Source organism: Vreelandella piezotolerans (assembly GCF_012427705.1).
GTDB lineage: Bacteria > Pseudomonadota > Gammaproteobacteria > Pseudomonadales > Halomonadaceae > Vreelandella > Vreelandella piezotolerans.
The window spans coordinates 3,389,600-3,446,305 of record NZ_CP048602.1; the positions used below are offsets into that span (position 1 = coordinate 3,389,600).

The following is a 56,706-nucleotide window of genomic DNA, read 5'->3' on the forward strand; positions in this document are numbered from 1 at the left end:
CGGCACCCGCAGCAGCGGTGCCTAAACCAACGGTTTTCATAAACCGGCGGCGCTCAGGGTTATGTGACTGGTGCATGGGGTTCTCCTCTTTCATGCTTTTCTTATACGTGGCCAGCAGGCCTGTCGTTCACTTACCGCTGCGCACGGTCACGTCACGGTGTGGCTTTGCGCGCTGCACCGGCATCATAGGAAGCAGGCTCCACTATGCGTACCGGTCGATAGGCCGTCTGATCGCTCAAGCGTGCCTGTTCGCTCTCCATGAAAGCGCTACCCAACTGCCCCAGCGCTGCATAGAAAGCGGTGTCTACGTTGGCAAGGTCATCCCAACAGCGGCTGGCCCAAGGGGCAAGATGCCGTTGAAAAAAGGTAAATTGCTCGCCATTTTGTGCCGCGATGAGCATGGCCATCACTTCACACACCGCGGCCAGGTGATCTTCTGGATCCCGGGTATGCTCGCAGCGCTCGAAGCCCAGCGCTCGGAGGTCTTGGCGCAGTGCGACCAACGCGGCTTCCATCAATTCGCCATTTCGGTACCAAGACGCATAGGGGACTACGTCGCCTTGAATCACGCCGACCAAGTGGCGAAAATGCGCCCGTTTCAAGCCGTCGACATCGCTCTGGGCCGCGGCCAGCGACAGCGCCGCCCAACACTCGGCAATACGGCTACCGTCTTGCTCGTTATCCAAGCTCGCCAACCACGCCAGCAGCTCGCCATCCGGCGCTTGGCGCAGCAGGCTGGCGAGCAGTTGGTAGATATCCATGCGCAGTGCATCGGTGTCGCTTAGCGTCGGCATTGCATCGCTCATAGCTTCATACCTTTAGTTGCGCGTTAGGGTCGCGCGCCATGGTTTTCCAAACGTCTTTCACCCGGCAGTCTTCGCACATTTCCAACCGCGCCATGGCATCCCCGGCAAAATAAGGGTGATTGGCCAGCTTGGCTTTGATGGTGGCCACGGTACTGGCCGTGGCGAACGGCTTACCGCAGCCGATGCACTCGAACGCCGCCTCCTCATGGCAAATGTGCCGTGTGTCGCGCTCGGGCTCGGCGAGGAACCCCGGCGCCAGCGTAATGGCGTCTTCCGGGCAGGCCTGTTCGCAGAGCCCGCACTGCACGCAGTCTGCTTCGAGAAAACTCAGCGCGGGGGCGTTGCCCCCTGACTTGAGCGCAGGCGTTGGGCAGTTGCTGACGCAGGCGTGGCACAGCGTGCAGGCCGCGCTATCCACCTGAATACCACCGTACGCCGCGCCCTGAGGCATGACATGACGTTCACCGCTGGGCGCACCCAACTCGGCCAGTCGCGTCAGAACCACGTTCAGGCGGGCACGCTTGTTAGGCTCGTCGAAGTTCAACGGCGACTCGGTGAGCGGAGTGAGGCTCGGCAGCGCATCGCGCTCGCTCTCGGCTCCAGCAGGCAGCAGCTTGATGCGTGCCGTGTCGTGGCCAAGCGCGGTCAGTAGCGCGTGCGCCTGGGCGATTTGCTGCTCTAAAAACGCGCTGAGCCGATTCGGCATGTCATCGTGAAGCTGAATGCGCACTTCGGCGGCACCGCTGGCAAGTGCCGTCAGCCACTGGTCGTGACCCGCCGCGCCCAGTTCTTCTAAGGGTGCATCGATGATATGACCCGGCGTGGTAATACCTGCGTTGCGCTCGGCTTCCAGCGAGTCATGGGTGATGAAGCGCAGCACCGGCACCTCGCCACCGGCGTCGCGGTAGGCAGATAGCCAAGTGGCGAGCGTATCCTGCTGCCGGCGGGTTTCCGGTAGGCGAAACTCGATGGCACCGGTCGGGCACGCGCTGGTGCAGCTCCCCACGCCCTGGCAGAGAAACGGATCGATCTCGATGCGCGACTCGATACGGCCTTGGATGCTGGCAATCGCATCCGCCGGGCAGACGTCGAGACAGCGGGTGCAGCCAACGTTACCACTGGACGAGTGGGCACAAAGATCGGTATTGACCTGGAAATAGCGCGGTTTGTCGAATTCGCCCACCAGTTCGGTCACGCTCTCCAGCACGTCGGCACGCTCTGCCTCCTGACGCTCCCACGCGAGGCGCAGGTAGCCCGGCGGCGGCAACTCCCATGCAGCCACGTCCAATGCGCCTTCGGTGAGATCCAGCACCACGTCGAAAACGTCGCGTTCGATCAATGCTTGCGCCAGATTGAGCGCGTCGCCATCGGCTTGAGCCAGGGTGGTTCGGAACCCGCCCAGGTGGCCCGCAATACGCAGTTGGGGCTGCTGATGTGTGCTCAGCAGGTGTGCGGTAACCGGCTCGCTGGTGGCAGGAAGATCGACAGCGACATCCGTCGTCAGCAGCGTCAGCGACGCGAGCCCACGACCTTGCAGCGCACGCGCCGCTGAGCTGACGGACGCTGCACGACCCAGTAGCAATACGTGCCCTCGGCTATGGTAGGTCACGTTGGCAGGCGTTAAATTCACCGGCCATGAGATACGCCGACGCACCGCTTCACGGGCGGCGGCGTTACGCTGGTCGTCGATCGACGCCAGTTGGATTCGTTGGTTCATGCATTCTCACGGTCAAGAGGTCGTTTTTGTTATAATTAGCGTTTAGATGTCGTCATTTCGAGGATGACTTTCGACGTTATATCGACATAGCTTATTGTATCAGCGTACGGCGCAAACCGCTTTTTTGCCACTTCCATTGGTCGAATCGCTGTCAACGCAAGCCTGCTCGGTTTTTTACAACCCACTGATTCAAAAAGCTAACCGTCTTTTTTTCGCTCTCCCAGAGCGTGATCGGAATCATCAGACCGGTCGTCTAGTGAGACACTTTGTACAAAACTGTCATCACTTGTGCAAGCGCTCCCCTGCCCAGCTCCCTTCTCATCCTCATCATGGCCCGCGCGTTCTGCGTCGTTTTGCGCGGACTCGTCCAGCTTATCGAGGGCCTCCTCTGCTTTATTGGCCCAGCGCCGCAGCTTGCCCGCCAGCTCGCTCGCCATCGGCTTCAATTGCTGAGTGTAGTCAGCGTCGTAATCGTCCAGACCATCGCGCACGTTGTAGTTACCGGTGGCCCAGAGCCTGCGTAGTGCGCGACGGCGCAGGGCGGCGCTCACGCCAGGCACCATGAAGGCACTGAAATCACTGCCAGCAGGCAGCGTATCCGGATCGGGCAGCGTGTGGTCCAAACTACCGGGGGGTGGCAACGCTGACGTCTCTTGCTCGTCAGTGGCTGCCTCGACTGCTACGTCATCGGCCCCATGATCGGCAACATTAGCGCGCTGTTCCGCCGACGGCCTGACGCGCTCACCTTGCTCGACACCCGTAGGCTCGGAAGAGTCAGTTTCAGACGAGCTAGGCGGAAGATTATCGTCATCGAGACCGCGCTTTTTACGCGACCAGCGCTCAAAACGGCTCACTGCGGCTGCTCCTTGGCCGGGGTCTCTTTACCACGCCCGGCTCCTTTGCGTTTTTTCTTGCGGGTTTCCACCGGGGCGTCACCGTGGCGGGCGAGGTAGTGCTCGATCCACACTTGAATCGCCATCGGCATGGGCGCTTCCAACACCTGCTGCTCGCCATCGAGCCAGCCTGCGGCGACGTCTTGGCTGGCGGTCATCGCATCGGGCGTCGGGGTCTGCCCCGTGAATCCAGCACGCACGAACAGGCGCGGTGTGGACGAGGTAAGGTTGAACCGGTAGGCCGCTCGCTCGGTCATGTAGAGCTGCAAGTTGAGAACACACTCCCCCTGGTCGCCCGGCACGAGCTCGGCAATACGCCACTGGGTCTGTGTGAAACGTCCCACCTGCTTGGCCTCCGCCATCAAGGTGACGCTCAGCGCGCGCAAATTATCACTCATGGGTTTCACCCCCTTAGACCTTGAACGGGTAGACAAGTAAGCCTTTTGAGCGCCATCATCGTCAACTCAGACTATTTTACTCAACTATTATCGTAATGTTCGCCGTGTTTGCGTTACCCACACCACGTTTTGGTATCAGTGAGGATTGCGGATGCCCGCCCTTCAGCTAAGCCGAGCCCGCTTACCGGCCACGACCACCATCGATGTCATGGATGCCTACGGCGACACGCGCGCCCAGGCGATTGCCGCCGAGCGTGCGCTCACGGTCTACCTCAATAAGCGCGAGATCGTCACGCTAATGACCCTAGGAGACGACCCAGAAGCGCTGGTGGTAGGCTACTTGCGTAATCAGGGTCTATTGCGCAGCGCCGAGGATTTGGCTGCCGTGCAGGTCGATTGGGACGTCGAAGCAGCGGTGATCGTCACTCGCCATCTGCCGGAGGACTTGGAAGCGCGCCTGGGCAAACGCACCGTGACGACCGGATGCGGCCAAGGTACCGTGTTCGGAAACCTGCTGGAGCAAACCGCCCTGACCGCGCTGCCCGAGACACCGTTGGCGCAATCCACTCTGTATGATTTATTGGCTAATTTGAACACCTATAACGACACCTATCGCAGCGCGGGGGCGGTTCACGGCTGTGCGCTGTGCCACCAAGCGCGGGTGCTGGATTTCGTCGAAGACGTGGGCCGCCATAACGCCGTCGATACGCTGGCCGGCCGCCAGTGGCTCAATCAAGCGGACAGCCAGTGCGCCGATATTTTCTATACCACCGGCCGCCTCACCTCCGAAATGGTGCTTAAAGTCGCGCAAATGGGCATTAGCGTGCTGGTATCGCGCTCAGGCGTGACGCAAAAAGGCGTAGAGCTGGCCGAACGTTTCGGCGTCATGCTGATCGCTCGGGCCAAAGGCAAAAGCTTCCAAGCGATCAACGCCGCTGGCCGCTTGACCCTAGACGCCATACCCCCCAAACCGCCCAGCGCGCGCTCGTCCAAGGAGGCAGGCGTATGATAGCCAAGCAGGATCTCACCGGAATGATTCTCGCAGGCGGCGAGGGTCGCCGTATGGGCGGTCGAGACAAGGGGCTCGAGCCTTTCGCGGGCCTGCCGCTGGTGGCGCATACCGTCAAACGCTTTGACGGTCACGTGCATGAGCTGATGATCAACGCCAACCGCAACGGCGATGCCTACGCGCTGTTTGCCGACCGCGTCATCGCTGATGCCGAAGGCGGTTTCAAAGGTCCGCTGATGGGTATTTACAGCGGCCTATGTGCCGCCCAAACGCCGTGGCTATTGGTCGCCCCTTGCGACTCCCCGGCGCTGCCCTTCGATGTGGTGTCGCGGATGATCGCGGGGGTTATCCAAGAAGGTGTCGAACACGACATTGCCGTGGCCTTCGATGGCGAGCGCCTGCACCCGGTCATCGCGCTACTGCGCACGTCGCTGGCCGACGATCTGGCCGCGACGCTGGCCGACGGCGAGCGTAAAATCGACCGTTGGTACGCCCGCCACGCTTGGTGCCGCGTCGATATGTCGGATTGCCCGGAAGCGTTCGCCAACCTCAACACCGAAGAGGAAAAAGCGCGTTTGGAGCAGGCCATGACGACATCCTCTCAGGAGGTGCCATGAGCCTATCGTGTTTCGAGCTGGGCGAACAGATGCTGAGTGTCGAGGCCGCCCGAGCGGCGCTGATGACGCTGGTGGAAACGCCGGTAGCCGTCGAGCAGGTGCCGCTGAGCCGCGCCTACGGGCGCAGGCTGGCCGTCGACATCACCGCCCGAATCAACGTGCCGCAAAATACCAACGCGGCGATGGATGGCGTTGCCCTGGCATGGCCCGAAGCGCCGCTTCATGATGCGCACTTTCCTGTCATCGGCGACGCCGTTGCCGGGCAAGCGTTCGACGGTCATGTGCTCCCCGGCCAGTGCGTGCGCATCACCACCGGCGCGCCCATGCCCAGCGGCACCGATACGGTCATCATGCGTGAACAGCTCATCGAAGAGGCGCACCGTGTCACCGTCGAACGCCCTGAGCGCGTCAGCGTCGGGCAGCACGTTCGCCAAGCGGGTGAGGACATTGCCGAGGGCGATGTGGCGTTGACGGCAGGCACCCGGCTGGACGCTGCGGGCATGGGTCTGGCAGCCTCGCTGAGCTATGCCGAGATCACGGTGTATCGTCGTCCCAAGGTCGCGATTTTCTCTACCGGCAACGAAGTCACGCCGCCAGGGGAGCCGTTGCCCAGCGCCGGGATTTACGATACCAATCGGTTTACCCTGATGGGCATGCTCAGCGAGCAAGGGGCCGAGGTCGTGGATCTAGGCATTTTGCCCGACGACCCGCACACCATCGAACGGGCGCTGGCCGAGGCTGCGACACAGTGCGACCTAGTGATCACCAGTGGTGGCGTATCGGTCGGTCATGCGGATTACACACGCACCGCGCTGGAGGCCCTTGGGCGGCTGGCCTTTTGGCGAGTGGCGCTGCGCCCCGGTCGCCCCATGGCCTGCGGCCAGCTAGGCGCTTCGCGCACGCCGTTCGTGGGTCTGCCGGGCAACCCGGTGGCCGTCATGGTAACGTTTAGTCAGTTCGTGGTGCCGCTGCTGCAGCGGCTGCAAAGCCAACCACCGGCAGCACCGCGACGGCTGACGGCGGTGGCCCAAACGTCTCTCAAAAGTCGTTTGAAACGCACGGATTTTTTGCGCGGTGTCTATACGTGCGATGACCAGGGAGTGCTGCACGTGCGCAGCACCGGCGCCCAAGGTTCGGGTATTTTGACATCCATGGTGATGGCCAACTGTTTGATCGAACTTGGCGATGACCAAGCAGGCGCTCAGCCAGGCGAGGCGGTCTGCATTCAACCCATAACGAGCTGGCAATGACCGAACAACTGATCGACGATTTTGGCCGCCGGGTACGCTACGTACGCATGTCGGTCACTGACCGCTGCGACTTTCGCTGCGTGTACTGCATGAGCGAGGAAATGACGTTTCTTCCCCGTGCGCAAGTCCTCACACTGGAAGAGCTGGCCATGGTGGCACGCGCCTTCACCGAGTTGGGTGTCGAGAAAATCCGCCTGACCGGGGGGGAGCCGCTGGTGCGTAAAGGCATCGAGCAACTCGTGGACGACATCGGCGCTCTGCCGGGGCTGGACGACTTCACCATGACCACCAACGGTGCCAGCCTACGTAAACACGCCAAGCGGCTCTACCAAGGCGGCTTGCGTCGGCTCAATATCAGCCTCGACTCTCTCGATCCCGAGCGCTTCAAGCAGCTCACGCGCACCGGCGATCTCGCCAAAGTGATCGACGGCATCCACGCCGCCCAAGAGGCGGGCTTCGAGCGCATCAAGCTGAACGCGGTAATTTTGAAGGGCCGCAACGAAGACGAAGTGCTCGACTTGGTGACCTTTGCCCGCCAGGAAGGCCTCGATATCAGTTTCATCGAGGAGATGCCGCTGGGCGATGTATCGGATCACTCCCGGGCGGAGACTTTCTACTCCAGCGACGACGTCCAGGCGATGATCGAAACCCGCTACCCGCTGACGGCGACTACCGAGACCACGCCCGGGCCGTCGCGCTACTTCAGAATGGCCGACAGCGATAGCCGCGTAGGCTTTATCTCGCCCCATAGCCACAACTTCTGCGATAGCTGTAACCGCGTTCGGGTCACCGTGGAAGGCCGTCTGCTGCTGTGCTTAGGGAATGAACACTCGGTGGACTTGCGCGCCGTGTTGCGCCGCCACCCTGGCGACATGCAGGCGCTCAAAACCGCCATTATCAACGCCCTGCCGCTCAAGCCAGAACGCCACCACTTCACCACCGACGGTGATGTGCAGGTGGTGCGTTTCATGAACATGACCGGAGGCTAACCGTTGGCTGCTGCGTCACGCGTACCCGTTCACATCGTCACCGGCTTTTTAGGTAGCGGTAAAACCACGCTTATCCACAGCCTGATCGAACAGAAGCCTGTGGATGAGAAGTGGGCCATTCTGGTCAACGAATTTGGTCAGATCGGCATCGACCAAGCCATGTTCGATCGCCGCGACGATGTGGTGGTGAAGGGCCTACCCGGCGGCTGTCTGTGCTGTCAGCTTGCGTTCGTGTTACAGGCCGCGCTGGTCAATCTGTTGGCGCGCAGCAAGCCTGACCGGGTGATCATCGAGCCCTCCGGCCTTGGCCACCCGGCGGGGTTGCTCGACCTGCTGCGCGGTGAGGCGTTTCAGGATGTGGTAGCCGTACAAGATATTATCGCCACGCTCGACCCTCGTCGACTGGACGACACCCGCGTGCGCGAGCACGAGACGTTTCAAGACCAGCTGCAGATGGCCGATGCCATCGCCATTACGATGGGTGACCAAGCAAGCGAGGCCCAGCATCGTCAAGCGCAGCAGTTTGTTGGTGCGCTATGGCCAACGCCAAAGTGGGTGCATATCGTCGACCACGGCAAACTTCCCGTGGCGCTGCTGCTGGAGAGCGGTCAGACCAGCCAGCCAGCGCACACCTCGATGCCTGACGCGCACCATGCCTTGGCGGCGGCCCCGAGCCTGGATGGCGCGTTTTTCGATTTCCCACCGCCGCCCGGCACGCCTCAGCAGCAAACCGCCAACGCCTTGGGCTACACCAGTACCGGCCTGCGCTGGCACCCCACCGAACGCTTCGACCTCGACCTGCTTGCCCACTGTGTCGGTGAATTACCTACCTCCGCTCGGGTGAAGGGCGTGTTTCACACCACGGATGGCTGGAAACGGCTCAACCGCGCCGACGGAGCGCTCAGCGTCGCCAGCAGCGCCTGGCGGCAAGACTCGCGGATCGAAGTGATTACCCCCGACCCTATCCCCTCCGACGCTATCGACACTATCGAACACGCGGCGCTCATCGCCACCCTGCATGCACAGCTGGCTCGCTCACGAGTGGAAGCGCCCTGATACCATCGCCTCGATCTCACTGACCGGAACCGGGCGACCATACAAATAGCCTTGAAAGGCGTGGCAGTCGTGAGCCATGAGCCACACCTGCTGGGTCTGGGTTTCGACCCCCTCGGCAATGATGTCGAGGTTCAAGCTCTTGGCCAGGGCGATGGTACTCTCCACGATCGCCGCATTGGCCTTGCTCTCAAGTACTTGGTGTACAAAGGACTGATCGATTTTTAGCTGATCCAGCGGCAACTGAGCCAAATAGGCCAACGACGAGTAGCCGGTGCCAAAATCGTCCAATGAAAAGCGCACACCCAACGCCTTCAAGCTCAACATTTTATCTCGAGCGTCGTCACGGGCCTCCACGAAGAGTGACTCGGTGACTTCGAGCTTGAGCTGGGCCAGCGGCGCTTGGGTGCGCTGAAATACGTGCTCCACGCGGGACAAAAAGTCCGCCTCGCGAAACTGCAGCGGACTGATGTTGACCGAGATCGTCAGGTGGCTGAGCAGCGGTGAAGGCGCCCAGCGAGCAAGCTGCTGGCAGGACTCCTCCAATACCCATTCGCCCACGTCGTTGATCAGCCCGGTGCTCTCCAGTAGTGGAATAAACTCCCCCGGAGAGACCATGCCACGCTCGGGGTGCTGCCAACGCAGCAGCGCTTCCACCCCGGTGAGCATACCGTGGCGATCCACCTGAGGCTGATAGTGAAGTCGCCATTGCTGATTCTCCAATGCCTGGCGCAGTTCCGCCTCAAGCTTCACTTTGGCCAGCAGCGCGGCCTGCATGGAGGGATCGAAGAAACGCAGCGATTGTCGCCCGCCCGTCTTGGCTTGAGAGAGCGCCATATCTACCTGCTGTAGATAGTCGTCGGCGCTCCGCTGACTATCCGACACGATGGTAATGCCCACGCTGGCACTCACCACGGCACTCTCTTCACCAATTGGGACGGGCTCGTCCAGCGCCGCTAACAGTTTTTTGGCGATGTGCTCGACTAACGCGTGCGTTTGGCGTGGGCTACCATCCACGCCTTCGATCAACACGGCAAATTCGTCACTGCCCAGCCGAGCGAGCGTGTCGGTGTCACGCAGCATTTGACCGAATCGGCGGGCCACGCACTGCAACAGTTGGTCCCCCGCGTGATGCCCCAAGGTGTCGTTCACATGGTTGAAGTTATCGATGTCGATCAGCAAGAGCGCGCCACAGCGCTGATGGCGGTTTAGCTCCTTCAGCGCCGTGCCGACACGGTCCATGAAGAGACGCCGGTTGGCGAATCCGGTGAGCGGGTCGTAAAACGCCAACTGGTGAATCTCCTGCTCGGCAGCTTTGCGCTCACTGATATCGCTCATGGTGGCGACGTAGTGGGTCAGCTCGCCCGCCGCGTCGTAAACCGCACTAATGGTCAGCCACTCGGGAAACAGCTCACCGTTTTTGCGCTGATTCCAAATTTCTCCTTCCCAACTCCCCGTGGCCATGACGCTGCGCCACAAACGACGATAAAACGCCGCGTTATGGTGGCCCGAGCTGAACATGCGCGGATTCTTGCCCACCACTTCTTCATCGCTGTAGCCAGTAATGCGTTTGAAGGTATCGTTGACCTTTAAAATATGACCCCGCGCGTCCGCCACCATGATGCCCAAGTGCGCCTGAAAAGCCGCAGCCGCGATTTTCAGCTCGACTTCTGCTTGTTTCGCGTCGGTAATATCGCGGGTCACGGATAAAACTCCTTCGATGTGATGAGTGTGACTGGCCAACGGGCTCACCGTGGCGTGAAAGTGACGCTGCTGCTGGCCAAGCAGTAACGGATATTCGAACGTCGCCACCTGTCCGGAGCGCTGGACTTGGTGGAACACCTTATCAAACGCCTTGGCCAGCGTAGCAGGCAGTACTTCATCATAATGTCGCCCTAGCGCTTGCTGGCTTTCCAGCAGAAGTTTATCCTTCTCGATGGCGTGAACGAAGCGAAACCGCCCTTGGCCATCGAAGACGAAAATCAAATCTTGCAACGAGTTGATCAGCGCGTCCAAGCGCGCCTCCCGGGATTGCAGCCGATACGAGAGCGACAGTCGATTCAAATAGTGCCGCACGCCCCAGGCCCCCAGTAGCAACATCCCTCCCATTGCCAGCGTGAGAACCAGGCCGCGTTGACGCCAACCGGCAAGCTGGCGCTGCACATCGACCCCGACCACTACCAGTACGGGGTAATTGCCGACACGCTGCATATGGAACAGGCGCTCGCGCCCGTCCAGCGGCGAGCGAGCCGTAAACGTTTGAGAGGCTTGCTGGGTGGTCAGCCACTGCCGTGTCGCCGGATCGTCGATCTGCATGCCCACCAAGGCAGGTGGATCAGGCACGGGATGACGAGCGATGAGCTTCAAGCTACCGTCGACCAAGCTCATGCTTTCGCCATCATAAACGCGCATTTGTTGAAGAGCGTCCATCAGGGTTTGGGGCACCAAACGCGCGACCACGACGCCATCGAAACGATCGTTTTCGCCGCTGATTCGCCGAGCGTGATAGAGATAAAACTGACGATCCTCGTCCGACCAGTAAAGCGGCGTCACGAGCTCGCGCTGGCCCCCTTGCTGAAACGAGCGAAAAAAATCAGTGTGACTAATATCGATGCCCGCATGGCGATTATCACGACTACTGATCCATACGCGCCCTTGGTCGTTGAGAATACCGATCTCATTGATCAGCGGCATATACCGGGTCAAGGCTTCTACGGCCCCCTGTATGTCGGCCATACCGTCAGCGCTATCGAACCCGCGGGTCTCAACGTGCTGAGCCAAGGTGAAAAGTGCTTGCCCGCTCTGCCCAAAGACGCCTTTCGCCCACTCGGTCATGACGTTAGAGCGGGCAGAGGCCCGGGCTTCTGCCGCACGAATCTCCTGCTGGTACTGGCCAGTCAATAGCCAACCAAACAGCGACACCACCACACACAGCGCCAAAAAGAAAAAGCCGATCGCGCGTCGCTGCAAACGTCGATAACGTGGCAATACGGGCACATCGCGGCTCGTTGCATCACTGCGAGAAGGAAACATGGCACATCGACCTTATTCAGGTATCCCGCAGGCGCACCTGATACAGTGTAAAAAAGAACAGTGGAAGATACACCAACGCCAGGCCAAGATGACATCACCCCATAGTGGCGCGTTGTTTTTTTGATGTATATCAGTTTTTAGCCAGCTTAATTCTTCAATAAGCGCCCTTTTTATCAAGAAGAGGCAGTTATGGCATCGCTAGGCCAAATGAGCGACTACGACATACGTCTAGTGCGTATTTTTAAAACGGTGGTGGAGTGCGGAGGCTTCACTGCAGCCGAGACCACGCTGGGCATTAGCCGCTCGGCGATTAGTCAGCACATGAGCGACCTTGAAAGCAGGCTGGGCTTTTCGCTATGTCAACGTGGGCGTGGAGGCTTTAGCCTGACAGAAGAGGGTAAGGAGATTTACCAGGCGGGACTCACACTGCTTACGGCGCTGGAAACGTTCAAAAGCGATGTGAATGCGCTACACCATACCATCAAAGGCGAGCTGAACATCGGCATTACCGACAATCTCGTCACCCTCCCCGCCATGAATGTCACCCATGCGCTAGCCGCACTGACCGCCCCCCACCATGAGGTCACGGTACACATTCATATGGAGCCCTCAGATGCGGTGATTCGCGGCGTGATGGACGGTCATCTACACGTGGGCGTCGTGCCCGCCGTGAACCTGCCCACCAGCCTGGAAACACGCTTGCTCTACGACGAGCCCTCTTACCTATACTGCTCCGCTGGCCACCCGCTGTTCAGCGTACCCGACGACGCCGAGAGCGCCGCCCAGCTCGCTCGATACCCGGCCATTCGACCCCGCTATCCGCTTCCCGACATGGCACGTCAGGCCCACGAAGCGCTCAACCTACAAGCCTCCGCTTCCGACCGGGAGGGCGCGGCGTTCCTGATCCTCACCGGCCGATTCATCGGCTTTCTACCCGAGCATGTCGCCGCACAGTGGGTCGCCGCAGGCAAAATGCGCGCTCTGCATCCGACCACTCGGCACTATCGTATTCCCTTCGTGCTGGTCACACGCCACGACCGACGACCCAACCGTGTGGTCGATGCGTTTTTGGGGTTTGTCGAACAACGCGAATCATAAAGCATAACGCCCGGTAAAGTGCCGGGCGTCATAGCGTGGTTCAGTCATCAAACCGGATAACGACTTATTTTACGACCTCACTCGCCGCGAGAGGTACAGGCCCCACCTGAGGCGACGTTGCCAGTGCTTGGCTGGCGAGGTAATAGACGACTGCCCCCAGCGCGGAGCCCGTAAACCAGCCGTAGTCATAGAACCAGTTCATGGTACCGGTCAGCAGCGAGAGCAGCGTTAACGCCACCGGAACACCAAAGGCGATAAAACCGGCGATATTGACGGCGGGATAAGCATGGTGGTCCATATACAGGCTCGGCACATCCAAACGCTGCTTTTTAATCAGGAAGTAATCCACCGCCATGATGCCAGCGATGGGCCCTAACAGGCTGGAGTAGCCCAGCAGCCAGTTGGAGTACATCTGCTCCAGAGAAACGCCCTGGCTCACCACCCCCGCCTTTTGCAGCAGGTCGTAACCCATCAGCAACACCCCTACAGCCCCTGTCAGCAGCACTCCTCGCGTTTGATTGATAAATTTAGGCGCAATATTTTGGAAATCATTGGTAGGGGAAACAATGTTAGCGGCAGTATTCGTGGAGAGTGTCGCGATAATGATCAATACCATCGCCAGCACCACCCAAGCAGGACTGTCAATCATCCCAATCAAATTGACTGGATCAGCAATGGTCTGTCCTACCAGCGACTCAGACGCTGCGGTAAGCACCACACCAAGGGCAGCAAAGAAGAACATGGTCAACGGCAAGCCCAGGATCTGCCCGACGATCTGGTCCTTCTGGCTCTTGGCGAAGCGACTGAAATCAGGAATGTTCAGTGACAGCGTTGCCCAGAAGCCCACCATGGCCGTCAGGCCAGCAAAGAAGTAACCATACACCGAAGCCCCTTCCGGGCGCGACGGCGGCTGGGCCAGCAGCTCGGTCATCGACATGTGCGGCCACGCCCACATCATCAACCCGATCCCTACGGCCAGCAGCAGCGGCGCTGCCAGGGTTTCCAGCCACTTGATCGACTCGGCCCCGCGAATCACCACGTACAGGTTCATGGCGCCAAACACGAAGAAGCCAATCACCTCGCCGACACCTCCCAGCGCCGCCCAGGCGGGAAACAGCGCCGACAGCAGCAGGTGAATGGCCAGCCCGCCAAACATGGTTTGAATGCCAAACCAGCCGCAGCCCACCAGCGCCCTCACCAGGCAGGGCACGTTGGAGCCCAGGATACCAAACGAAGAGCGCAGCACCACCGGAAAGGGAATGCCGAATTTGGTGCCGGGAAAAGCGTTCAGCGTCAGCGGAATCAGCACGATCACGTTGGCCAGCAGAATGGCCAACAGCGCCTCGCCAACGCTCAGCCCAAAGTAGGCCGTGAGCACGCCGCCCAGGGTGTAGGTGGGTACGCAGATCGACATACCGACCCACAGCGCCGCAATGTTCCATTTGCTCCAGGTACGCTCTTTTGCTTCGGTGGGCGCAATATCCTCGTTGAAGCGGGCGCTTTCACGTACATCGTCTTCCACTGCCAGTTCGACCAACCCCTGCTGATCGATCATTCGAGATTTCGCTGCCGTCATCGTTGTCTCCTTAGCCTCGCCATTGCTTTTTTTATCTTCAAAGGTTCAACAGGTTACCCAGCAATAAGCGTGCCCAAAACCACACACTCACCGCTAACTCATTGAACACAAAGCTGACTAAAAAGACATATATAAAAAAGAAACTCTCTACATCATTGTTGTTATAGCAACGGGTATTAAAACTTACTAAACAGGGTAGCGGCATATTCATAAAACGCACCATAAGAATGCAAAGAATCAATATGAAAATAAAAATACAAAACACAAACTATTGATTTAAAATCATAAAAAAGAAACGCCATAATAGTGCAGCATCTCACCAAATTGATAAAAACGGCCAACTTAAAATTTAAAAAACAGAAAAAACAGTCACTTGAAAGACAACCAGGCTTTTTATAAAAACTTCTTGCAAAACGTCTTCAATCAGCGCTATGTTCAAAAAACTGTCTATCATGACAGCTTTGCTAACAATTATAAGTGTCGACCATGAGTCGATGTCATGACACGCCTAGCGATCTTTTCCGCCACTCATCGATACCGGCAGAAAAGCCACCCATAGCTGACCTCCCATCCATTCGGATGGTCGGCGCGTTATGACAAAAGAGGGGTAGTCCATGCAGAAAATGAAGATTGGCCTGATTCAGATGGCCCTGAATACCAGCACTGATCAAGAACCCGGCGCCATTCGTGACGCGATGAACGAAGCGCACCTGCCCATGATTCAGCAAGCCGCCGAGCAAGGCGTGCAGGTGCTGTGCTTCCAGGAAGTGTTCAATCAGCCCTATTTTTGCCCCAGCCAGGACAGCAAGTGGTACGCCGCCGCCGAGCGGGTGCCGGAAGGCCCCACCTGCCAGATGATGCAGAAGCTCGCGGCCGAGCACCGCATGGTAATCATCGTCCCTATCTATGAAGAGACCGAGACCGGCGTTTACTACAACACGGCGGCGGTATTCGACGCTGACGGTAGCTACCTGGGCAAATACCACAAGACACACATTCCCCAGGTGGCTGGCTTTTGGGAGAAGTTTTTCTTCAAGCCGGGGCAATCCAACTGGCCGGTTTTCGATACTACCTACGGCAAGATCGGCGTGTACATCTGCTACGACCGCCACTTCCCGGAAGGCTGGCGGGCACTGGCGCTCAACGGCGCCGAAGTGATTTTCAACCCTTCTGCCACGGTGGCCGGTCTTTCCCAATACCTATGGGAGCTGGAGCAACCCGCCTCTGCCGCTGCCAACGGCTGCTTCATCGCCGCGATCAACCGGGTTGGCACCGAGGCGCCCTGGAATATCGGCGACTTCTACGGCTCCAGCTACATCGTCAACCCACGCGGCAAGATCGAGGCCCAGGCCAGCGCCACAGAAGACGAGCTGCTGGTGCATGAGATCGACCTGGATATGGTGCGCGAGGTGCGCAACAACTGGCAGTTCTTCCGCGACCGCCGCCCCGAGACCTACACCCGCCTCACCGACGGTGAATGATTCTGCTGGCTAAACACAACGACAGGAGCGAACCATGAGCTTATTGATCAAGGGCGGCACGGTGGTCACCCACGCTGACACTTACCGCGCCGATGTGCTGTGTGTCGACGGCAAAATCCACGCCGTTGGCACCGACCTGGAGGTGCCGGAAGGCTGCGAGATCGTCGATGCCAGCCACCAATTGGTGATGCCTGGCGGCATCGACCCCCATACCCACATGCAGATGCCCTTCATGGGCGCGGTGGCCAGCGAAGACTTCTACACCGGCACCGCCGCCGCCATGGCGGGCGGCACCACCACGATCATCGACTTCGTGATTCCCAGCCCCGGCCAGTCGCTGCTGGAAGCCTTCGAAACCTGGCAGGGCTGGGCGGAGAAAGCCGCCACTGACTTCGCCTTTCACGTGGCGATCACCTGGTGGGATGAGAGCGTCAAAGAGGAGATGGGCACCCTGGTACGCGAGCACGGGGTCAACAGCTTCAAGCACTTCATGGCCTACAAGGGCGCGATCATGGCCACCGATGACATTCTGGTGGAGAGCTTTTCCCGCTGCCTGGAGCTGGGAGCGGTGCCCACCGTACATGCTGAAAACGGCGAGCTGGTCTACCACATGCAGCAGAAACTGCTGGCCCAAGGCATCACCGGCCCGGAAGCCCACCCGCTTTCTCGCCCACCGCAGGTGGAAGGCGAAGCCGCCAGCCGTGCCATTCGTATTGCCTCCACCCTGGGCGCACCGGTCTACCTGGTGCATGTCTCCACCAAAGACGCGGTGGATGAAATCGCCTACGCCCGCCAGCAGGGCCACCCGGTGTTTGGCGAGTGCCTGGCGGGCCATCTGGTGATCGATGACAGCGTTTACCAGCACCCGGACTGGGCCACTGCCGCCGCCCATGTGATGAGCCCGCCATTCCGGCCCAAGGGCCACCAAGAAGCGCTCTGGCACGGCCTGCAATCTGGCAACCTGCAAACCACCGCCACCGACCACTGCTGTTTCTGCGAAGAGCAGAAGGCCGCTGGTAAAGATGACTTCACCAAGATCCCCAACGGCACCGCGGGTGTGGAAGACCGCCTAGCGGTTATCTGGGACGAAGGGGTGAATAGCGGCAAGCTTTCGCCCCAGGAGTTCGTAGCGGTCACCTCCACCAACACCGCCAAGATCTTCAACCTCTACCCGCGCAAAGGGGCGATCCAGGTGGGTGCCGATGCCGACCTCGTGGTCTGGGACCCCAACGGCACCCGCACGATTTCAGCCAAGACCCATCATCAGAACGTCGATTTCAATATCTTCGAGGGCAAGACGGTACGCGGCATTGCCCGCCATACCATCAGCCAGGGCAAGTGGACATGGCGCGACGGGGAGCTGTACGCCGAGCGCGGTGCGGGGCGCTATTTAGAACGTCCCGCCTACCCCGGTGTGTTTGAACTACTCGCCAAACGTGCCGAGCTAAACGCACCCATGGCGGTAACGCGCTAACCCGCCCTTTCTCAGAACAGAGCCATGGAGAAACGACCGTGACCCATTCACTTGATCATCTGCCCAACGCAAAAGAGGTCGGCACCTACGACCCAGCAACGCTGGCAAGCAACTTCAGCGATCTTCATCCGCCGCTGACGCCGCGCCAGGCCATCATCGAAAGCCAGCGCTGTCTCTACTGCTACGACGCCCCCTGCGTCGAGGCCTGCCCGTCGGACATCGACATTCCCAGCTTCATCCGTCAGATCAGTGACAACAACATCAATGGCGCAGCAGAAACCATTCTGGAAGCCAATATCCTCGGTGGCAGCTGCGCCCGGGTGTGCCCTACGGAAATCCTCTGCGAGCGCAGCTGCGTGCGTAACCACGACGCCGAGTGCCAGCCGGTGCTGATCGGTTTGCTCCAGCGCCACGCCACCGACCATATGCAGTTCGATAGCCACCCCTTCAAGCGGGCCGCCAGCACTGGCCGCCATGTTGCCGTGGTGGGCGCGGGGCCAGCGGGGCTCTCCTGCGCCCATCGCTTGGCCATGCTGGGCCATCAGGTAACGATCTTCGAGGCCGAGCAAAAGCCTGGCGGGCTCAACGAGTACGGCATTGCCCGCTACAAGATGACCGACGATTTTGCCCGCAAGGAAGTCGAGTTTCTGCTGGGGATTGCCGGCATTGACCTCCAGTACGGCCAACGCCTGGGCGACAACCTCACTCTCGACACCCTGCGCCAACAGTACGACAGCGTATTCCTGGGATTAGGGCTGGGCGCCAGCCGTACGCTAGGGCTGACCGGCGAAGATGCACCGGGCCTGATGCCCGCCGTGGACTACATCAAACCCCTGCGCCAAACCGATGACCTGGGCAGCCTGGCCGTAGCCAAGCGCTGTATCGTGATTGGCGCAGGCAATACCGCCATCGATATGGCCACGCAAATGGCGCGTTTGGGGGCTAAAGAGGTCACCCTAGTGTATCGCCGTGGCACTGAGGCGATGTCTGCCACCGACCACGAACAGGAGATCGCCAAGGCCAACGGCGTGCGCATGGTGACCTGGGCCCAGCCGGACGAAATTCTGCTGGACGCCCAAGGGCGGGTGGCAGGCATGCGTTTTGCCAACACCACCGAGCAGCAGGGCCGCCTCTCCACCACGGGTGAGACCTTCGAGATCGCGGCGGATGCCATTTTCACCGCCATCGGCCAGGGCTTTGCGGGCGACAGCCTACGCGATGCCACCGCCGCCGAACTGGCCCGGGATGGCGAGCGCATCCACGTGGATGAAATGTTCCAAACCTCACTGCCCAACGTGTATGCCGGTGGCGACTGCGTAAAACCCGGCCAGGACCTCACCGTACAAGCCGTGCAGCACGGCAAGCTGGCCGCCCACGCCATTCATCAAGCGCTCGCCGCCCAGCAGGAGGCCGCATGAATACCACACCTTTCAACACCCTCTCTTTTCCAGGCAAGAAAAACAGCGGCGACAGCGTGGTGAACGGCGTCGACCTATCGGTGAACTTTGCTGGCATCAAAGCTCCCAATCCCTTCTGGCTGGCATCGGCCCCGCCCACCGACAAAGCCTACAACGTGGTGCGCGCCTATGAGGCGGGCTGGGGCGGCGTGGTATGGAAAACCCTCGGTGAAGAGCCGCCTGCCGTGAATGTCTCCTCCCGCTACTCGGCCCATTACGGCAAAAACCGCGAGGTGATCGGCTTCAACAATATCGAACTGATTACCGACCGTTCGCTGGAGATCAACCTTCAAGAGATCACCCAGGTGAAGAAGGATTGGCCGGACCGTGCGCTGATCGTCTCCATCATGGTGCCCTGCAACGAGGAAGCCTGGGCGTATATCCTGCCGCGGGTGGAAGCGACCGGCGCGGACGGCATCGAGCTCAACCTGGGCTGCCCCCATGGCATGCCGGAACGCGGCATGGGCGCGGCGGTGGGCCAAAACCCGGATTTGATCGAAAAAGTCACCTACTGGTGTAAAAAGCACTACTCCAAGCCGGTCATCGTCAAGCTCACCCCCAACATCACTGATATTCGCGTGGGCGCCCAGGCGGCGCTGCGGGGCGGGGCCGATGCGGTCTCGTTGATCAACACCATCAACTCCATTACCAGCATCGACCTGGACAACATGGTCGCCAAACCCACCGTGGGCCACCAGAGCACCCACGGCGGCTACTGCGGCAGCGCGGTGAAACCTATCGCCCTGAACATGGTGGCGGAAATTGCCCGTGACCCGGCCACGCCCACGCTGCCCATTTCCGGTATTGGCGGGATTTCCACCTGGCGGGATGCCGCGGAATTCATCGCACTCGGCGCGGGCAGCGTGCAGGTATGTACCGCGGCAATGCTCAACGGTTTTAGAATCGTGGAGGAAATGAAAGACGGCCTCTCCCGCTGGATGGCGGAAAAAGGCTACGACTCCACCGAGGCGTTTTCCCGCAAGGCGGTGCCGCAAACCACCGACTGGAAGCACCTGGACATCAACTTCAAGACCATCGCCCATATCGACCAGGACCTGTGCATCGAGTGTGGCCGCTGCTATATCGCCTGCGAGGACACCTCCCACCAGTCGATTGCCAAGCTCACCGAGCAGGACGGCGCGCGCCGCTACGAGGTCATTGAAGACGAGTGCGTGGGCTGCAACCTGTGCCAAATCACCTGCCCGGTGGAGAGCTGCATCACCATGGTGCCTCAGGAAACCGGCAAACCCTTCCTCGCCTGGGACGACGACCCGCGCAACCCCTTCCGCGTCGCCTCTTAGGCGCTACTCAGCCACACCTACGCCGACTCAGGTCGACACGGCCGCCTCTTGATAAAGAGGCGGTCGCATTTTCTGCAACCTACCGTTCCCCCAGTGGCACACGACAACGCCTCGACTTACTGCGATGATGAGAAAATATTGCATATAGCTATATTTCTCAAAGAAAAGGATGCCACATGACAGTAAAAGCCATCGCTGCCACATTGCTGCTGGCCAGCGTCAGCGCCGCCGCGAGCGCGGACCAGCGCATTGCCACGTTTGATCTAGGCAGCTTGGATACGCTGGACGCCCTAGGGGCGCACGAGCAGGTCGTAGGCGTGCCGAAAACGAGTTTGCCCAGCTATCTCGACCAGTACGCTGCCGACGCTTATAACGACATTGGCGGCCTGCGCTCGCCGGAGATGGAGGCACTGCAACACACCGATCCGACCCTGATTCTTTACACCGGTCGTCAAGCCGAGTGGGAAGCGGAATTGGGCGAGATTGCTCCGCTGCTCAATACCAGCCTGACGGGCGATGATTACCTGACCGCCTTCGATGCCAACGTGCGCGAACTCGCTCGTCAGGTAGGCGAAGAAAATAACGCGGAAGAGGCGCTCGCCACGCTGCATACCGAGATCGAGCAGCAAAGAGAAGCGTTGAGCGACGCGCCGACAACGCTGGTCGTCACCCATAATGGCGGTAACCTGATGCTCAATCAGCACCCGGTGGTCCATGACGTATTGGGCATTGCAACACTGAATATGCCCGAGAGTGTCACCCCCGAGGTACACGGCGAACGCACTTTTACACCGCTTTCCGCTGAAGCGATTGCCGAGATAGCTCCTGAGGTAGTGCTCGTGATCGACCGCAGCGCAGCCATTGGCAATGAACCTGCTGACGCGGACCAGCTGCGCACTTTACTGGCGGAAGCTGGCGCCGAGCCTAGACTCGTGATGCTCACACCGGCCCTTTGGTACCTATCAGGCGGTGGCTTACAAAGCCTGGCGCTGCAAATTGACGAAGTCACTAGCGCGCTAGCAACACAGCTTTAAATCATCATCTTTACGAGCCGGTTTCCGTTGCGCTGGTCAATGTACTGCGTCGGATAGTCAGCCATCTGAAGGGCTCGCTTGCTAAGACGGGTCACGGTCGCCTTCGGGCGGCCGTGGTGGCTCATAAGCGGCGGTGCCGCCTAGCTGCCCTGCATGAGCTCTTATGCTTTCCAGCATGGCGGTTGCTGCGGCAGACGGGGAGCCTCTGACCGGTGTAATGATCCCCAAAGAGCGGGGTACGTACGGTTCGATCAAAGGACGCCAGCCGATGCCCTCTGCAGATATCTGTCGGAAGCTGAATGAAGGAAGCGCTGCCACTCCTAATCCCGCCGCCACCATCCGTCCAGCGGTGCCAATCTGACTGACTTCACACATCAAGTCCATCTCAAGGCGTGTCTGTTCTAAGACGCTCTCAATTGCAGCACGCGTGCTCGATAGGCGGCTCACGCCGATAATGGGATAACGCAGCAGCGCCTCCCAAGGCACGGTGTCCATCGCTAACAAGGGATGCCCCACGGGGCAAACCGCGACGAAATAGTCTTCAACGAGCGGCTCGAAATGCGTTGCCTCTACACGAAGCGGCTGTACCGACAGTCCAATGTCTGCCCGGTGATCACTTACCAGGTCATCTACCTGGGAGGCCAGCACATCGTGAACACTGATCGCGATATTGGGAAATCGATGCCGATAATCGGCTAGCACGGTCGGTAAGAATCCTGCCGCTAGCGTTGGCAGCGCAGCCAGCGTGACTTTGCCTCTCTGTTTATTGAATAGCTCTCCAAGATCACCCAGCGCGTCATCCCAATCGCTAATCAATCGCCTAGCCGTTGGCAAAAAGAACTTGCCTTCTGGGGTGAGCTGCACGCCGCGAGGGGAACGGTTGAACAGCACGCCTCCCACACACTCTTCTAGTTTGCGAATGGCAATACTCAAGGCTGGCTGCGACATGTGCAGCCGCTCCGATGCTTCGACGAAGCTGCCGAACTCAGCAATCGCCACGAAGGCTTTTAGCTGACGAATGGAAGGCTGCATAAATAAAGTAAAAGTCTCATTCATATAATTATATTAGACAAATACTAGCAGGCTCTCTCATTCTTAATAAGTCAAATGACACGCATCTTCTGGAACCAACAACCCACAATACCCAGAGAGAGCAACTGCTATGTACTCACTCAAAACGCCGCTCTTAACTGCCATTCTCAGCGCTGGCTTGATTGCAGGCACCGCCGCCCACGCCGAAGAGCAGCTCTTGATTGGCTCGACCTCCACATCGTCTAGCCAATACGGCTATTTCGTCGCCGTTGGACAAATTATCAATCAGCATGTCGATGGTGTGCGCACCTCTGTCGTAGAAACCGGTGCCACCGTGGACAACTTGCGGCGCATTTTAAGAAACCAAATCGATATGGGGCTCGTTACCACCAACGTGGGCTATCACGCCTATGCAGGCGAGGGTGAGTTTGAAGGTCGCCCCGTGGATAACCGTCTTCTTTGGGTTTACTCCCAAGCACCACAAAATGTCGTGATGCGCGAAGATTCCGGCGTTACCAGCATGGCAGAACTAGACGGCGTGCGCCTGAATCCGGGGATTACCGGCTCTGCCACCGAGGCCACGACCATTGCCGTGATGGAGACGCTGGGGCTTACCCCAGAGTATGTGCGCGGTTCTACGACGGATGTGGTCGCCGGTGTCAAAGACAACCGTATGGCGGGATACGTCAAATCTGGCGTGGGCGAAAAGCTGGACGGGTCCTCCATGGACATTGCGACGTTCACGCCGATCCAAGTGCTGTCCCTCAGCGATGAACAGGCTGAAACGCTGAATGCACAGATGCCTGATATTTCCGTGGTCAATATTCCTGAGGGAGCGGCCGAGGGCATGCCCGCTTACACGACGTGGAGCTTTGGCTTAGCGATGCATGCAAGTCCCGAGCTTGACGAAGAAACGGCCTACCAAATCGTTAAAGCCGTGATGGAAAATCCCGACCCGCAAGTCAGTGCACTCGCTAATCTCGCCGAGGTCGACATCGCCGAACTCACTCTCAGCAGCGGAACGGTGCCCTTTCACCCGGGTGCCGCGCGCTATTTCGAAGAGCAGGGATACGACATTCCTGACCGTCTGATGCCGTCAGAATAAGGAAAGGAGCTCGGTTCCATGCGCAATAAGCTGCTCATGCTGGTCGCCCTGTTGTTGGGCGGCTTCATCTTCTATACCTCAGCAACCGGGCCTTTTGAAAGCTTGGTTCATCGCAGTCTCTTTCTTGCGCTGGTCATCGGGCTGGGGCTACTCACCTATCCACTGGGCGCTGGAAAATCCTGGCGCCCCTTAGGGATAGCGATCGATGGGTTATTAGCCCTGGGCGCCATCACCGCCTGCCTGTTCATTACCTTCAACGCTAACCGCATTCTGACCACGCTTCCCTGGGCAACCCCCCAAGATATGGCACTCACGGCCATTTTGGTGGTGTCCATTTTGGAAGTTGCTCGACGGGCGATTGGGTGGGTCTTTCCGCTGTTAGTCACTATCGGCATCGCTTATGCCCTACTGGGTGACCGACTCTCAGGACCGCTTAGCCACCGGGGTTTTGATGCTAGCTTCGTGACGGAAACGCTGTTTCTCGGGGATTTAGGCGTATGGGGGATGTTGCTAGGCGTCGCAGCCACGACCATTGCCGCGTTTGTGCTTTTTGGTAGCCTTTTGCTTCATACGGGGGGAGGTCAAACGTTCATTGACCTTTCAATGCGCATCGGTGGGCGTAGCCAAGGGGGCGCCGCCAAAATTGCGACCGTGGCCTCCAGCCTATTCGCGATGGTCAGCGGCAGTGCAGTAGCGAACGTGGCTACCACCGGCAACTTCACCATTCCGATGATGAAGCGGCTCAAATATCCTCCGGCCTTTGCTGGCGGCGTAGAGGCCGTGGCATCCACAGGGGGCCAAATCGCACCGCCTATTCTCGGGGCAGCGGCATTCATCATGGCAGAGATACTGGGGGTCAGCTACGTCACCATTGCCCTCGCTGCCGTATTACCTGCGCTGCTTTTCTATGTCGCAGTATTCTTTACGCTCCACTTGGTAGCGGTACGCAAAGCCCTCCCCTTGGTACCGGAGAGCGAGCTTCCCGCTTGGCCCGATGTACTTCAATTGAGACGATTAACCCCCATTGTTGCCGCGCTGGGTGGCTTATTTGGGGGTGTTCTAAACGGCTACTCCATCCAATTCGCCGCTTTTTTAGGCATTACACTGCTGCTGGTCAGCTATCTTTTCTTTGCGTTGCTAGACCGAACACCGCCCCGTCAAATAGCCCGTTCGCTTGTGACCGGCTTGGAAGATGCGGGTAAGGGCATGGTGATCATCGGGGTGTTACTCGCTGGCGCACAGATTTTGGTCGCCATGCTCAACCTAACGGGCATTGGTGTCACGCTGTCGACGCTCGTGGTCAGCGTTGCGGGTGAACAGGTTTTCCTAGTGGCCCTGATCGTCGCCGTCATCTGTCTCATTATGGGCATGGGCATTCCGACTACGGCGGCCTACGTGTTGGTGGCTGCCGTGTTGGCGCCAGCGCTAACGCGCATCGGTATCGAACCGTTAGTCGCCCATCTGTTCGTTTTCTATTTCGCGACGATATCGGTCATCACGCCACCGGTCTGTATTGCGGTGTTCGTTGCCGCTGGCATTGCTAAGGCGGGCTGGCTGCAGGTCGCTGGCCAAGCCATCCGCTTGGGGGCGACCACTTACATTATCCCCTTCTTGATTTTGGCGTACCCGGCGCTTATCGGTTTAGGCGATGCCTGGGACATTACCCTAGCCGCTGCGCGTGCCATGGCCTTTGTCTTGGCTTTTGCCGGCATATTAGGGGGCGCTCGTTTCTTCGGTCACCGCTGGCTGGATAGTGCGCTGCTGGCCATCACAGGACTATTAGCGCTGGTACCCAATAGTGCGCTTGGGTTACTCGGCATCGCGGGCCTGACAGGGCTCTATCTATGGGCTTGGCAATCCTCTCGACGTATTGCACTTCAAGGAGCGGAGCTATGAGTCATCGAGAAGTGAACATGACGACGATCGCCGTGATTGGCTGTGGCACGATCGGCGTCAGTTGGGCCGCCTACTTTCTTTCCCGCGGTTTACTCGTCACGGCTTTCGACCCGGATACCAACGCCCGTGCCTACTTTGCTCAGCGCGTCGCTGAGGATATGCGTACGCTTGGCGTCGATCCTATCACGCCAGTGGTATCGCCCACCCTGGAAGAGGCGCTACAGGGGGCAGAACTGGTCGTCGAAAATGCGCCCGAGTCCATCGCGCTCAAGCAGCAGGTATTAGCCGATATTCAACTGATAGCGCCCTCGCAAGCGTTGGTGGTCAGCAGCACCTCCTCTCTAAAGCACTCTGATATCACTGAGGGGACGCCTGCACCTGAGCGCATCATTATCGCGCACCCCTTCAACCCCCCCCACTTAGTGCCACTGGTCGAACTCTACGGGCCAGATAGTGAACGGGTGCAGCGCTTGGCCGATTTTTATCACAGCATCGGCAAGCAGCCGGTGGTGCTGCGTAAAGAGATGGTCGGCCATATTGCGAACCGCCTCTCTTCAGCCTTGTGGCGAGAAGCGCTTTATCTGTTACAGGAGGGCGTGGCCAGCGTCGAAGACATCGATCTAGCGGTGACGGCAGGCCCAGGGTTGCGCTGGGCCATTCAAGGCCCATTCCTGACCTATCACCTAGGCGGTGGCCAAGGGGGCATTCGCCACTATCTGGAACATCTCGGCCCTAGCCAGGAGTATCGCTGGGCAAGCTTAGGGCAACCGACCATGAGCGACGAACTCTACGAGCAAGTCATCCAAGGAGTAGAGTTAGCCACGCATGGTCACTCACTGCCGGACCTCTTCTCTGAACGAGACCGTCAGTTAACGGCCATCCAGCATGCGCTAGCAAACGGCAAACAGGAGAAGTCCCTATGATCGCCTCACCTTGTTTGCTAATGGTTGCCCCCAACGGCGCACGGCGCGTCTATCAAGACCACCCTGCCATTCCATTGACCCCAGAAGAGCTCGCACGCGATGCGAAAGAGTGTCTAGCGGCGGGAGCCTCTGCCATGCATCTGCATGTGCGAGAGGCCGATGGCCGTCATTTACTCGATGCTGCGGCCTACCAAGAGGCGCTTAGCGCCATCCAAGATGCCGTTGGAGATCAATTACTCCTTCAGGTCACCAGCGAAGCCGGTGGACGTTATTCACCTTCAGAACAGCGACGTGTGATTGAGGCGTTACAGCCAGAGTACGTGTCTATCGCGGTGCGTGAATGGTTCGGCGATGCGTATGAAGTTCACGCCAGTGGCGAGCTGTGCCGTTACTTGGCAAGTCGTGGCACCCATATTCAATACATCGTTTACTCACCTGAAGATATTTATCATTTCAATAACTTAAGAGATAAAGGTGTAGTTCCCCACGGCTCGGCGTTTTTGCTCTGCGTGCTTGGACGCTATACAGACCCGCCCATTGCCGACCCTGGCCGTTTACCAGGTTTTTTACAAGCATTGGCGGCTGGCGACCATTGGGCGGTGTGTGCCTTTGGCCCCACCGAAGGTGATTGCTTAGCGCTAGCAGCCCAGCAAGGCGGCCATGCTCGAGTCGGCTTTGAAAACAATCTATGGCGGGCGGATGGCCAACTCGCCACCCACAATGCCGAGCTGGTCGCTGAGACCAAGGCGCGTATCGAAGCAACGGGGCGCCGAGTGATGACGGCACCCGAAGCACGCCACTTCCTTGCCTTGACTACCAATGCACGCACGGGGGTCACCTTATGACGGTCGTAGTCGGTTGTGGTGCGGGCTTTTCCGGTGATCGTACCGATGCGGCCAGGCCGCTCGTCGATGCACTCATGTCGTACGATGCGCCTCGTGCGCTTATGTTCGAAACATTGGGTGAGCGAACGCTGGCGGCGGCCCAATTACGCCGCATCAAAGATCCTGACAGCGGTGATGAGCCGTTGCTGGAAGAGTTTTTATCGCCCGTATTGAGCGATTGCCTCACCCATCACATTACGGTGTTGGGCAACTTTGGGGCGGCCAACCCTGGGGCAGCCTGCCGTCGTATTCAGCAGCTAGCCAAGCGCTTGGGTCACACTGAAGCGTGCTTGGCCACGATTCACGGCGATGACGTGAGAGACCAGTTGCATGCCCTCGACTGGCAGGCCTGGGAGGGCGAAAAACGGTCTCTGTCAGCACTCGAGCACGTGGTCGCCGCCAATGTCTATCTCGGCGCAGATGGGCTGATAGAGGCGATGGCACGAGGGGCACACGTCGTGATTACCGGGCGCGTGGCCGACCCCTCGCTGGCACTCGCCCCAGTGTGCTACTACCACGACTGGGCAAGCGATGACTGGCACAGGCTTGCCGCTGGGGCATTGGCAGGTCACTTGATTGAGTGTGGCACGCAAGTCACCGGGGGCTACTTTGCTGACCCTGGTTTCAAAGACGTCCCTGGTATGGCCTCGCTGGGTTACCCCCTGGTGGAAGTAGAGCGAAACGGGCGGCTGATCGTGACCAAGCCACCCGGTACGGGTGGCTTGGTCACCGAACAAACGGTGAAAGAACAGCTGTTGTATGAAATACATGACCCCAGTGCTTACATCACTCCTGATGTCGTCATCGATCTGGCGCATGTCAGCGTCAGACAACTGGCCAAAGACCGCGTCGAAATCACGGGTGTCCGCGGCAAACCAGCACCTGCTCGTTTAAAAACCACCGTTAGTTTCCTGGGTGGCTACCAAGGTGAAGCCGAAATCTCTTATGCAGGCCCTAATGCGTTTGCCAGAGCCCGTCTCGCCAGAGACACGCTGCGACAACGGCTGGCATTACGCTGCCCCGCCAATTTGCGAGCGCGCTTCGACTTGATTGGTGTCTCCAGCGTTTTCGATGGTGACTCGCACTACAATCCCCATCACATCGGCCAAGCCGCTAGCGATATTCGCCTCCGTCTCGCCGTCGAGCATGCCGACCAGCGCGTGGTGGAGCTGGCAACACAGGAGTTATTAGCCCTTTATTGCTGCGGACCTGCTGGCGGTGGCGGCGTCAGGAGACACCATACTCAACGCCTAAAAACCGCTTCGTATTTGGTACCCAGACAACAAGTTACCCCCATCGTGACACTGCATAGAGGAGAGGGTAATGCGTGAATTATTGCATCGCTACGCCCATGCCCGGGCAGGCGATAAAGGCGATCGGCTCAGCTTAGGCGTGTTTGTATACGAGGAAGCGCACTATTCCTGGCTGGTCGAACAGCTCTCGGAAGCGAACGTTGCAGCGCTATTTGCGCATCGAAATGTGCATCACGTCACTCGGTATTTATTACCTCATCTCAAAGGTATCAACTTAGTGTTGGACGATGCGCTGCAAGGGGGCGTCAATGGCGCGTTGAACCTGGATGGACATGGAAAAACGTTGTCCGCCCTACTTTTATCCATGGAGGTCACTCCTCCCGAAGCGGCTCTCTAACATACCGCGCTAGCGTATCGCTCATCGGCACGTTGAGGGTAATGCCTTTACCGGGCAAAGGCTGCTGGAACCAGCGTTCGTAGAGTGCCTGCATGTCCCCTTGCTGATAAATGGTGCGCAGCGCTCGATTGACCTGCGCCACGAACGCCTGATCGTCTTTACGCATCAGCAAGCCCAGTGGCTCTTCGGCGGTAATGGCCTCTTCTGAGAGGGCATAAGCCGTTGGATCCTCTGACTCTGCGATCATCGTGCTGAGCAGAATGTCGTCCATGGCGAACGCGGCGACGCGGCCATCGGTGACGAGATCGAAGGCCGCTTGCAGCGTCTCGACCGGTACAACGGAAAGATTCAGCCGCCGTTCACGGTTGGCTTGGTTGATTTGCCCGACGTTGACGGTGCCCCGGGCCACGCTCACACTGCGTCCGGCCAAATCCTGAAGCGTGTCGTAATGGTTCTCTTTGAGTGAGACGAAGCGCACGGAGACAAAAAAATGACTCAGCGAAAAATCAGCGCTGCGTCGGCGCTCTTCATTATTGGTGCTTGCGTTGCATTCGATATCGATCTCGCCGCTATTGAGCATCTGCACACGATTACCGGGCGTTCTAAACACGTACTCGATGGCGAGGGAGGGCAGGCCGAGCTGCTCTTGGAGTTGCGACGCCACCTGCTGGCATAAGTCGATGGAGTATCCGAGCACGTTGCCGTTGTCATCCGTGTAAGAAAAGGGCGCGGTATCGCCATAGCCCACGCGTAAGGTGCCTGTCTCGCTCAGCCGCTGCAGCGTATCGATATCGGAAGCCGCCGCCGAGGAGACAGCCCACACCGACATGAGAAGTCCTACCCACCACTGCACTAGGATTTTCACGTTTCACCTCCTGGAGGGGTCATGTGCATCGGGCCATTCGAACGTGGCCGCCAGCTCTGCACTCATCGGTAAACCCATCACTTGGTTATCGGGCGGTATGGGCTGCAAAAACCATTGATCGTACAGCGCATGAATGGCCCCGCTTTGGTAGTACTCATGCAGCGCCTGGTTGACCGCCTCCGCAAAGACCGCATCCGCTAGCGGCATCATCAAGCCATAGGGCTGGGGGTCGCTGATTGCTTCGTCAGAAATACGAAAACGCTCGGGGGCATCCGCACGGGCGACGAGACTGGCAAGCAAACTGTCGTCCATCACGAACGCGGCGGCCTGTCCCTTATCGACCATGGCGAACGCCTCTTCATGGCGACGGCTAAGCATCACGGCAATGTTCAGCCCATGACGGCGGTTAAGTGCGTTGAGCTGCTCGATATTGATCGTCCCTGTCGTCGATACCACGCTGCGTCCCGTGAGATCTGCTACGGTGCGCATCGCGTTTTCTGCCAAGGCGACATAGCGCGTCGCGGTGTAAAAATGCGGGTATGAGAAAGCCGCCTGTTCGAGCCGCTCCGACGTGCGCGTGGTGACGCCACACTCGAGGTCGATCTCCCCATGGCGCAGTAGAATGAAACGATTGACCGGCGTGACCGGCACGAATCGGACCTCGAGCGGCACGCCGCCCAACCGCTGTTGAAGACCCGCGACCACCGCCCTACAGAGATCGATGGAGTAGCCGACAGGCTGCCCATCGACCACGTAAGAGAAAGGAATTTCCTGAAGGCGGTGACCCAGCGTGATGGCCTGCTGCTGCGCGATCCGCATCAAGGTAGGCGAGGTTTCAAGGGCAATAGGTGACGCGCTTACATGCAGGCTCATCAGTGTCAGAGCCAACACGCCGACACTGTTAGCCCTCATGCGGTGCGCCCCCCATGGTCATGGCAGGGTTGAAGACCGCATAGCGGCCACGCCCCATCGCTTTCGCGGTATACAGTGCCACGTCTGCGCTGCGTAATAGCGTATGGCTACTGGTTCCGTCCCGGGGCGCCAGCGCAATACCGACGCTTACCCCAATGTGTACCTCGTGACCATCGATGGCAAACGGCTCTTTCAGGACCTCGACCAGTTGATGAGCCAACTGCTGGGCTTTTGCCAATCCGTCATGGCGAGCTTGCTGAATGATCGAAAACTCGTCGCCTCCCAAGCGCGCAACGAGGTCGCTCTCTTCCAGCAGCGCTTGCACGCGTTGGCTCGCCTCTATCAGCAAGGTATCGCCTGCCGCATGGCCAAGCGTATCGTTCACCGCCTTGAAGCGGTCGAGATCAAAAATCATGACATTGAAGGGTGCGCCGTGTGGGGCTTGTGTCACGGCCTCCTGTAGCGCATCGTTGAAGTGTACGCGATTGGGCAGCTTGGTCAGCGCGTCGTGATGCGCTAGGTGCTGGTAACGCAGTGCCTGCTCTTTCACTTCTAATAGGTGCTCTCGCTCTTCCACCTTTTTACGCAACGTCTCGATGGCCTGAGCCATGCAGCCAATTTCATCGCTACGCCAAGTATAGGGCGTGGCCCGATCTGCTCGATTGTGCGCAATATGCGTCAAGGCCCGGATCAAGCGAGGGACCGGTTTGAACAGTCGATGCATCAACATACTCAGCAGCAGCGCCGTTGCCAGCAGCACCACGCCCAACGACGCCACAATCTTCAAGATCAGTTCACGATGTAAGTGATACAGTTCACTCTTCAAGCCAATGCTCGACACCACGACCCCATGCAGATCGCCCTGAGGGCTGATGATAGGCAGCGAACTCACGAAGTGCGCCTCGCCCCCAATGCGCGCAAACCCCACATAGAAGTCGTTCGCAAATGGAGTATTGCCAAGCTCAGCGGCATTCGGAAACACTAATTCACCGGCGGTATCGCTATACGCATTGGCGACCGGCGTAAAGCGGCGGCTATTCGTCAGTGAAAAGAGCCAAACGTTGTGGCGCGTTTGCGCACTGGCCAGCGCCAAGACATCGATGGGGCTGAAGCCAGTGCTCAACACCGACTCTTCATCGCCAATCGGGCGTGTCGATACCAGCTGCGTCACTTGCCCGCCAGGATCGGTACGCACCGCAACAGAAGTATAAATACGCCGAATGGTAGCACTGACTATCTGTGCATTCATTTGCGCTTCGCGCCCCCACTGATCCCGGGCGCTGCGCTCAACCATGGTGAAGCCCAGCATCGCGCCCATCAGATAGGCAAAGATGACGCCCATCAGCATGAAGATGGCCACTTTACCTACCACCGTTCGGTGCCAAGGAAGTGAAGCCTTCGAATCAGGGGCGTTATCGGCGCTGGCCTCTTGCATGCAGCAGGTGTCCTTCAATCGGCGTTTTAGCCATCCGTATCGATGCGTTTAGCGACCAACATCTTGAAATGACATGTCTCACCTTTCAGCAACAGCTGCAGGCCCATGGTTGTTTGATAAATTATCACCAAATGCCTTCTAAATAAGCACACTATTTAAACGTTTTATCCATGAGTCATGTCGCTTTTCTGGCATGCCCTTTGCGAGCTTCAGCCAATCGCTAGGCGCAGGTATTTCATCCCCGCTTGGCTAGCGAGCGGGGGACACGCTAAGTTAGTGATAAATATCTTCAAGGAGCCCATCATGAGCATCGAAACCGTTCGCCAATTTTTTGCCGAGCACGCGCCCGAGGTGGCCATCGAAGAGCTAGACACCAGCACCGCCACCGTACAGCTCGCCGCCGAGGCGCACGGTGTGGTCTCTGGGCAAATTGCCAAAACGTTGGCGTTCAAAGTGGGAGAAAAGCCACTACTGATCGTCGCCAGTGGCGATGCGCGGATCGATAATCGCAAGATCCGCGATACCTTCGGTGGCAAAGCCAAACTGCTGGATGCCGACACGGTGATGGAACTGACCAGCCACCCGGTAGGAGGGGTATGTCCGTTTGGACTGGCCACCCAACTTCCCGTCTATTGCGACGAATCCCTGCACGCGTTCGATGAAGTGCTACCCGCGGCGGGCTCACCGAACAGTGCCGTGCGCTTGAGCCCACAACGCTTAGCCGACTTAGTCAGCGCTCAATGGGTCGATGTGTGTACGCTACCAGAGAGCATCCGCTAAGTGACGATGAAGCGCGTTTAGGTCACATCGAGCAAATAGCCATAAAACGCCGTATTGCGCTGCCAGCCCAGCGACTCGTACAGTCGCTGGGCGCGCTCATTGTCGACCTGCGTCATCAATATCAAACGCGCAACACCATGTTCACGAGCCAATCGAGTGGCCGCTTCCATCAGCGCTCGCCCCGTGCCGTTCTCTCGGCACGCTGGTCGTACGAAAAGATCGTTCAGCGTCCAGCGCGCATTTAGCCCCACGGTGGACACGCCCGGATAAAGCTGAACGAACCCGGTGAGCGTGCCATCCTCACCTTCGCTCACCATGATGCGCGAATCTGCTTGCCCAAACCGTTGGCGCAAAAAGTCACGCGCGGCTTGCCTATCACTTGGCTGCTGATAAAACTGCCGATAGCCGTCTAGTAACTCGGTCAAGGCGTCGAGATCATGAATCGTGGCAGAGCGAACGTGGGACATGCGCTATAACTCCTATATGGGTGAGCCACCGAGTGTCTGGCACACCGCCAAACGCTGAGACCAGACGATTTGCCGCGGATTTTCTGACGACGTTCTGATTGTAGTGTATCGTCTTTTCACCGTTTATCGATCCATCTAACAGCAAGGGGACCACGTGTTCCCACTGGGGTTACCGTGGTCCAAACACTCTTTACTCAAACCGAATCCCGAGCACCGATTTACAAAGCTTGGAGCGTGCATGTTTTTACCGCCAGCGGAGTACTGCTAGGCACGATGGCGCTGCTAGCGCTAATCGACAATAACCCGGTGGCCTGCCTGCTCTGGCTGGGGGCGGCGATGATGATCGATGGGGTGGATGGCACGCTGGCACGCAAATATGAAGTAAAATCCGTGCTGCCGCATTTCGATGGATCAACGCTGGATATGGTGATCGATTACCTCACCTGGGCCTTCATTCCCGCGCTATTCATTTATTACTTCATCGAACTACCGCCCTATTTAGGGCTGACCTCCGTCTTCATCATACTGCTGTCGTCGATGTTCTGTTTTTGTAACGTCGATATGAAAAGCCAGGATAACTATTTCGTTGGCTTCCCCGCCGCTTGGAACATTGCCGCGGCCTATTTTTACATTCTCGATTTACCGCCGTTCATCACGTTTACCGCCATACTGGTCTTAGCGATGCTGACGGTGACCAAAATGAAGTTTCTGCACCCCTTTCGTGTGCGTTTGTTCATGCCGTTCAATATCGCCGTCACGCTGCTGTGGTGCGTGTGTGCCACCTCGTTAATTCTTTCACACCCTGATCACACCGCCTGGGCACGGTGGGGCTTAGGTTTGACTTCTCTGTACTTCGCGGGCATGTGCTTTTGGCGCACGGCTCAAGAGTGGTTCGGCGGTCAGGTACCACGCTAATGGCTCATGACTTCATCGCCCCCGACGGTCACCCCCGCTGCCAGTGGTGTGGCGGAGCGGCGGAGTTCCTGCCCTACCATGATCAGGAGTGGGGCTTTCCCGTGAGTGATGACCAGCGGCTATTTGAAAAGCTCTGCCTGGAGAGCTTTCAATCGGGCTTAAGCTGGCGCACGATTTTGAATAAACGTGAGAGCTTCCGCACCGCCTTTCACCACTTCGATTTCCACCACGTCGCCCGCTTTACGGAAGAGGACGTGGAGCACTTACTGCAGGATGCAGGCATCATTCGTCATCGCGGAAAAATCGAAGCTACTATCAATAACGCACGTCGGGCCCAGGAGATGGTGGTTCAGGAAGGCTCGCTAGCGGCGTTTTTCTGGCGCTATGAACCAGACAGCGCATCCCGTCCAGACCCACAAACGCAAACCACATCGCCAGAATCGATTGCGCTAGCAAAAGAGCTTAAAAAGCGCGGCTGGACATTTTTCGGTCCCACCACCGCGTTTGCATTCATGCAGGCCATGGGACTGATCAATGATCACTCGTTGAACTGCGTCACTCGGGAACGGGTTGAGCAGGCGCGCGCAGCGTTTCAGCGGCCTTCGTAAGTCAGCGCGAAATCGTTGCTTACTTCATCGCTAGTAAAGGCTCACCTACCTCGTTGAGCATCTCACTCGCTAGCTCGCCCACCGTACGCACCGCCTCTTCAATCGCAGGCGTTAGGGTAAACGCGTAGTTCAACCGCAGGCACTGGCGAAACTTCCCAGAGGCCGAGAACAGCGACCCCGGTGCCACATGGATGGCGTGCTGCGCTAAACGCTCGTTCAGGCGCACGCAGTCGACATCCGCCGGTAGCTCTACCCAGAGTAAAAAGCCCCCTTGCGGATAGCTAATGCCCGACCCTTTGGGGAAGTAGCGCTGCACCCAGCTAATCATGATGTCTCGCTGGCGCTGATACTGGCGGGAAACCGCGCGCAAATGGCGCTCAAAATGGCCCTTGGCGACAAACTCCGCCACCGCTAATTGCGGTAGCGTGGCAGAGGCGCCGGTGGAGACGTACTTCATATGCAGTGCTTTTTCCCGATAGCAGCCAGGGGCCAACCAACCCACTCGCAGGCCCGGCCCCAAGGTTTTCGAGAAGCCGCTACACAGCAGCACACGCCCATCGGTATCAAAGGATTTTATCGTCAGTGGCCTGGGCTGGGTATAGGCCAAATCCCCATAGATATCGTCTTCGATAATCGCTACATCAAAACGTTGGGCAAGCTGATAGAGCGCCCGCTTGCGCGCTTCCGGCATGGTATAACCCAAGGGGTTGTTATAGGTAGGCGTGACCTGAATGGCGCGGATAGGCCACTGCTCTAGCGCCAGCTCTAACGCCTCCAGACTAATGCCGGTTTGCGGGTCGGTGGGAATCTCCAGCGCCTTTAATCCGTTGGCTTTCAGAATCTGCATGGTGCCGTAAAAGCTGGGCGAATCCACTGCCACCACATCACCATTCTGGGTGAGTGTGCGCAGCGCAATGGCCAGCGCCTCCTGACACCCCGTAGTGATCATGATGTCATCCGGGTGCAGCAAGCAGCCAGATGCCACCGCCAAGCGCGCCACCTGCTGGCGCAGTTCAGGGCTACCGCTGAGTTTGTCGTAGTTGAAGCCGTGCAGATCGTTGCTACGGTGCAGCCCGGCGAGGATTTTCGACAGTGGCTTTAACGACTCGACTTCAAGATTGGGAACGCCGCGCCCAAGCAGCAGCCGTTTATCGTCCCGCTGGGTAGCGACGAGTTCTAACACTTGATCCCATTGGGAGACATCCAGCGGGCACTGAGCAGGCCGCGAGACAGAGGGTAGTACAGAGGGAATACGACACGGCAACACGAAGTACCCCGACTTTGGCCGGGACTCGATCAGCGCGGCGTCCATGAGCTGGCGATACGCTTCTTGTACCGTTGAGATACTCACATTCAGCTCTTGGCAGACCGCTCGAATAGACGGTAGCCGGTCGCCCACGCGATAAATCCCGTGCTCGATTCGCTCCCGCAACGTTACCGCCACCTCTTCGTAGCGCGTCATCACGCCCACCTCACTCGGTTAATTCGCCATACAGAAGGCATCCCGCTTTGCCATACAGAGGTATAACACGCCCCATCTGTATCGTAAAAATAAAAAAACCTATATCTGTATGGCAGCTGGAAGGGTACGTAACCTAGATAGGCACCCCACCACCCGGAGAGCCGCCATGCCACGCTTCAGCCTCACTCAGCTGCGTTATCAGCTAAGCCGCTACCAACAACGCCGCCGCAGCCGTCGCCAACTGCTCACACTAGAGGATCACTTGCTGCAAGACATCGGCCTCACCCGTGAACAGGCCTGCCAAGAGGGAAAACGCACCTTTTGGAAACAGAGGCTCTCCAATAAGGGGGATGTATGACTACCGCCGAGTACTACTTGCTGGATGTCTTTACCGAGCAGCCGTTTACGGGCAACCCATTGGCCGTGTTTCTCAACGCGGATGGATTGGACGCCCACACCATGCAAGCGCTGGCCAATGAATTGAATCTGGCGGAAACGGTTTTTTTGAGTGCCGCCACGCAACCGAACCACTATCCAATGCGGATTTTTACGCCGACGAGAGAACTCCCGTTTGCAGGCCATCCGACGGTAGGTACCGCACACTTGCTGGCAGCATTGGAACTCGCCCACCCGACGCAACCGCTGGTACTTCATCCACCTATCGGGGAGCTGGCCATTACATCGACCAGCGGCAGAACGGAGTTCACAACGTCGCAAGCCGTTATGCTGGCAGACAGCACGCTCGATCACCCCACTGCCGTGGCGCTGTTGGGATTGGATAGCCACCAAATAGTCGGCGACCCGATTATCGCGTCTTTCGGGCTGCCCTATCACTTGATCGAGCTATCGGATACCTCGGCCTTGGAGAGCGTCACTATTTCAGCCGCCCTCTGGGCCAGTGCAGTGATGCCCAGCCGCGCGGCTCAAATCTACCTGTACGTGAGGGAGCCGTCAGCAGGGCAAGCGACCGTGATTCGCAGCCGCATGTTCTGCATGCACGACAGCCTCTGCGAAGACCCGGCCACCGGCAGCGCTGCCGCAGCGTTAACCGGCTATCTAGCCTCCCTCCAGACCGAAGCGTTGCGCTGCGAGATACATCAAGGCATTGAAATGGGGCGGCCCAGCGTTATTTATACGACGGCTAACGGTGATATGACGCCGGGGTTCGTGACGGTGGGAGGGCACGCCATCGTGGTGGGTAAGGGGACGCTTTACCTACCGTGAAGCCTTAAAAGCAAAAAGAGTGTCCACGATATCGCGGACACTCGCTCTTATCGCCATGCACTGCCTAGCGTCACGCCGCCTGGACCTCGATACGGCGCGCGCGGTGGCTCTCTTTCTTGGGAAGCGTCAACGTCAGCACGCCGTTGACGATAGTGGCCGTAATGGCCTCACTATCTACCTCCCGGCTCAGGTTGAAGCGCCGCGCGAAGCGTTGACCGCGCACTTCGGCATGCAAAGCGCTGAGTCCTTCCGGCATATTCAGCGCTATCTCCCCTTCCAGACTCAACACTTGGTCATCGACCTCTACCTTGAGCGTCTCCGGTGTCACACCGGGCATATCGGCCACTAGCTTGAGCGCGTTAGCCTCTTCGATAATATCCACCGCCGGTAGAAGCGCCTCCTTATAGTGCCGATTCTGGCCGTTCTGCTCCTGCTGTAGCGAGGAGTGATGGGAGTGGGATGAACGGACGATGTCATTCATGATTCGACCCTCCAAAACCTGGTTAAACGCATGATTTACGCCGCTTGAACATCAATACGCCGTGGCTTTAGCTCTTCGCGCTTGGGTAGCACGATCTCGAATACCCCATGGACATGACGCGCCTCTGACCGCTCGACGTCGATTCCCTCGGGTAAGGCGATCGATCTAACGAACTCCCCACTGGCGCGCTCACGGCGCAGAACCTGACGCGACTCACCCTCCTCATGTTGGCCCGACACGGCGTCTCGTTGACCACGCAGTGTCAGCACATTGTCCTGAACATCGATGATTAGATCCGAGGGGGCCAACCCTGCGGCAAACACGTAGACCCTAACGGCCTCGTCGCTGCGGGCGATATTGATCATGGGAAAGCTACCCCGCGGCACCGCGCGAATATCCATGGTATTGCGATCAGGAAAGAAGCCATCCAGCAACTGGTCGAGCCAGTCATACTGCTCAGACGAGCCCGTTTCAAAACGCTTGAGATCATCGAACATGTCGAATACCTCCTACGTAAAGCAGACTGTGAGACTTGCGATGAGAGGCGGCCCCTTTTTCACTCCACCGAAGCAGCCTCTACGGTACGAAAAATAGGAGCGTTCGTTCGTATTTCAAGCGTCTGATGGCCATTTTTTTGGCGCGTTCTAAATCGCCTAACCGATGTGTATGTGTTGAGCTCAGTGTGCTGACCGTCACCGATTTAGAGGCGTATGACCGCTTCTGCGACCGTGTACTCTATGGCGATGACAACCTGCGCAAGTTCCGCACGTTACTCTCGACTCTCGCGTAAGCGCCATAAGTTCTATCTATCGGTGCCCATGGAGAGCCTGCCTTCGACATAGCGCACTTCATGCGACTGGCGCGATAGGATAGGTGCGCCAACCGGTAGGCGGCTGATGACCCTGCCAGTGGGCCAGCACCGCTTGGCTGGCCGGGAATAGCGGCGCGGGCAGCGCGCCGGGGTGGAACCAGCGCCACTCCGTGAACACCTGAGGCTCTAGCAACAAGGCCTCGGCCTCTTGTTTCACGTGGGCGATGACGGCTCCCGTCACCATGGAGGCGGCGCTGTCGAGGTTCTGAGTGATCGCCAGCAAGGCCAAATCGTGCAGCTCGGTAATGCCCGTTTCTTCCGCGACTTCGCGAGCAGCCGACGTCTCGAAGGACTCTCCCGCATCGACATGGCCGCCGGGCAAACACCAGCACGGCGTTTCCCCCGGTTTATCGCGATACCCAAGCAGCACGCTTTCATCCGGGCGGATGACTATCGCCCCCACGCCGATGATAGGTCGTGCGGTATCGTTCATCGCTCCCCCTTTTGCAGGTCGGTTGGCACACGCCGATACCCTAAGCCGTCAGCCCAATGCCGCGCAATATCACCGAGGTCACCGACTGCACGGCCTTTTCGAACTGCAGGTCGTCCAGCGGTTTGTCGTCGTTGAGCAGTGAGATTTGATAGTCGAAGTCGGCGTAGTGCTGGGTGGAGGCCCAGATCATGTAAAGCAGGTAGGAGGGCTCGACGGGATTGATTTGACCGGCCTCGATCCACTCGCGGATTTTCGACTCTTTCAGTTTGGTCCATTCGTAGAGGTGATCCCGCAGGCGCTCTTTGAGAATCGGCGCGCCCTGCATCACTTCGGCCGCCCAGATCTTGGAGCCGTGGGCGCGGTAGCGGGAGTGATTCATCTTGGCGCGAATGTAGGTGGAGAGCACCACCCGGGGGTCGTCGTACAGCTCGAAGCAGAGTGCGTCCTGCTTCCACACCGCTAACAGCGCCAGCAGCACCTCTTGATAGAGCGCCTTCTTGGTCGCGAAATAGTAATGCACGTTGGACTTTGGCAGGTCGGCCAACTGAGCGATCTCTCCCATGGAGGCTCCGGCATAGCCTTTCTCGGCAAACAGCTGCTCCGCCGCTTGAAGGATCTTCTTGACGTTCGTTTGCCGAATTTCGTCCTGAGTTCTCGCCACGCTGGTATCCCTTTGCCGCTCTGACCGCTAATCACACGCAACAAAAATGCACCACCGTCCCCCGAGGATGCAGGCGGTGGTGCAGTGAAGATGGCGCAGTTAGCGCATCGCGTCAACGCTGGGTGGCGGGAAACGAGAACTCCGCCCGGGTGGCTTCGCTGACGGAGGGCCAACGCTGGGAAACCGCTTTACGGCGCGTGTAGAAACGCACCGCGTCTGGGCCGTAGGCGTGAAGGTCGCCAAACAGCGAGCGCTTCCAGCCGCCAAAGCTGTGGTAGGCCACCGGTACGGGCAGCGGCACGTTTACCCCCACCATGCCCACTTCGATACCATCGGTGAACCGGCGGGCGGCTTCGCCATCACGGGTAAACAGGCAGGTGCCGTTGCCGTATTCGTGGTCGTTGATCAGCTGCATGGCATCGTCCAGGCTGCCGACCCGTACCACGCAGAGTACCGGCCCGAAAATCTCTTCCTGGTAAATACGCATGTCAGCGGTGACGTGATCGAACAGGCAGCCACCCACGAAGTAGCCCTCCTCATTGCCAGTCACGGTCAGGCCACGACCATCCGCTACCAGCGAAGCGCCCGCGTTCACGCCCTCTTCGATAAACCCAAGCACTTTATCGCGATGTTCGGCGGTGACCAGCGGGCCCATGTCCAGGCCTTTATCGGTACCGGGGCCCACCTTCAACTGGGCGATCTTGGGCAGCATGGTTTCGACCAGACGGTCGGCGGTTTCATCACCGACGCACACCGCCACCGAGATCGCCATGCAGCGCTCGCCGCAGCTGCCGTAGGCGGCGCCCATCAGCGTGTTGGCGGCGTTTTCCAGATCGGCGTCCGGCAAAATCACCGCGTGGTTTTTAGCGCCACCCAAGGCCTGAACGCGCTTGCCCGCCGCCGAGACACGGGAGTAGATCGCCTCTGCCACGGGGGTAGAGCCCACGAACGAAATGGCTTTCACGGCTTTGGCATCCAGCAGGGTTTCCACCGCTTCGCGACCGCCATGCACCACGTTCATCACGCCTATGGGCAGCCCGGCCTCCTGCAACAGCTCGGCCACGGCCATGGCGGCAGACGGGTCCTTTTCGGAGGGCTTGAGGATGAAGGTGTTACCGCAGGCAATCGCCATCGGGTACATCCACAGCGGCACCATGGCGGGGAAGTTGAACGGCGTAATGCCCGCCACCACGCCCAGCGGCTGGAAGTTGGACCAGGCATCGATTCCCGGCCCCACGTTGTGGGAGTACTCGCCTTTCAGCAGCTCCGGCACGCCACAGGCGTATTCGACGTTTTCAATGCCACGCTTCAGCTCGCCCATGGCGTCTTCCACCGTTTTGCCATGCTCTTCGCTGACCAGTTGCACGAGGCGGTACGCGTGCTCTTCCAGCAGCTGCTTGAAGCGGTACATGACCTGAGCACGCTTGGCGGGCGGCGTATCGCGCCAGGCGGGAAACGCCGCCTGAGCCGCAGCAATCGCCCGCTCCACATCCGCTGCGCTGGCATCCGCCACGTGGCGAATCACTTTTCCGGTAGAAGGGTTGGTGACCTCCAGCGTGCGCTGGCTTTCCACCAGCTCACCATTTATCAGGTGGGAAACAACACTCATCATGAAACTCCAAAACAGGGTGGGCCAGGGTTACGCCAGTGAATCCAGGGTTGTCGCGACGGCATCGAACAAACGCTCGAGCTCGGCTTCCGTGGTGCCGAAGGGAGGTCCGAACTGCAGGGTGTCGCCGCCGTAGCGCACGTAGAAGCCCGCTTCCCACAGCGCCATATGCGCATCGCGGGGGCGAATGGTGGGGTCGCCGTTGCGCGGCGCTAGCTGCAGGGCACCGGCCAAGCCGTAGTTGCGAATATCGACAATATGATTGTGGCCTTTCAGGGCGTGCAGCTTCTGCTCGAACACGGGAGCGATGGCATTCACCTGGGCGGGGAAGTTTTCACGCTCCATCATCTCCAGCGCCGCCAGCCCCGCCGCGCAGGCCACGGGGTGGGCGCTGTAGGTGTAGCCGTGGGGGAATTCAATGGCGTGCTGGGCACCGCCTGCGTGCATGAATGTATCGAAAATCTCGCCTGAGGCGATCACCGCCCCCATCGGCACCGCACCGTTGGTGATCTGTTTGGCCACGTTCATGATGTCCGGCGTGACGCCAAACGCTTCGGCACCGGTGGTGGCGCCGCTGCGGCCAAAGGCGGTAATGACTTCATCGAAAATCAGCAGAATATCGTGGGCGGTGCAGATTTCCCGCAGCCGGTTCAAGTAGCCCTTGGGCGGCACGATCACCCCCGCCGAGCCCGACATGGGCTCCACGATTACGGCGGCAATGGTCGACGCATCGTGCAAGGCGATTTGATCCAGCAGCGCATCGGCCAGCTCAGCGCCGGTTTCCGCTTGGCCACGGGTGTAGGCATGGCCCGCCTGCAGGGTGTGGGGCAGATGCGTCACGTCCATCAACTGGCCGTAGTGTTTACGGTTGCCGCCAATACCACCCAGGCTGGTGCCGCCGATGTTCACCCCGTGGTAGCCCTTGGCGCGGCCGATCATGCGGGTTTTTTCCGGCTTACCTTTCAAGCGCCAGTAGGCCTTGGCCATCTTGACCGAGGTGTCAGCGGCTTCTGAACCGGAGTTGGTGAAGAACACGTGATCCAACCCAGCAGGCGTCAAGCTGGCGACCTTTTCCGCCAGCTTGAACGCCAACGGGTGGGCAATCTGGAAGCCGGGTGCAAAATCCAGCGTACCTAGCTGCGCGGCCACGGCTTTCTGAATCTCTTCACGGTTATGGCCTGCCCCGCAGGTCCATAGGCCAGAGAGCGAATCGAACAGCTTGCGCCCCTGGTCATCGATGTAGTAACGCCCTTCCGCCCCCGCAATCATGCGCGGGTTGGCGCGGAAATCGCGGTTCGCGCTAAACGGCATCCAGAAGTGCTGGTTGAGGGCGGTGCCTGATCCAGGCTGCTCAGCCGTCTTTTCCGCTGACTGGGCGGTTGTTTTACTTTTTAAACCAAACATAGTGTCCAGCTCCGTCGCTATGAGACATGTCCTCAGCATGCGCCACCCACTACGTTTATAAAATCATGCTTTTCTTTCGCTCACGTTAGAAAACTCATACGTAATAGAGCATCAAACAGCGCCTACCCATCTTGACGGGACGATTCAAAGCGCCTAATTCTTATATTTATACGAATAAATACAACAAATCAGTGGAACACGCCTCAGTCGCACTCACTTAGCGAATGCGCTCACTAGCGCTGTCGCTGGCTGCGTGCTCTGCCATCAATGCTCACAATTTCAATATAAACAAAGGGCTACCTTGCTATGAAATACTTAACTCCCTTAAAGCTGTCTATATATGGCGGCATGCTCTTCAGCTTTATCATGCTGGAAAGCCCCCTCATTATGCTGGCTAACCGTATAGAGCCCATGGTGATGGGCCTCCCCTTTCTGCTGGTGTGGAACTTGTTCTGGTGGTTCGTATTAACGGCGCTGTTTTTGGTGGCTTATTTCACCAACTGGGGCAGCCCCGAGCCTTCCACTATCCACGCCACCCAACAGCGGTAAATGAAGGGGTATATCATGACCGGAAGCTTAATCATCATTGCAGCGTTTATGATCATTCCCTTGATGGTGGGGGTTTTATCCGCTCGTCAATCACAAGAAACCAGTGAGGATTTTTTCGTTCAGGGCCGTGCCATGGGCAGTATCGCGGTCTTCTTCACCGTCGCAGCCACCTGGTGGAGCGCGTTTGCGTTCCTCGGCTCTAATGCCACCTTTTATACCAACGGGCCGGTATTTCTTACTGCGTTAGCCTGGAACCTTCTGTTTGGCTTCATGTATTACTGGATTGGCAAACGAGTTTGGTTTTTAGGCAAACTATTCAACTACTTAACACCTTCAGACTTGATCGGTGATTTTTATAACAGCGAAGCGCTACGTATCACCGTGGCGGCGATTACGCTGATTTTCACCGTACCTTATTTGCAGATTCAGCTAACCGGAGGCGCCTATTTAATCGAAGTCGCCTCCGGCGGGCTGATTCCTTTCTGGCTAGCGGCCCTGCTTTTCTACTTCATCATCATTATCTACGTGTGGATTGGCGGCATTCGCGCCATTGCCTGGACCGACGTCATTTATGGCGCGCTGTTGTTCTTCGGCATGCTGTATGCCGGTTACTACATTTCCACCCAGGTAGGGGGCCCCACGGCGCTATTTAGTCAGCTGCAGCAAAGCTCTCCTGATCATCTCACCATGCCTGGGCCGAACGGCACGATGGGCTACCCCATGTGGTTCTCGCTGTTTGCCATTACCGCCATCGGTGCCTTTATGGGCCCGCAAATCTGGCTGCGCATGTACTCGGTCAAACACGGCAAACTGTTTAACCTAATGCCGTTTTTATTGGGGTTGGCGGCCTTTGCCTATGTAGGCTCGGTGCTATCTGGCTATTCAGGCGTGCTGCTCGAACCCAACGTAGAAAACCCTGACCAGATACTGCCCATCATGCTGATGGAGTATGCGCCTTACCTGCTCGCCTCGTTGATCATGGCAGCCGGCGCGTCAGCCGCCATGTCTACCGCTAACTCGCAGATCCACGCGGTGTCTACCGTGGTGACGATGGATATCTACCAACGCTATATCGACCGCGATGCCAGCCAAGCGCGCATCGTGTATATCGGTCGTTTATCGCTGGTGGGCTTCTCATTGGCCGCTTATATCATGGCGCTCACCGTACCTGGCGTACTGGTCACGATTGGTATTGCGGCATTGGCGGGCACCGCGCAGTTGATCATTCCCACCATCGGGGCCATCACCTGGAAAACAGCGCACCCCACCGCTGCACTGGCGGGTTTGTGGGCGGGCGTTGCCTGCGTGCTCCTCATGACCTTTGGCCCGCTAAGCGCACCGTTTGGCTACCATGCGGGCATCTGGGGGTTATTGCTGAATGCTGCGCTGTTTGTTGGGCTCAGCCACGTACTGCATCGCCGCGATACAGCGGTCGTGGAACGCTTTACCCAAGCACGCCATGACTATGATGCCGAGTACCACCCAGAGCGCTTGCCCGCCTATACGCCAGAAATCACCCATAGCGCTAACCAACAATAAGGAGCGGGTTGATGACTCAAGCCCCTGTTTCGACCTCGCCGCGCAGACCCAAGCTTGCCGAGCTGATTAGCGACGACATCAAGCGCTGGATAGCCGCAGAGTCACTGGGAGAAGGTGACCGGCTGCCCAACGAAAAAGCGCTGATGGAGCTTTACGGTAGCGCCAAGGGCACCGTGCGCGAAGCGCTCAAGATCCTAGAGGTTGAGGGGCTCATCACGTTAAAAACCGGGCCAAAAGGAGGCGCGGTCATCAATCAGCCCAGCATGGAGCCCGCCAGCCGCATGCTGCGTAACTTCCTGCATTTCCAGCAACTGGATGGTAAGCAGGTGTACCAGTTACGCAAACTGCTGGAAGTAGAACTGGCGGCCTCCGTGGCGGGTAAGCTCAGCGAGCAGGACTTCCAACAGCTGGAAGCCAATATGTCGGCCTGCGCCTGCTGTGCGAGTCATGAAGAGGATCACCGACACCAGCGTTTTCTAGAGCTGGAGTTTCACCAGCTGCTGGCCCGTGCCTGCCCGAATCCATTGCTCGCATTCATGTGCCAGTTCTTGAACGACATGCTGCGCGATTTGGTGGTGATCAAAAAAGCCTACGTCCCGGAGCGAAAGCAATTCGACCACGCCAACCAGGATTACCACCGCCAGCTAGTGGATGCCTACCGCGCTGAAGATGCCCCGCGTGTGCGACAGATCATGGCCGAGCACATGGCCGATGCGGAACATCACATGAGTGCGCTGGAAACAGAAATGGCGGTACAGATGCTGGTCAGCAACGACTCACCCACTCATCAGAATCACCGTTCCAAGCTACACGACTTATTAACGGACAACACATCCGTTTAACTTTGCGAGGAGAGTGAAATGAATACCTACGTTACCCCCATCAAAGAGTCCGACCTACTTACTGACGGCGACCGCCTTTGGGCGTCGCTCATGGAGATGGCCAAACTAGGGGCCACGCCCAAGGGCGGCGTGAACCGTCAGGCGTTGACCGATCTAGACCGCCAGGGCCGCGACCTTTTCATTCAGTGGTGTCGTGCCGAGGGCTGCACGATTCGCATCGATAATGTCGGCAATATCTTTGCCCGCCGGGAAGGCAGCGACCCCAGTGCCAAAACCGTCATGGCGGGCAGCCACTTGGATACCCAACCCACCGGCGGCAAATACGACGGCTGCTTCGGCGTCATGTCGGGTCTTGAAGTCATTCGTACCCTAAACCAGCACAACATCACCACGCAATCGCCGATCGAAGTGGTCGCGTGGACGAACGAAGAAGGCTGTCGATTTCCCCCCTGTATGATGGGCTCCGGCGTATTCAGCGGCGAGCTGGCGTTCGATGCCATGATGGCGCGCACCGACGCCGATGGCGTTACGGTCAGCGATGCCTTAGACGCGATTCATTATCGCGGTAGTGACGAAGTCTCTCCCAACGAGATCAAAGCCTATTTCGAGCCGCACATTGAGCAAGGCCCCATTCTCGAAGATACCGACACCACCATTGGCGTTGTCATCGGGGGGCTTGGCCAGAAGTGGTTCGACTTGACCCTCACAGGGCTTGAAGCCCATGCAGGCCCCACCCCAATGAATCTTCGTCGGGATGCCATGATGGGGGCCGCAGAAGTCACTCAAGCACTCAACCGGATTGCCCATGAGCACCAACCCCACGGGCGCGGAACGGTAGGCTGTATGACGCTACACCCAGGTTCGCGCAATGTGATTCCCGGCCAAGTCAAAATGACGTTGGATATGCGCCACTGGAAACCCGACGCCCTGATCGCCATGAGCCAAGCGGTGACGACCGTCGTTGAAGACATTTGCCAACGCCACGGGCTGGAATACGAGCTCACACCCACTGCAGATTTTGCGCCTGAGCATTTCGATCAAACGTGCGTGGATAGCGTCCGACAAGCCGCTGAAAAACTTCAGCTGTCACACATGGATATCATCAGCGGAGCCGGGCACGATGCGATGTTCGTTGGCCGCGTAGCACCCGCCGCCATGATCTTCATTCCCTGCAAAGATGGCATCAGCCATAACGAGATCGAAAGCGCTACCCCAGAACATGTACACGCAGGCTGTAACGTTCTACTGCACGCCATGCTCAATGCGGCCGGTGTGAAAAGTGGGGAGTAACCATGGCGGATACCTTTGAAACTCTGACGGCAACTGAGGCATTGGCACGTTTCAGCGAGGGCTCGCTCTCGCCGGAAACGCTGGTGGAGGACTGCTTAACGCGTATTGAGCGGGATAACCCCAAGGTGAATGCCTTCACCTGTATTAACGGGGAAGAGGCACGCCGTTTAGCGGCAGAATCCGCTCGACGCTGGCAAGCAGGCATCCCCTGCGGCCCGCTAGACGGCATCCCAGTGACGATCAAAGATTTAACCCTAACCAAAGGCCTGCCTACACGACTGGGTTCCACTACCACGGCACCAGATGGCCCCTGGGAAGTAGATGCGCCCATTAGCCGTCACCTGCGCAATGCCGGGGCCATTGTGGTTGGCAAGACCACCTCGCCGGAGTTCGGCTGGAAAGGCGTGACCGACAACCCGCTGCACGGCATTACCCGCAACCCCTGGGACACCCGGCTGACGCCCGGCGGCTCTTCCGGCGGCGCCGGCGCGGCGGCGGCGCTGAATCTGGGGCTTTTGCACCAGGGCAGCGATGCCGGCGGCTCGATTCGCATACCGGCGAGCTTCACCGGTACCTTCGGCATCAAGCCGACGTTCGGCTGGGTGCCCCAATGGCCCGCCAGCGCCATGAGCACGCTTTCCCACCTGGGCCCCATGACCCGCACCGCCGCCGACGCCGCGCTGATGCTCAGCGTGATGGCACAACCGGACGCGCGGGACGGCTACGCGGGCAACCCGCAGGGGCCGAATTGGCTCGCTCCACCCCCGGCGGACCTGCGCGGCTACCGCATCGCCTTCAGCGCGAACCTGGGCTACGTGGACGTCGCGCCGGATATCGACCGCCAGGTCGAAAACGCCTTAAACCACCTGGAAGCGCTGGGCGCCACGGTCGAGCGCCTCGACCCGGGCTTTGCCAACCCGCTCGACACCTTCAACACGCTCTGGTTCGCCGGCGCCACCCAGGCGCTGGAGAAGCTGAGTGAAAAACAACAGGCAGCGCTGGACCCCGGCTTTCTCGACATCGCCCGGCGCGGCCAGGACATTTCGCTCTCGCAGTACCTCGCCGCCCGCCGCGCGCGCAGCGAGCTGACCGCCCACATGGCCGCCTTCCACGAACGTTTCGATCTACTCGTCACCCCCACGATGCCCATTTCGCCTTTTAAAGCGGGCCACAACGTGCCGCCGGGCGGGCCGTATAAAGACTGGATGGACTGGACGCCGTTCAGCTACCCCTTCAACCTCACCCAGCAACCCGCCGCCTCGCTGCCCTGCGGGCTGGATGACCAAGGGCTTCCGGTAGGGCTTCATCTGGTCGCGGGGAAGTATCAGGATATGAAGGTGTTGCATGTGGCGCGGGTGTTGGAGGGGGTGTTGCCGAGGTTAACGCCACCTGTCGCATGAATATAACCAGCGGCAGTGAAATGCTTATCGGGATATTCAATAAGGCGGCGTTTATGTTGAAGGGTGGGCTCGTTTCGTCATAACGATTGGGCTCAGCGGCCGATTTGGAGGCGCACCGCGCCGGAAAAGCGGTCCGATGCAGCCCCTGGTTATGTATTACTGTCGCAGACCAAAACCAACATAATCTGCCTCAAAATCCTCAAAGGCTGCGAGTGTCCGATCAGTTGGGTACGGGTAAAAAACAGGAATAAGATGATTTTGGTCACAAAACTCAATTACTTCATGTCCCATAAGCTCAATGGTTTTCTGCCGCTGCTTTTCAGACATGTTTGAGTTCCGCCAATGATTGAAGAAAATCCTATCTTCAAAGTTCGAGACTGCCTTCTGTGCTGTGCGCCTATATTGCGGTTGGTTGATTTGTGCAAAACGCGCGATTGGCAAGTGGCTGTTAAGCAGTTCATAAAAATGTTTTGGGTCATAGCGATCATGGTTACGGCATCTCATCAACTGCTCTACGGCCGCTTTGTGGTTAATATAGCCACTTGCATGTTCTCCCTGGAGTGAGCATGTGAACCCTATATTGTGATCGACAAACGCGAAGAGGAACTTCCTTTGATTTCTGGAATAGGCAGTTTCAATGACGCAGTTGTGATATTTAAAATTGAAGAAGGCAACGGTTACGCCCTGATCAACCATTCGGTTCTCGAACAATCCAATGTTTGTAAATCTCAACTAACACCCCATGAATTCATATAACCAATCTCATCTGACCTATTATGTTTTAGGCGCCCAACCATTTCGTTCTGCAATGACCTGCCATTCAGGTTTTTTGGAAGCCACTGCCTTTTTACAGTGGTCAACTAACTCCCTCACTGCTTGATCTGTAACTTTATCAAGACAAGTCGGAGTCGACTTCCCTTTCTTGGCGTTGGCGTGTGCGCTCTGAAGTGACCCAATGGCTTTGTCGATCTTATTCAGAAGGACCTGATCCTCAGTCTTCGCTCTGACTTTCCCGAGACCCGTAATGTGGGAAGCGATCGTTTTAGCTTCTTTCGCTGTTTTCAGAACATCTTCATAAGATTTCAATGCGATCTCCTTTTTCTTTTTGAAACATAACGCCCAATTAAGGGGTGAGCAACGCTACCACCCAAACCTAACGCATTGTGCCATAAACACTAAACTTGAAGTAGAAGCAAAAATGCCAAGCGTTGGGAATCCCTCTTAAATTGTTTGTTAGCTCGCTGACTTACGTTTTTCGTCCCAAGTTTCAAGCACAAACATCGCTATTGTATGCGCAGAGTGAATTGCCAAACGAGCATGACGAGGTTTTAATTTATACATAATTCGACCCTCACCGTGCGCTGAACTGGCATGTGTGCGAAACGCTCCAATACCGTCAACAATTGACAGAATGCCTGATAAAACTCTTTTTAAGTCATCATCTTGAACTAGTTTAGGATCGAAACCTAAATCACCACGCACAACTTTCCAAACGTTTTGTAGATCTTGCTTTTGAGGTTGTGCTAATTGCTCATCAGCAATATAGACCTTAAATATGGATTCCAAAATGTTGCAAGCTGCTGACACTGATTCTCTAGGTTCAGAGTTTACATTTGCTAGCGCTCTTGTAAATTCAGCTTCAATTGAGGGAATGTCTCTACCTTTAATTAAGTCAGACAAGGAGCGACTTGGAGCTGAATTACCATCAGATACAATACCACTATTAATATAAATTAGATTGCACTGCGCAAGAATTGACTCAAGCTTTTCTTTGAACTCCTTTTTATGATTTGTAACGTTAGTTCCCCACAGGAAGACCTCTTCCTCTTCTTGCTTTGGTAACTCCATATACGTTTCAATCAACTTACCAAGGACTTTTAATGGTTCGCCTGATTCTTTGTTAATTCGTCTTAGCCACGTTTGAACTTTAACAGGCTTAGAACCTTCAGGCGGCTCCCCTGGAGCATCAGCATATAAGAATAGGTTATCGAGACTTGTATGAGTCTCGAGTGCAGATAAGTTGTCTGATAAAACCGCGATTATAGGCGCAGGAATGTCTTTTCTCATATTGCCTCTTAGCTAAAAATTGATGATTGCGAGCTAACGCCGCATTCAACGGCTTGTCCGCTGCAATGCTTTGTTAGGGCTTGGCTCCGAGTTATTTACAAGCAGCTTTCCATCGATCAGAAATACATCTATCTTGTCTTGATTCATAAGATGAGCCAGAACATTAAATCCGTCTAACTTTGCTTCCAATAAATCAAATACCCTATCTTTTATTCGAGCAACAAAGCTAATATGCCTTTCTAATTGTTCGCTCAAATCCCTGCGCTCATAGCCAGATAAATTCAAATCGCCTTCAATTTTTCGTTGCTGCTCGCTTGTAAAGTTGTCGAAAGCATTCAGCCGATACTCCATAAGCTTATCGAGCTCAAGCTTAACTCTATTTACAAAATCTCTATGCCTCTGAATATTGCTTTCAGAATAATTCCCGCTTAGTACGATTTCACAAATCCTACCCGCCACCAAGCGTTCGAAAATAGAAAATACAGGATGAGCCAGAACTTTATTCTCGAAGAATTGATCGGGATTAAACCGCCGACCTTCATGTGTAGTAAAGTAGTGGTTAAAGCCTGTTGAATACTCCTTTGGCTCAGAATCTAAGAGCTCTTTGAACCTGTGCCTTTGAGAAACATACATCTCATAACAATCTTCGTTATTTTTTACCATCCGAGATAAATATACATCTCGCATCGATCTGTCTAGCGAGATGTCAGGTATGCTTCTAAAGCTGTCTACTATCGTCTCTGATATTCTTTCAAATCGAGCTTGCTCTTCAAGAATCTGGTGATTCCTAATATCAGCACAAAGATGAGAAATGTAAGATAGATTGTTTTGAATTGCGCCATACAGGCTTATACCTAGCAAAGTCGGCATTAGGTCTGCTTGATTATCTAGCTCAACCTTCTGTAAGCCTGCAACATCGCTAATTTTGCCCCTCTCAATGCATGTAGATGTAAGCAGCCCCTTTAATTCCCCGCTGTTAATAGTCATTAGCTCTCGCGAAGAGTCTTTCTTAAATATGACTCTATAAAATGAGCCCTCCTCATCCCCTGCCGAGGATTTTTTTAACTTTTGACTAAAAGCCGAGACGAATGACGAATCTGACACCAGGGTAGGATTTGGGATCAAATCCATAAGCTTCGGATTATTCTCAAAAATAACTTGAATATTTTTAGGTAAATCTGTCATGCACATTTCTTCCTGTAATCTTTGAGCCCTAACAGTGATTATACGCCCAACCACATAACACCAATAAACCCGCCAGCGCGTTTATTGGTGTTATACAGCCCGCATGCGGCCCATAACTTACTGATCTATATAGATTCTATAAATTTTCAGGCAGTCTATCCATTGTTCGCGTGACCGCGTGTTTTACCGGTTCAATCATACCCTATCCACAAACTTACCTTAGGTCACGCGTAAATTTAATGACACTCGTCAGCCATAGGTCGTAGGTCTTTACTCGCCGACTCTTTCAGATGACTCAAGCGCCGCCCGCGCCTTCATCGCAAACACCCGCCGCGAGGGCTTGAACCCCACCCCCTCAGGCCAGCCAAACCACGCATCCGGCACCATAAAGCCGGGCAGCGTCTCGCGCACCCAAGTGTTTAGTTCGGCTCCATCCACTTCCTCCGCGTGGTAGTCGACAAACGCCACCGGGCGTTCGCCCCATTCCGGTTGAGGCACGGGCACCACCAGCGCTTGGGCAACACCGGGGTGGTCGACCAGGCGTTGTTCGATGGCTTCGGGTTGGATGTTTTCGCCGCCGGAGATGAAGGCGTTGTCCAGCCGCCCTTCCACCACTAGCTCGCCTTGCTTTGTGAAGTGGCCCTTGTCCCTGGTGGCGAACCAGCCTTCGCTGTCGACCGCCGGGGTAAGCTGGCCGTCTTGCAGGTAGCCCTCAAAAAGCGTTTCGCCGCGCACCTGGATCTCGCCGTTGTGGACGCGCACTTCGCGCCCGGGCAGGGGCTTGCCGACCACGCCGGGGGCGCCGGGCAGGCCGGTGCATACCTGGCTGGCCATTTCCGAGAGGCCGTAGCTCACCCTGGGCGTCAGGCCCAGCGCGGTCATTTTGGCGACCAGCGGCGCGGGGATGGCGGCGCCGCCGAGCAGCAGCTCGCGTAGCTGTGTCTTTTGCGGGTCGAATCCCGCGTGAAGCAGCCGCCAGAGCTGGGTGGGCACCAGCGAGAGGTGGGTGATGGGCTGGCGTTGCAGGCGCTCCAGAAGCGGTGCGCCGTCGTCGATAATGACGCGCCCACCGGCGAGGAACACCCGAAAGGCGATGGCGTAGCCGCCGATGTGGAAAAGCGGCAGCGAGAGCAGCCAGCCGCTCGCTTGATCCACAGAAATGAACGATGCCGAGCCCCGCGACGAGGCCAGATGATTGCCAAGGCGATGCTGCACCGCCTTGGGCGTACCGCTGGAGCCGGAGGTAAAGATGGTGTTGCTGGGCTGGTCGGGGTCGAGGAGCGGCTCGCCCGGTTCGGCCTCGGCGGTGAAGTCCAGCGCCAGTGGCGTCGGGCCCTCGGCGTTTGCAAGCTTGGGGCTGCCCCCTTCGGGCTGGGCCAGAAAGCGCGCGGGCAGGCGCGCCGCCATGGCGACCTGCTCCCCGGCGGGCACCGCCGGGTTGACCGGGCAGAACACCACCCGGGCGCGCAGGCAGGCCCAGGCCAATAATAGTGCGTTGAGCGAGCCGCGGGCGGGCACCAGCAGCCGCTCGCCGGGGGGCATTTGGCGCATCAGCTGCCGGGCAAGCCCCGCCACGCGGCGGTCCAGCTGGCGGTAGCTCAGCCGCTGCTCGCTGGCCTCGATGGCGATGTGTTCGGGGGTTTGAGTGGCCCAGGCGTGGATGGGGCAAGGCTCGGTCATGCGGGGCTCCTGAGGGTGGCGATCACGCCGAGTGGTAGAGGCAGCGGCAGCGCTCGACCATGACCGCACCGCGTTGGTCGGTAAGGCGCCCAGCGAGCCAGCCGCCGGTATCCAGCCCCGGCGGCTCGCCCGGCGCCCACTCCCGGGCCAGGCGCGAAAGCAGCTCCAGGCCCAGCTCGGATTCGAAGCTCGATGACACCACCACGCGAAGCCCCAGCGCCCGCGCCCGTTCGACCAGCGCCTGGCACGCGGCAAGCGAGCCGATCAGCGTGGGTTTGATGACCAGCGCCGCCAGCTGCGGGTGTGCCTGCCAGGGGCGCTGCCGCGAGAGGGTTTCGTCCAGCGCAAAGGGCACGCCGGTCGCCTCGGCCACGGCCTGGGTGTCGGTAAGCGCGGCGCAGGGCTCTTCCAGGTAGTCGATCTGCCCCGGCGGCAGCCCGGCACAGAAGCGCCGCGCCTGCTCGCGGGTGAAGCCGCCGTTGGCGTCCAGTATCAGCCGGGTGGTGGGCAAGCGCTCACTTATCCGCTTGATCAGCGCCAGCTCTTCATTGATGGGGTAGCGGGCGACCTTGAGCTTGAGGCGCTCCGGCGGCGCCGTTCGCCACGCCTTGAGGCGGACCTCGATCTCGATCATCAGATGGGCAGGCGTACCCTGAAGCAGCGGGTACGGGGCGGGTGATTGGGGCAAGCGCTCGGGCCAGGCGCGCCGGGCGCAGCCAAGGCCGAACTGCACCGAGGCAAGCTGCGGGGTCGGCACCTCGCCGCGCTCGAAAGCGGCCAGGTAGGCCAGCGCCTCGGCTTCGGCCTGGGCCAGGGTCTCGCAGGAGAAGCCCGGCAACGGGGCGATCTCGCCCCACTGGCCGTCGATGTTTACCAGCAGCCCCTCGCGCTGGGTCAGCCGCTCGCCGTTCAGCGTCAGCGGCCTGGTCAGCGCAAGCGCGTAGCGGTAGAGCGCGCGCGCCATCAGGGGTTGCGCGGGTAGCGGGAGAAATCCGGGCGGCGCTTCTCGTTGAAGGCGTTGCGCCCCTCCTGGCCCTCTTCGGTCATGTAGTAGAGCATGGTGGCGTTGCCGGCCAGCTCCTGAAGCCCCGCCTGGCCGTCGCAGTCGGCGTTGAGCGAGGCTTTCAGGCAGCGCAGCGCCATGGGGCTGTGCTGGAGCATCTCGCGGCACCAGCGCACGCTTTCCCGCTCGAGCTCGTCAAGCGGCACCACGTGGTTGACCAGGCCCATGTCGAGGGCCTGCTCGGCGCCGTACTGGCGGCAGAGAAACCAGATTTCTCGCGCCTTCTTCTGGCCGACGATGCGCGCCAGGTAGGAGGCGCCATAGCCGCCATCAAACGAGCCGACCTTGGGGCCGGTCTGGCCGAAGATGGCGTTGTCGGCGGCGATGGTCAAATCGCACATCAGGTGCAGCACGTGGCCGCCGCCAATGGCGTAGCCCGCCACCATGGCGACCACCGGCTTCGGGCAGGTGCGAATGTCACGCTGGAAATCCAGTACGTTGAGGTGATGGGTGCCCGCCTCGTCGCGGTAGCCGCCGTAGTCGCCACGAATGCGCTGGTCGCCCCCGGAGCAGAAGGCCTGTTCGCCCGCCCCGGTCAGCAGAATCGCGCCGATGGCGCTGTCGTGGCGCGCGCGGCCGAGGGCATGGATCATCTCGCTCACCGTTTGCGGGCGAAACGCATTGCGCACCTCAGGGCGATTGATGGTGATCCGTGCAATGCCCTCCTCAGCGGTGTGATAGAGGATGTCCTGGTACTCTTGCGAGGCGTCCTGCCACTTGATGGGGGCATACAGCGCCTGTTCCGTGAGTCCTTCGATCATGCTGACCTCGTGCTTATCAGGGGTGTGCGTTCTTTTTGATACGGCCGTGTTCGCGGGCGGGCCTCAGCGCAGCCAGCCCACGACCACCAGAGCCAGCGCCAACAGGCTCAACAGGGCCGCCAGGCCGTACATCAGCCATTTGTTGCGAGTGTCCTGGCCCAGGCTCAGGTCGAATAGGCCATGGCGCAGCCGGTGGGCGGCATGAAACAGCGGCAAGCACACGGCGGCGCCGATGAACAGCACGCCGGGCAGGCTGAACAGCAGGCGGGAGGCCCGCTCGTGGCCAAGCGCCTCGGCGGGCAGCAGGCCCAACGGCAGCAATAGCCCGATGAACAGAATCACCGCAGGCAAGACCACGGCAAAACAGACGCCCCCGGCACTGAACAGCCCCCACCACAGGGGCTCGTCATAGGCTTGCCGAGGCTGACCCAGGGGTGCTTTTTGATGTGAGGTTTTCATGCGCCGCCCCTCCCCAAGAGCCAGAACAACACGACCGCCACTGCCACGACCCCCGCCCACTGGCCAGCAACGATGGCACCAGCGGGCACGCTGCGCCCCGCCACGCGCAGCGGCATGACCCGAGGAAACAGCACGAAGAAGGTGGCCGCGTGATAGAGGCTGGCCACCAGCGCCAGCGCATTCAGCAGCAGCACCAGCGGCGAGCCCATAAAGGCCACCCAGCCCTGCCAGCTCGCCGGGCCCTGCAACAGCGCGAACACTCCTGCCAATAGGCAGAGAATGAAAAACACCAGCGGCACCACCGTGGCTTCGCGCAGCATATAGCGCTTGAAGAAACCGTGCTTCAGCCACCAGTTGCGCTTCAAGGGCGGCAGCCGTTGTGATGATGATTTTTCCATGAGGCACTCTCCCGACGGTTCGTTCTGGCCAATCAGCCCTTGAACAGTGCGATCAGCGTATGTTTGGCGGCCTCGACCTTGCCCTGATTGACCGCAGCGGCCGGGTCGACGTGCTTGGGGCATACCTGCGAGCAGAAGCCCACGAAGGTACAGCTCCAGACACCATCGTGGCGGTTGAGCTGCGCCATGCGCTGACGTTTGCCCTGGTCCCGGCTGTCCAGGTTGTAGCGGTGCGCCAGGGTCAGCGCCGCAGGCCCCAGAAACTCAGGGTTCAAACCAAACTGCGGGCACGCCGAATAGCACAGGCCACAGTTGATACAGTTGGCAAACTGCCGATAGCGCGCCAGCTGTTCAGGCGTTTGTGTGTGGGGCTGCGCCTGGCCGGGATCAAAGGTCTGCACCGGGTCCTGTTCGATCAGGTAGGGCTTCACCGCCGCCAGGTGCTCCAGGAACAGCGCCATGTCCACGACCAGGTCCCGCTGCACGGGGAAGTGCGCCAGCGGTTCGATACGAATCTCGCCAGGGTAGTCGCGCAGGAAGGTTTTACAGCCCAGCTTGGGAATGCCGTTGACCATGACGCCACAGGAGCCACAAATCGCCATTCGGCAAGACCAGCGGTAGCTCAGCGTGCTGTCCTGCTGCTCCTTGATATGGTTCAGCGCGTCGAGAA

Annotated in this window: 56 protein-coding genes (2 of these 56 only partly in view); 27 read left to right on the forward strand and 29 right to left on the reverse strand. The window is 58.3% G+C overall.

What is annotated here, in order from left to right; all coding sequences use genetic code 11:
* The 5 genes from GYM47_RS15515 to GYM47_RS15535 form a co-directional block, all read right to left on the reverse strand.
* Positions 1-76, reverse strand: partial view of a twin-arginine translocation signal domain-containing protein gene (locus GYM47_RS15515; RefSeq protein WP_139525808.1) — the 5' end (the start) only. The gene continues 128 nt to the left of window position 1, outside the view; the window shows 76 of its 204 coding nt (coding positions 1-76); it begins with the start codon at positions 74-76; the stop codon falls past the left edge of the window.
* 76 nt (positions 77-152) lie between these two features.
* Complete coding sequence (locus GYM47_RS15520; RefSeq protein ID WP_153843029.1) at positions 153-806, reverse strand: TorD/DmsD family molecular chaperone; 654 nt, start codon at positions 804-806, stop codon at positions 153-155.
* 4 nt (positions 807-810) lie between these two features.
* Complete coding sequence (locus GYM47_RS15525) at positions 811-2,523, reverse strand: 4Fe-4S dicluster domain-containing protein (RefSeq protein WP_153843028.1); 1,713 nt, start codon at positions 2,521-2,523, stop codon at positions 811-813.
* A 197-nt stretch (positions 2,524-2,720) separates the two neighbouring features.
* On the reverse strand, positions 2,721-3,377 hold the full coding sequence (locus tag GYM47_RS15530) for a DUF3306 domain-containing protein (protein WP_153843027.1): 657 nt from the start codon (positions 3,375-3,377) through the stop codon (positions 2,721-2,723).
* Positions 3,374-3,814: a DUF3305 domain-containing protein gene (locus GYM47_RS15535; protein WP_139525812.1), complete on the reverse strand. Its 441-nt coding sequence runs from the start codon at positions 3,812-3,814 to the stop codon at positions 3,374-3,376. The genes GYM47_RS15530 and GYM47_RS15535 overlap by 4 nt, the downstream gene beginning before the upstream one ends.
* Positions 3,815-3,965: 151 nt before the next feature.
* On the opposite strand from GYM47_RS15535, the gene GYM47_RS15540 reads away from it, so the two are divergent.
* Genes GYM47_RS15540 through GYM47_RS15560 form a run of 5 tightly spaced genes read left to right on the forward strand, consistent with a single transcriptional unit; the run spans position 3,966 to position 8,735 of the window.
* Positions 3,966-4,823, forward strand: coding sequence for a formate dehydrogenase accessory sulfurtransferase FdhD (locus GYM47_RS15540; RefSeq protein ID WP_153843026.1), 858 nt, complete (start codon positions 3,966-3,968; stop codon positions 4,821-4,823).
* The gene (mobA, locus tag GYM47_RS15545; protein ID WP_139525814.1) at positions 4,820-5,440 is read left to right on the forward strand and encodes a molybdenum cofactor guanylyltransferase MobA; all 621 of its coding nucleotides are present in this window, start codon (positions 4,820-4,822) and stop codon (positions 5,438-5,440) included. Before GYM47_RS15540 ends, mobA begins: the two co-directional genes overlap by 4 nt.
* Entirely contained in the window at positions 5,437-6,690 is a 1,254-nt protein-coding gene (gene moeA / locus GYM47_RS15550; protein WP_153843025.1) for a molybdopterin molybdotransferase MoeA, read from the forward strand. The genes mobA and moeA overlap by 4 nt, the downstream gene beginning before the upstream one ends.
* Positions 6,687-7,679 (forward strand): GTP 3',8-cyclase MoaA, encoded by a 993-nt coding sequence (gene moaA, locus GYM47_RS15555; protein ID WP_139525816.1) that lies wholly within the window; start codon positions 6,687-6,689, stop codon positions 7,677-7,679. Before moeA ends, moaA begins: the two co-directional genes overlap by 4 nt.
* Positions 7,680-7,682: 3 nt before the next feature.
* Positions 7,683-8,735 (forward strand): CobW family GTP-binding protein, encoded by a 1,053-nt coding sequence (locus GYM47_RS15560; protein WP_153843024.1) that lies wholly within the window; start codon positions 7,683-7,685, stop codon positions 8,733-8,735.
* On the opposite strand, the gene GYM47_RS15565 is transcribed toward GYM47_RS15560, so the two are convergent.
* Positions 8,715-11,765 (reverse strand): bifunctional diguanylate cyclase/phosphodiesterase, encoded by a 3,051-nt coding sequence (locus tag GYM47_RS15565; protein WP_153843023.1) that lies wholly within the window; start codon positions 11,763-11,765, stop codon positions 8,715-8,717. The two genes, GYM47_RS15560 and GYM47_RS15565, sit on opposite strands and share 21 nt — an antisense overlap.
* Positions 11,766-11,954: 189 nt before the next feature.
* Between GYM47_RS15565 and GYM47_RS15570 the strand changes: the two genes are divergently transcribed.
* Positions 11,955-12,863 (forward strand): LysR family transcriptional regulator, encoded by a 909-nt coding sequence (locus GYM47_RS15570; RefSeq protein ID WP_139525819.1) that lies wholly within the window; start codon positions 11,955-11,957, stop codon positions 12,861-12,863.
* Between the two features lie 64 nt (positions 12,864-12,927).
* Here the strand turns inward: GYM47_RS15570 and GYM47_RS15575 are convergent, their stop codons facing one another.
* On the reverse strand, positions 12,928-14,439 hold the full coding sequence (locus GYM47_RS15575) for an NCS1 family nucleobase:cation symporter-1 (protein WP_153843022.1): 1,512 nt from the start codon (positions 14,437-14,439) through the stop codon (positions 12,928-12,930).
* 614 nt (positions 14,440-15,053) lie between these two features.
* On the opposite strand from GYM47_RS15575, the gene GYM47_RS15580 reads away from it, so the two are divergent.
* The 5 genes from GYM47_RS15580 to GYM47_RS15600 all read left to right on the forward strand — a co-directional run bounded on the left by GYM47_RS15580 (position 15,054) and on the right by GYM47_RS15600 (position 21,186).
* A complete protein-coding gene (locus GYM47_RS15580; protein ID WP_153843021.1) occupies positions 15,054-15,920 on the forward strand; it encodes a nitrilase-related carbon-nitrogen hydrolase in 867 nt (288 codons plus the stop codon).
* A 34-nt stretch (positions 15,921-15,954) separates the two neighbouring features.
* Positions 15,955-17,394: a dihydropyrimidinase gene (gene hydA / locus GYM47_RS15585; protein WP_139525822.1), complete on the forward strand. Its 1,440-nt coding sequence runs from the start codon at positions 15,955-15,957 to the stop codon at positions 17,392-17,394.
* A 38-nt stretch (positions 17,395-17,432) separates the two neighbouring features.
* Positions 17,433-18,812 carry an NAD(P)-dependent oxidoreductase gene (locus tag GYM47_RS15590; RefSeq protein ID WP_153843020.1) on the forward strand — a complete coding sequence of 460 codons (1,380 nt, stop codon included), beginning with the start codon at positions 17,433-17,435 and terminating at the stop codon, positions 18,810-18,812.
* Complete coding sequence (gene preA, locus GYM47_RS15595; protein ID WP_139525824.1) at positions 18,809-20,152, forward strand: NAD-dependent dihydropyrimidine dehydrogenase subunit PreA; 1,344 nt, start codon at positions 18,809-18,811, stop codon at positions 20,150-20,152. The genes GYM47_RS15590 and preA overlap by 4 nt, the downstream gene beginning before the upstream one ends.
* 176 nt (positions 20,153-20,328) lie before the next feature.
* The gene (locus GYM47_RS15600) at positions 20,329-21,186 is read left to right on the forward strand and encodes an ABC transporter substrate-binding protein (protein WP_153843019.1); all 858 of its coding nucleotides are present in this window, start codon (positions 20,329-20,331) and stop codon (positions 21,184-21,186) included.
* Between the two features lie 81 nt (positions 21,187-21,267).
* Here GYM47_RS15600 and GYM47_RS15605 read toward each other — a convergent pair whose 3' ends face one another.
* Complete coding sequence (locus GYM47_RS15605) at positions 21,268-22,218, reverse strand: LysR family transcriptional regulator (RefSeq protein ID WP_153843018.1); 951 nt, start codon at positions 22,216-22,218, stop codon at positions 21,268-21,270.
* Positions 22,219-22,348: 130 nt separating this feature from the next.
* Between GYM47_RS15605 and GYM47_RS15610 the strand changes: the two genes are divergently transcribed.
* The 6 genes from GYM47_RS15610 to GYM47_RS15635 are packed head-to-tail and all read left to right on the forward strand — an operon-like array spanning position 22,349 to position 28,676.
* Complete coding sequence (locus GYM47_RS15610; protein WP_153843017.1) at positions 22,349-23,323, forward strand: TAXI family TRAP transporter solute-binding subunit; 975 nt, start codon at positions 22,349-22,351, stop codon at positions 23,321-23,323.
* An 18-nt stretch (positions 23,324-23,341) separates the two neighbouring features.
* On the forward strand, positions 23,342-25,219 hold the full coding sequence (locus tag GYM47_RS15615) for a TRAP transporter permease (protein WP_139525828.1): 1,878 nt from the start codon (positions 23,342-23,344) through the stop codon (positions 25,217-25,219).
* The gene (locus tag GYM47_RS15620) at positions 25,216-26,142 is read left to right on the forward strand and encodes a 3-hydroxyacyl-CoA dehydrogenase NAD-binding domain-containing protein (RefSeq protein ID WP_196781563.1); all 927 of its coding nucleotides are present in this window, start codon (positions 25,216-25,218) and stop codon (positions 26,140-26,142) included. The genes GYM47_RS15615 and GYM47_RS15620 overlap by 4 nt, the downstream gene beginning before the upstream one ends.
* Complete coding sequence (locus GYM47_RS15625; RefSeq protein WP_153843016.1) at positions 26,139-26,987, forward strand: beta-keto acid cleavage family enzyme; 849 nt, start codon at positions 26,139-26,141, stop codon at positions 26,985-26,987. Before GYM47_RS15620 ends, GYM47_RS15625 begins: the two co-directional genes overlap by 4 nt.
* Entirely contained in the window at positions 26,984-28,357 is a 1,374-nt protein-coding gene (locus GYM47_RS15630; RefSeq protein WP_153843015.1) for an acyclic terpene utilization AtuA family protein, read from the forward strand. The genes GYM47_RS15625 and GYM47_RS15630 overlap by 4 nt, the downstream gene beginning before the upstream one ends.
* Positions 28,350-28,676, forward strand: a complete 327-nt coding sequence (locus GYM47_RS15635) for an AtuA-related protein (protein ID WP_153843014.1) — start codon at positions 28,350-28,352, stop codon at positions 28,674-28,676. Before GYM47_RS15630 ends, GYM47_RS15635 begins: the two co-directional genes overlap by 8 nt.
* On the opposite strand, the gene GYM47_RS15640 is transcribed toward GYM47_RS15635, so the two are convergent.
* The 3 genes from GYM47_RS15640 to GYM47_RS15650 are packed head-to-tail and all read right to left on the reverse strand — an operon-like array spanning position 28,651 to position 31,888.
* Positions 28,651-29,541, reverse strand: a complete 891-nt coding sequence (locus GYM47_RS15640) for an amino acid ABC transporter substrate-binding protein (protein ID WP_231125589.1) — start codon at positions 29,539-29,541, stop codon at positions 28,651-28,653. The two genes, GYM47_RS15635 and GYM47_RS15640, sit on opposite strands and share 26 nt — an antisense overlap.
* A 3-nt stretch (positions 29,542-29,544) precedes the next feature.
* Entirely contained in the window at positions 29,545-30,453 is a 909-nt protein-coding gene (locus tag GYM47_RS15645) for an amino acid ABC transporter substrate-binding protein (RefSeq protein ID WP_231125588.1), read from the reverse strand.
* Entirely contained in the window at positions 30,443-31,888 is a 1,446-nt protein-coding gene (locus GYM47_RS15650) for a putative bifunctional diguanylate cyclase/phosphodiesterase (protein ID WP_153843013.1), read from the reverse strand. The genes GYM47_RS15645 and GYM47_RS15650 overlap by 11 nt, the downstream gene beginning before the upstream one ends.
* Positions 31,889-32,191: 303 nt before the next feature.
* Here GYM47_RS15650 and GYM47_RS15655 point away from each other — a divergent pair, with 303 nt between their 5' ends.
* Positions 32,192-32,668 carry a YbaK/EbsC family protein gene (locus GYM47_RS15655; RefSeq protein ID WP_139525833.1) on the forward strand — a complete coding sequence of 159 codons (477 nt, stop codon included), beginning with the start codon at positions 32,192-32,194 and terminating at the stop codon, positions 32,666-32,668.
* Between the two features lie 17 nt (positions 32,669-32,685).
* Here GYM47_RS15655 and GYM47_RS15660 read toward each other — a convergent pair whose 3' ends face one another.
* Complete coding sequence (locus tag GYM47_RS15660) at positions 32,686-33,135, reverse strand: GNAT family N-acetyltransferase (protein WP_139525834.1); 450 nt, start codon at positions 33,133-33,135, stop codon at positions 32,686-32,688.
* Between the two features lie 174 nt (positions 33,136-33,309).
* Here GYM47_RS15660 and pcsA point away from each other — a divergent pair, with 174 nt between their 5' ends.
* On the forward strand, positions 33,310-34,050 hold the full coding sequence (gene pcsA / locus GYM47_RS15665; protein ID WP_343218256.1) for a phosphatidylcholine synthase: 741 nt from the start codon (positions 33,310-33,312) through the stop codon (positions 34,048-34,050).
* Positions 34,050-34,658, forward strand: a complete 609-nt coding sequence (locus GYM47_RS15670) for a DNA-3-methyladenine glycosylase I (RefSeq protein ID WP_153843012.1) — start codon at positions 34,050-34,052, stop codon at positions 34,656-34,658. The genes pcsA and GYM47_RS15670 overlap by 1 nt, the downstream gene beginning before the upstream one ends.
* A gap of 19 nt (positions 34,659-34,677) precedes the next feature.
* Here GYM47_RS15670 and GYM47_RS15675 read toward each other — a convergent pair whose 3' ends face one another.
* Positions 34,678-36,120, reverse strand: a complete 1,443-nt coding sequence (locus tag GYM47_RS15675; protein WP_153843011.1) for an aminotransferase-like domain-containing protein — start codon at positions 36,118-36,120, stop codon at positions 34,678-34,680.
* Positions 36,121-36,286: 166 nt separating this feature from the next.
* On the opposite strand from GYM47_RS15675, the gene GYM47_RS15680 reads away from it, so the two are divergent.
* Entirely contained in the window at positions 36,287-36,478 is a 192-nt protein-coding gene (locus GYM47_RS15680; RefSeq protein ID WP_139525837.1) for a YjiS-like domain-containing protein, read from the forward strand.
* The gene (locus GYM47_RS15685) at positions 36,475-37,344 is read left to right on the forward strand and encodes a PhzF family phenazine biosynthesis protein (protein WP_153843010.1); all 870 of its coding nucleotides are present in this window, start codon (positions 36,475-36,477) and stop codon (positions 37,342-37,344) included. Before GYM47_RS15680 ends, GYM47_RS15685 begins: the two co-directional genes overlap by 4 nt.
* Positions 37,345-37,414: 70 nt before the next feature.
* On the opposite strand, the gene GYM47_RS15690 is transcribed toward GYM47_RS15685, so the two are convergent.
* The 6 genes from GYM47_RS15690 to aptA all read right to left on the reverse strand — a co-directional run bounded on the left by GYM47_RS15690 (position 37,415) and on the right by aptA (position 42,803).
* The gene (locus GYM47_RS15690; RefSeq protein ID WP_153843009.1) at positions 37,415-37,825 is read right to left on the reverse strand and encodes an Hsp20/alpha crystallin family protein; all 411 of its coding nucleotides are present in this window, start codon (positions 37,823-37,825) and stop codon (positions 37,415-37,417) included.
* 35 nt (positions 37,826-37,860) lie between these two features.
* Positions 37,861-38,322 carry an Hsp20/alpha crystallin family protein gene (locus tag GYM47_RS15695; RefSeq protein WP_153843008.1) on the reverse strand — a complete coding sequence of 154 codons (462 nt, stop codon included), beginning with the start codon at positions 38,320-38,322 and terminating at the stop codon, positions 37,861-37,863.
* A 351-nt stretch (positions 38,323-38,673) separates the two neighbouring features.
* Positions 38,674-39,129, reverse strand: coding sequence for a nucleotide triphosphate diphosphatase NUDT15 (locus GYM47_RS15705; protein ID WP_153843007.1), 456 nt, complete (start codon positions 39,127-39,129; stop codon positions 38,674-38,676).
* 40 nt (positions 39,130-39,169) lie between these two features.
* Complete coding sequence (locus tag GYM47_RS15710; RefSeq protein ID WP_139525842.1) at positions 39,170-39,790, reverse strand: TetR/AcrR family transcriptional regulator; 621 nt, start codon at positions 39,788-39,790, stop codon at positions 39,170-39,172.
* Positions 39,791-39,902: 112 nt separating this feature from the next.
* Positions 39,903-41,399 (reverse strand): CoA-acylating methylmalonate-semialdehyde dehydrogenase, encoded by a 1,497-nt coding sequence (locus tag GYM47_RS15715; RefSeq protein ID WP_153843131.1) that lies wholly within the window; start codon positions 41,397-41,399, stop codon positions 39,903-39,905.
* Positions 41,400-41,429: 30 nt separating this feature from the next.
* Positions 41,430-42,803, reverse strand: a complete 1,374-nt coding sequence (aptA, locus tag GYM47_RS15720) for an omega-aminotransferase AptA (RefSeq protein ID WP_153843006.1) — start codon at positions 42,801-42,803, stop codon at positions 41,430-41,432.
* A 387-nt stretch (positions 42,804-43,190) separates the two neighbouring features.
* Between aptA and GYM47_RS15725 the strand changes: the two genes are divergently transcribed.
* Genes GYM47_RS15725 through GYM47_RS15745 form a run of 5 tightly spaced genes read left to right on the forward strand, consistent with a single transcriptional unit; the run spans position 43,191 to position 48,423 of the window.
* On the forward strand, positions 43,191-43,352 hold the full coding sequence (locus GYM47_RS15725; protein WP_231125587.1) for a hypothetical protein: 162 nt from the start codon (positions 43,191-43,193) through the stop codon (positions 43,350-43,352).
* A gap of 15 nt (positions 43,353-43,367) precedes the next feature.
* On the forward strand, positions 43,368-44,891 hold the full coding sequence (locus tag GYM47_RS15730) for a sodium:solute symporter family protein (RefSeq protein WP_153843005.1): 1,524 nt from the start codon (positions 43,368-43,370) through the stop codon (positions 44,889-44,891).
* A gap of 11 nt (positions 44,892-44,902) precedes the next feature.
* A complete protein-coding gene (locus GYM47_RS15735; RefSeq protein ID WP_153843004.1) occupies positions 44,903-45,733 on the forward strand; it encodes a FadR/GntR family transcriptional regulator in 831 nt (276 codons plus the stop codon).
* A gap of 18 nt (positions 45,734-45,751) precedes the next feature.
* Positions 45,752-47,023 carry a Zn-dependent hydrolase gene (locus GYM47_RS15740; protein ID WP_153843003.1) on the forward strand — a complete coding sequence of 424 codons (1,272 nt, stop codon included), beginning with the start codon at positions 45,752-45,754 and terminating at the stop codon, positions 47,021-47,023.
* Positions 47,024-47,025: 2 nt separating this feature from the next.
* On the forward strand, positions 47,026-48,423 hold the full coding sequence (locus GYM47_RS15745; RefSeq protein WP_153843002.1) for an amidase: 1,398 nt from the start codon (positions 47,026-47,028) through the stop codon (positions 48,421-48,423).
* Between the two features lie 156 nt (positions 48,424-48,579).
* Here the strand turns inward: GYM47_RS15745 and GYM47_RS15750 are convergent, their stop codons facing one another.
* From GYM47_RS15750 to GYM47_RS15795, 10 genes are all read right to left on the reverse strand, one after another.
* A complete protein-coding gene (locus GYM47_RS15750) occupies positions 48,580-49,119 on the reverse strand; it encodes a hypothetical protein (RefSeq protein WP_196781564.1) in 540 nt (179 codons plus the stop codon).
* Positions 49,120-49,197: 78 nt separating this feature from the next.
* Positions 49,198-49,509 carry a hypothetical protein gene (locus GYM47_RS15755; protein WP_153843000.1) on the reverse strand — a complete coding sequence of 104 codons (312 nt, stop codon included), beginning with the start codon at positions 49,507-49,509 and terminating at the stop codon, positions 49,198-49,200.
* Positions 49,510-49,656: 147 nt separating this feature from the next.
* Positions 49,657-50,490, reverse strand: coding sequence for an abortive infection family protein (locus GYM47_RS15760; RefSeq protein ID WP_153842999.1), 834 nt, complete (start codon positions 50,488-50,490; stop codon positions 49,657-49,659).
* A 45-nt stretch (positions 50,491-50,535) separates the two neighbouring features.
* Complete coding sequence (locus tag GYM47_RS15765) at positions 50,536-51,675, reverse strand: hypothetical protein (RefSeq protein WP_153842998.1); 1,140 nt, start codon at positions 51,673-51,675, stop codon at positions 50,536-50,538.
* 270 nt (positions 51,676-51,945) lie between these two features.
* Positions 51,946-53,424, reverse strand: coding sequence for an AMP-binding protein (locus GYM47_RS15770; protein ID WP_231125586.1), 1,479 nt, complete (start codon positions 53,422-53,424; stop codon positions 51,946-51,948).
* On the reverse strand, positions 53,378-54,319 hold the full coding sequence (gene menC, locus GYM47_RS15775) for an o-succinylbenzoate synthase (protein WP_153843129.1): 942 nt from the start codon (positions 54,317-54,319) through the stop codon (positions 53,378-53,380). The genes GYM47_RS15770 and menC overlap by 47 nt, the downstream gene beginning before the upstream one ends.
* Positions 54,319-55,179, reverse strand: a complete 861-nt coding sequence (gene menB / locus GYM47_RS15780) for a 1,4-dihydroxy-2-naphthoyl-CoA synthase (RefSeq protein ID WP_153842997.1) — start codon at positions 55,177-55,179, stop codon at positions 54,319-54,321. The genes menC and menB overlap by 1 nt, the downstream gene beginning before the upstream one ends.
* A gap of 63 nt (positions 55,180-55,242) precedes the next feature.
* A complete protein-coding gene (gene frdD / locus GYM47_RS15785) occupies positions 55,243-55,638 on the reverse strand; it encodes a fumarate reductase subunit FrdD (protein ID WP_153842996.1) in 396 nt (131 codons plus the stop codon).
* Complete coding sequence (locus GYM47_RS15790) at positions 55,635-56,036, reverse strand: fumarate reductase subunit C (protein ID WP_016915187.1); 402 nt, start codon at positions 56,034-56,036, stop codon at positions 55,635-55,637. The genes frdD and GYM47_RS15790 overlap by 4 nt, the downstream gene beginning before the upstream one ends.
* Positions 56,037-56,068: 32 nt before the next feature.
* Positions 56,069-56,706 carry the 3' portion of a succinate dehydrogenase/fumarate reductase iron-sulfur subunit gene (locus tag GYM47_RS15795; protein ID WP_153842995.1) on the reverse strand. It continues 97 nt past the right edge of the window, so only the last 638 of its 735 coding nucleotides appear in the window; the start codon falls outside the window, past its right edge; the stop codon is at positions 56,069-56,071.

Excerpts from the sequence above, each read along its gene's own strand:
- GYM47_RS15695 (WP_153843008.1), bottom strand. The coding sequence starts at position 38,322 with ATGTTCGATGATCTCAAGCGTTTTGAAACGGGCTCGTCTGAGCAGTAT.
- GYM47_RS15730 (WP_153843005.1), top strand. The coding sequence starts at position 43,368 with ATGACCGGAAGCTTAATCATCATTGCAGCGTTTATGATCATTCCCTTG.
- GYM47_RS15570 (WP_139525819.1), top strand. The coding sequence starts at position 11,955 with ATGGCATCGCTAGGCCAAATGAGCGACTACGACATACGTCTAGTGCGT.
- GYM47_RS15580 (WP_153843021.1), top strand. The coding sequence starts at position 15,054 with ATGCAGAAAATGAAGATTGGCCTGATTCAGATGGCCCTGAATACCAGC.
- GYM47_RS15600 (WP_153843019.1), top strand. The coding sequence starts at position 20,329 with ATGACAGTAAAAGCCATCGCTGCCACATTGCTGCTGGCCAGCGTCAGC.
- GYM47_RS15565 (WP_153843023.1), bottom strand. The coding sequence starts at position 11,765 with ATGTTTCCTTCTCGCAGTGATGCAACGAGCCGCGATGTGCCCGTATTG.
- frdD (WP_153842996.1), bottom strand. The coding sequence starts at position 55,638 with ATGAAAACCTCACATCAAAAAGCACCCCTGGGTCAGCCTCGGCAAGCC.
- GYM47_RS15655 (WP_139525833.1), top strand. The coding sequence starts at position 32,192 with ATGAGCATCGAAACCGTTCGCCAATTTTTTGCCGAGCACGCGCCCGAG.
- GYM47_RS15790 (WP_016915187.1), bottom strand. The coding sequence starts at position 56,036 with ATGGAAAAATCATCATCACAACGGCTGCCGCCCTTGAAGCGCAACTGG.
- GYM47_RS15625 (WP_153843016.1), top strand. The coding sequence starts at position 26,139 with ATGATCGCCTCACCTTGTTTGCTAATGGTTGCCCCCAACGGCGCACGG.
- GYM47_RS15630 (WP_153843015.1), top strand. The coding sequence starts at position 26,984 with ATGACGGTCGTAGTCGGTTGTGGTGCGGGCTTTTCCGGTGATCGTACC.
- GYM47_RS15705 (WP_153843007.1), bottom strand. The coding sequence starts at position 39,129 with ATGAACGATACCGCACGACCTATCATCGGCGTGGGGGCGATAGTCATC.
- GYM47_RS15610 (WP_153843017.1), top strand. The coding sequence starts at position 22,349 with ATGTACTCACTCAAAACGCCGCTCTTAACTGCCATTCTCAGCGCTGGC.
- mobA (WP_139525814.1), top strand. The coding sequence starts at position 4,820 with ATGATAGCCAAGCAGGATCTCACCGGAATGATTCTCGCAGGCGGCGAG.
- GYM47_RS15745 (WP_153843002.1), top strand. The coding sequence starts at position 47,026 with ATGGCGGATACCTTTGAAACTCTGACGGCAACTGAGGCATTGGCACGT.
- GYM47_RS15760 (WP_153842999.1), bottom strand. The coding sequence starts at position 50,490 with ATGAGAAAAGACATTCCTGCGCCTATAATCGCGGTTTTATCAGACAAC.
- GYM47_RS15605 (WP_153843018.1), bottom strand. The coding sequence starts at position 22,218 with ATGCAGCCTTCCATTCGTCAGCTAAAAGCCTTCGTGGCGATTGCTGAG.
- GYM47_RS15650 (WP_153843013.1), bottom strand. The coding sequence starts at position 31,888 with ATGCAAGAGGCCAGCGCCGATAACGCCCCTGATTCGAAGGCTTCACTT.
- aptA (WP_153843006.1), bottom strand. The coding sequence starts at position 42,803 with ATGTTTGGTTTAAAAAGTAAAACAACCGCCCAGTCAGCGGAAAAGACG.
- GYM47_RS15670 (WP_153843012.1), top strand. The coding sequence starts at position 34,050 with ATGGCTCATGACTTCATCGCCCCCGACGGTCACCCCCGCTGCCAGTGG.
- moeA (WP_153843025.1), top strand. The coding sequence starts at position 5,437 with ATGAGCCTATCGTGTTTCGAGCTGGGCGAACAGATGCTGAGTGTCGAG.
- GYM47_RS15675 (WP_153843011.1), bottom strand. The coding sequence starts at position 36,120 with ATGACGCGCTACGAAGAGGTGGCGGTAACGTTGCGGGAGCGAATCGAG.
- GYM47_RS15690 (WP_153843009.1), bottom strand. The coding sequence starts at position 37,825 with ATGAATGACATCGTCCGTTCATCCCACTCCCATCACTCCTCGCTACAG.
- GYM47_RS15660 (WP_139525834.1), bottom strand. The coding sequence starts at position 33,135 with ATGTCCCACGTTCGCTCTGCCACGATTCATGATCTCGACGCCTTGACC.
- menB (WP_153842997.1), bottom strand. The coding sequence starts at position 55,179 with ATGATCGAAGGACTCACGGAACAGGCGCTGTATGCCCCCATCAAGTGG.
- GYM47_RS15575 (WP_153843022.1), bottom strand. The coding sequence starts at position 14,439 with ATGACGGCAGCGAAATCTCGAATGATCGATCAGCAGGGGTTGGTCGAA.
- GYM47_RS15740 (WP_153843003.1), top strand. The coding sequence starts at position 45,752 with ATGAATACCTACGTTACCCCCATCAAAGAGTCCGACCTACTTACTGAC.
- preA (WP_139525824.1), top strand. The coding sequence starts at position 18,809 with ATGAATACCACACCTTTCAACACCCTCTCTTTTCCAGGCAAGAAAAAC.
- GYM47_RS15540 (WP_153843026.1), top strand. The coding sequence starts at position 3,966 with ATGCCCGCCCTTCAGCTAAGCCGAGCCCGCTTACCGGCCACGACCACC.
- GYM47_RS15615 (WP_139525828.1), top strand. The coding sequence starts at position 23,342 with ATGCGCAATAAGCTGCTCATGCTGGTCGCCCTGTTGTTGGGCGGCTTC.
- GYM47_RS15680 (WP_139525837.1), top strand. The coding sequence starts at position 36,287 with ATGCCACGCTTCAGCCTCACTCAGCTGCGTTATCAGCTAAGCCGCTAC.
- GYM47_RS15715 (WP_153843131.1), bottom strand. The coding sequence starts at position 41,399 with ATGAGTGTTGTTTCCCACCTGATAAATGGTGAGCTGGTGGAAAGCCAG.
- GYM47_RS15520 (WP_153843029.1), bottom strand. The coding sequence starts at position 806 with ATGAGCGATGCAATGCCGACGCTAAGCGACACCGATGCACTGCGCATG.
- GYM47_RS15535 (WP_139525812.1), bottom strand. The coding sequence starts at position 3,814 with ATGAGTGATAATTTGCGCGCGCTGAGCGTCACCTTGATGGCGGAGGCC.
- GYM47_RS15620 (WP_196781563.1), top strand. The coding sequence starts at position 25,216 with ATGAGTCATCGAGAAGTGAACATGACGACGATCGCCGTGATTGGCTGT.
- GYM47_RS15645 (WP_231125588.1), bottom strand. The coding sequence starts at position 30,453 with ATGAGGGCTAACAGTGTCGGCGTGTTGGCTCTGACACTGATGAGCCTG.
- GYM47_RS15525 (WP_153843028.1), bottom strand. The coding sequence starts at position 2,523 with ATGAACCAACGAATCCAACTGGCGTCGATCGACGACCAGCGTAACGCC.
- GYM47_RS15685 (WP_153843010.1), top strand. The coding sequence starts at position 36,475 with ATGACTACCGCCGAGTACTACTTGCTGGATGTCTTTACCGAGCAGCCG.
- GYM47_RS15750 (WP_196781564.1), bottom strand. The coding sequence starts at position 49,119 with ATGGTTGATCAGGGCGTAACCGTTGCCTTCTTCAATTTTAAATATCAC.
- GYM47_RS15635 (WP_153843014.1), top strand. The coding sequence starts at position 28,350 with ATGCGTGAATTATTGCATCGCTACGCCCATGCCCGGGCAGGCGATAAA.
- GYM47_RS15735 (WP_153843004.1), top strand. The coding sequence starts at position 44,903 with ATGACTCAAGCCCCTGTTTCGACCTCGCCGCGCAGACCCAAGCTTGCC.
- hydA (WP_139525822.1), top strand. The coding sequence starts at position 15,955 with ATGAGCTTATTGATCAAGGGCGGCACGGTGGTCACCCACGCTGACACT.
- GYM47_RS15765 (WP_153842998.1), bottom strand. The coding sequence starts at position 51,675 with ATGACAGATTTACCTAAAAATATTCAAGTTATTTTTGAGAATAATCCG.
- moaA (WP_139525816.1), top strand. The coding sequence starts at position 6,687 with ATGACCGAACAACTGATCGACGATTTTGGCCGCCGGGTACGCTACGTA.
- menC (WP_153843129.1), bottom strand. The coding sequence starts at position 54,319 with ATGGCGCGCGCGCTCTACCGCTACGCGCTTGCGCTGACCAGGCCGCTG.
- GYM47_RS15725 (WP_231125587.1), top strand. The coding sequence starts at position 43,191 with ATGCTGGCTAACCGTATAGAGCCCATGGTGATGGGCCTCCCCTTTCTG.